Annotated in this window: 49 protein-coding genes and 1 riboswitch (2 of these 50 cut by a window edge); of the genes, 12 read left to right on the plus strand and 37 right to left on the minus strand. The window is 53.6% G+C overall.

The features are described 5' to 3' along the window. Nucleotides 1-168, minus strand: partial view of an AraC family transcriptional regulator gene (locus J2Z18_RS23565; RefSeq protein ID WP_007128456.1) — the start only. The gene continues 765 nt to the left of window position 1, outside the view; the window shows 168 of its 933 coding nt (coding positions 1-168); it begins with the start codon at nt 166-168; its stop codon lies off the left edge, out of view. Nucleotides 169-305: 137 nt separating this feature from the next. On the opposite strand from J2Z18_RS23565, the gene J2Z18_RS23570 reads away from it, so the two are divergent. Continuing rightward, nucleotides 306-2,291 (plus strand): alpha-amylase family protein, encoded by a 1,986-nt coding sequence (locus J2Z18_RS23570; RefSeq protein ID WP_007128457.1) that lies wholly within the window; start codon nt 306-308, stop codon nt 2,289-2,291. Between the two features lie 272 nt (nt 2,292-2,563). On the opposite strand, the gene J2Z18_RS23575 is transcribed toward J2Z18_RS23570, so the two are convergent. The 8 genes from J2Z18_RS23575 to J2Z18_RS23610 form a co-directional block, all read right to left on the minus strand. Next, nucleotides 2,564-5,395, minus strand: coding sequence for a beta-galactosidase (locus J2Z18_RS23575; protein ID WP_007128458.1), 2,832 nt, complete (start codon nt 5,393-5,395; stop codon nt 2,564-2,566). A 180-nt stretch (nt 5,396-5,575) separates the two neighbouring features. Continuing rightward, the gene (locus J2Z18_RS23580; protein ID WP_007128459.1) at nt 5,576-6,472 is read right to left on the minus strand and encodes a carbohydrate ABC transporter permease; all 897 of its coding nucleotides are present in this window, start codon (nt 6,470-6,472) and stop codon (nt 5,576-5,578) included. Next, nucleotides 6,459-7,421 (minus strand): carbohydrate ABC transporter permease, encoded by a 963-nt coding sequence (locus J2Z18_RS23585; RefSeq protein WP_007128460.1) that lies wholly within the window; start codon nt 7,419-7,421, stop codon nt 6,459-6,461. The genes J2Z18_RS23580 and J2Z18_RS23585 overlap by 14 nt, the downstream gene beginning before the upstream one ends. A gap of 25 nt (nt 7,422-7,446) precedes the next feature. Further along, nucleotides 7,447-8,736: an ABC transporter substrate-binding protein gene (locus J2Z18_RS23590; RefSeq protein ID WP_167324087.1), complete on the minus strand. Its 1,290-nt coding sequence runs from the start codon at nt 8,734-8,736 to the stop codon at nt 7,447-7,449. Between the two features lie 223 nt (nt 8,737-8,959). Next, complete coding sequence (locus J2Z18_RS23595) at nt 8,960-9,985, minus strand: LacI family DNA-binding transcriptional regulator (protein ID WP_007128462.1); 1,026 nt, start codon at nt 9,983-9,985, stop codon at nt 8,960-8,962. Nucleotides 9,986-10,334: 349 nt separating this feature from the next. Next, complete coding sequence (locus J2Z18_RS23600; RefSeq protein WP_007128463.1) at nt 10,335-10,868, minus strand: hypothetical protein; 534 nt, start codon at nt 10,866-10,868, stop codon at nt 10,335-10,337. A gap of 38 nt (nt 10,869-10,906) precedes the next feature. After that, on the minus strand, nt 10,907-12,385 hold the full coding sequence (locus J2Z18_RS23605) for an amidase family protein (protein WP_007128464.1): 1,479 nt from the start codon (nt 12,383-12,385) through the stop codon (nt 10,907-10,909). 383 nt (nt 12,386-12,768) lie between these two features. Continuing rightward, nucleotides 12,769-13,182 (minus strand): DUF4183 domain-containing protein, encoded by a 414-nt coding sequence (locus J2Z18_RS23610; RefSeq protein WP_007128465.1) that lies wholly within the window; start codon nt 13,180-13,182, stop codon nt 12,769-12,771. Nucleotides 13,183-13,801: 619 nt separating this feature from the next. Here J2Z18_RS23610 and J2Z18_RS30615 point away from each other — a divergent pair. Continuing rightward, nucleotides 13,802-14,167 (plus strand): DUF4183 domain-containing protein, encoded by a 366-nt coding sequence (locus J2Z18_RS30615; protein ID WP_007128467.1) that lies wholly within the window; start codon nt 13,802-13,804, stop codon nt 14,165-14,167. Between the two features lie 93 nt (nt 14,168-14,260). On the opposite strand, the gene fucU is transcribed toward J2Z18_RS30615, so the two are convergent. The 4 genes from fucU to J2Z18_RS23635 form a co-directional block, all read right to left on the minus strand. Further along, the gene (gene fucU / locus J2Z18_RS23620; protein ID WP_007128468.1) at nt 14,261-14,692 is read right to left on the minus strand and encodes an L-fucose mutarotase; all 432 of its coding nucleotides are present in this window, start codon (nt 14,690-14,692) and stop codon (nt 14,261-14,263) included. 73 nt (nt 14,693-14,765) lie between these two features. After that, nucleotides 14,766-16,280, minus strand: coding sequence for a rhamnulokinase (locus J2Z18_RS23625; RefSeq protein WP_210095449.1), 1,515 nt, complete (start codon nt 16,278-16,280; stop codon nt 14,766-14,768). 62 nt (nt 16,281-16,342) lie between these two features. Further along, on the minus strand, nt 16,343-17,002 hold the full coding sequence (locus tag J2Z18_RS23630) for a class II aldolase/adducin family protein (RefSeq protein WP_007128470.1): 660 nt from the start codon (nt 17,000-17,002) through the stop codon (nt 16,343-16,345). A 29-nt stretch (nt 17,003-17,031) separates the two neighbouring features. Continuing rightward, the gene (locus J2Z18_RS23635) at nt 17,032-18,825 is read right to left on the minus strand and encodes an L-fucose isomerase (RefSeq protein ID WP_210095450.1); all 1,794 of its coding nucleotides are present in this window, start codon (nt 18,823-18,825) and stop codon (nt 17,032-17,034) included. A 201-nt stretch (nt 18,826-19,026) separates the two neighbouring features. On the opposite strand from J2Z18_RS23635, the gene J2Z18_RS23640 reads away from it, so the two are divergent. Beyond that, nucleotides 19,027-19,893, plus strand: a complete 867-nt coding sequence (locus J2Z18_RS23640; protein WP_007128472.1) for an AraC family transcriptional regulator — start codon at nt 19,027-19,029, stop codon at nt 19,891-19,893. Nucleotides 19,894-20,112: 219 nt separating this feature from the next. On the opposite strand, the gene J2Z18_RS30935 is transcribed toward J2Z18_RS23640, so the two are convergent. Continuing rightward, nucleotides 20,113-20,502, minus strand: a complete 390-nt coding sequence (locus J2Z18_RS30935) for a 2Fe-2S iron-sulfur cluster-binding protein (protein ID WP_007128473.1) — start codon at nt 20,500-20,502, stop codon at nt 20,113-20,115. A gap of 235 nt (nt 20,503-20,737) precedes the next feature. On the opposite strand from J2Z18_RS30935, the gene J2Z18_RS23650 reads away from it, so the two are divergent. Next, nucleotides 20,738-21,997 carry a stalk domain-containing protein gene (locus J2Z18_RS23650; protein ID WP_210095451.1) on the plus strand — a complete coding sequence of 420 codons (1,260 nt, stop codon included), beginning with the start codon at nt 20,738-20,740 and terminating at the stop codon, nt 21,995-21,997. 340 nt (nt 21,998-22,337) lie between these two features. On the opposite strand, the gene J2Z18_RS23655 is transcribed toward J2Z18_RS23650, so the two are convergent. Together J2Z18_RS23655 and J2Z18_RS23660 are read right to left on the minus strand one after the other, a co-directional pair. Continuing rightward, nucleotides 22,338-22,814 carry a C40 family peptidase gene (locus tag J2Z18_RS23655; protein WP_007128475.1) on the minus strand — a complete coding sequence of 159 codons (477 nt, stop codon included), beginning with the start codon at nt 22,812-22,814 and terminating at the stop codon, nt 22,338-22,340. A gap of 3 nt (nt 22,815-22,817) precedes the next feature. Beyond that, nucleotides 22,818-22,951: riboswitch (cyclic di-AMP (ydaO/yuaA leader) on the minus strand. A 368-nt stretch (nt 22,952-23,319) separates the two neighbouring features. Beyond that, the gene (locus J2Z18_RS23660) at nt 23,320-24,888 is read right to left on the minus strand and encodes a glycoside hydrolase family 28 protein (protein ID WP_007128476.1); all 1,569 of its coding nucleotides are present in this window, start codon (nt 24,886-24,888) and stop codon (nt 23,320-23,322) included. A 241-nt stretch (nt 24,889-25,129) separates the two neighbouring features. Here J2Z18_RS23660 and J2Z18_RS23665 point away from each other — a divergent pair, with 241 nt between their 5' ends. Continuing rightward, nucleotides 25,130-25,972: a helix-turn-helix domain-containing protein gene (locus J2Z18_RS23665; RefSeq protein ID WP_007128477.1), complete on the plus strand. Its 843-nt coding sequence runs from the start codon at nt 25,130-25,132 to the stop codon at nt 25,970-25,972. Between the two features lie 63 nt (nt 25,973-26,035). Here the strand turns inward: J2Z18_RS23665 and J2Z18_RS23670 are convergent, their stop codons facing one another. Both J2Z18_RS23670 and J2Z18_RS23675 read right to left on the minus strand, forming a co-directional pair. Then, on the minus strand, nt 26,036-27,619 hold the full coding sequence (locus J2Z18_RS23670) for a glycoside hydrolase family 43 protein (protein WP_007128478.1): 1,584 nt from the start codon (nt 27,617-27,619) through the stop codon (nt 26,036-26,038). Between the two features lie 13 nt (nt 27,620-27,632). Then, on the minus strand, nt 27,633-28,745 hold the full coding sequence (locus J2Z18_RS23675; protein ID WP_007128479.1) for a glycoside hydrolase family 88/105 protein: 1,113 nt from the start codon (nt 28,743-28,745) through the stop codon (nt 27,633-27,635). A gap of 300 nt (nt 28,746-29,045) precedes the next feature. Here J2Z18_RS23675 and J2Z18_RS23680 point away from each other — a divergent pair, with 300 nt between their 5' ends. Continuing rightward, a complete protein-coding gene (locus J2Z18_RS23680; protein WP_040738144.1) occupies nt 29,046-30,479 on the plus strand; it encodes a serine hydrolase domain-containing protein in 1,434 nt (477 codons plus the stop codon). 384 nt (nt 30,480-30,863) lie between these two features. Here J2Z18_RS23680 and J2Z18_RS23685 read toward each other — a convergent pair whose 3' ends face one another. The 4 genes from J2Z18_RS23685 to J2Z18_RS23700 form a co-directional block, all read right to left on the minus strand. Beyond that, nucleotides 30,864-31,571 (minus strand): hypothetical protein, encoded by a 708-nt coding sequence (locus tag J2Z18_RS23685; RefSeq protein WP_245256164.1) that lies wholly within the window; start codon nt 31,569-31,571, stop codon nt 30,864-30,866. A gap of 134 nt (nt 31,572-31,705) precedes the next feature. Continuing rightward, nucleotides 31,706-32,722: a zinc-binding alcohol dehydrogenase family protein gene (locus J2Z18_RS23690; RefSeq protein WP_210095452.1), complete on the minus strand. Its 1,017-nt coding sequence runs from the start codon at nt 32,720-32,722 to the stop codon at nt 31,706-31,708. Between the two features lie 14 nt (nt 32,723-32,736). After that, nucleotides 32,737-33,681, minus strand: a complete 945-nt coding sequence (locus J2Z18_RS23695; RefSeq protein WP_210095453.1) for an aldo/keto reductase — start codon at nt 33,679-33,681, stop codon at nt 32,737-32,739. Nucleotides 33,682-33,792: 111 nt separating this feature from the next. Next, nucleotides 33,793-34,623, minus strand: a complete 831-nt coding sequence (locus tag J2Z18_RS23700; protein ID WP_210095454.1) for an amidohydrolase family protein — start codon at nt 34,621-34,623, stop codon at nt 33,793-33,795. Nucleotides 34,624-34,762: 139 nt separating this feature from the next. Between J2Z18_RS23700 and J2Z18_RS23705 the strand changes: the two genes are divergently transcribed. From J2Z18_RS23705 to J2Z18_RS23715, 3 genes are all read left to right on the plus strand, one after another. Next, nucleotides 34,763-35,638: an AraC family transcriptional regulator gene (locus tag J2Z18_RS23705; RefSeq protein ID WP_210095455.1), complete on the plus strand. Its 876-nt coding sequence runs from the start codon at nt 34,763-34,765 to the stop codon at nt 35,636-35,638. 250 nt (nt 35,639-35,888) lie between these two features. Continuing rightward, nucleotides 35,889-36,416 (plus strand): hypothetical protein, encoded by a 528-nt coding sequence (locus J2Z18_RS23710; protein WP_028407236.1) that lies wholly within the window; start codon nt 35,889-35,891, stop codon nt 36,414-36,416. After that, nucleotides 36,394-36,546 (plus strand): hypothetical protein, encoded by a 153-nt coding sequence (locus J2Z18_RS23715; protein WP_167324088.1) that lies wholly within the window; start codon nt 36,394-36,396, stop codon nt 36,544-36,546. Before J2Z18_RS23710 ends, J2Z18_RS23715 begins: the two co-directional genes overlap by 23 nt. 299 nt (nt 36,547-36,845) lie before the next feature. On the opposite strand, the gene J2Z18_RS23720 is transcribed toward J2Z18_RS23715, so the two are convergent. From J2Z18_RS23720 to J2Z18_RS23770, 11 genes are all read right to left on the minus strand, one after another. Continuing rightward, nucleotides 36,846-37,799 (minus strand): ROK family protein, encoded by a 954-nt coding sequence (locus tag J2Z18_RS23720; protein ID WP_007128488.1) that lies wholly within the window; start codon nt 37,797-37,799, stop codon nt 36,846-36,848. 36 nt (nt 37,800-37,835) lie between these two features. Further along, nucleotides 37,836-38,522, minus strand: a complete 687-nt coding sequence (locus J2Z18_RS23725) for a copper homeostasis protein CutC (protein WP_007128489.1) — start codon at nt 38,520-38,522, stop codon at nt 37,836-37,838. A 5-nt stretch (nt 38,523-38,527) separates the two neighbouring features. Continuing rightward, nucleotides 38,528-40,006: a M17 family metallopeptidase gene (locus J2Z18_RS23730; protein ID WP_210095456.1), complete on the minus strand. Its 1,479-nt coding sequence runs from the start codon at nt 40,004-40,006 to the stop codon at nt 38,528-38,530. Nucleotides 40,007-40,056: 50 nt separating this feature from the next. Continuing rightward, nucleotides 40,057-41,046 carry an ABC transporter ATP-binding protein gene (locus J2Z18_RS23735; protein ID WP_007128491.1) on the minus strand — a complete coding sequence of 330 codons (990 nt, stop codon included), beginning with the start codon at nt 41,044-41,046 and terminating at the stop codon, nt 40,057-40,059. Next, nucleotides 41,043-42,047, minus strand: a complete 1,005-nt coding sequence (locus tag J2Z18_RS23740) for an ABC transporter ATP-binding protein (protein ID WP_007128492.1) — start codon at nt 42,045-42,047, stop codon at nt 41,043-41,045. Before J2Z18_RS23740 ends, J2Z18_RS23735 begins: the two co-directional genes overlap by 4 nt. Nucleotides 42,048-42,059: 12 nt before the next feature. Then, nucleotides 42,060-42,974 carry an ABC transporter permease gene (locus J2Z18_RS23745; RefSeq protein WP_007128493.1) on the minus strand — a complete coding sequence of 305 codons (915 nt, stop codon included), beginning with the start codon at nt 42,972-42,974 and terminating at the stop codon, nt 42,060-42,062. 12 nt (nt 42,975-42,986) lie between these two features. After that, nucleotides 42,987-43,913, minus strand: coding sequence for an ABC transporter permease subunit (locus J2Z18_RS23750; protein WP_007128494.1), 927 nt, complete (start codon nt 43,911-43,913; stop codon nt 42,987-42,989). 113 nt (nt 43,914-44,026) lie between these two features. Next, nucleotides 44,027-45,619 (minus strand): glutathione ABC transporter substrate-binding protein, encoded by a 1,593-nt coding sequence (locus J2Z18_RS23755; protein WP_007128495.1) that lies wholly within the window; start codon nt 45,617-45,619, stop codon nt 44,027-44,029. A gap of 118 nt (nt 45,620-45,737) precedes the next feature. Next, nucleotides 45,738-46,742: an asparaginase gene (locus tag J2Z18_RS23760; protein WP_210095457.1), complete on the minus strand. Its 1,005-nt coding sequence runs from the start codon at nt 46,740-46,742 to the stop codon at nt 45,738-45,740. 27 nt (nt 46,743-46,769) lie between these two features. After that, nucleotides 46,770-47,927 carry an ROK family transcriptional regulator gene (locus J2Z18_RS23765; RefSeq protein ID WP_210095458.1) on the minus strand — a complete coding sequence of 386 codons (1,158 nt, stop codon included), beginning with the start codon at nt 47,925-47,927 and terminating at the stop codon, nt 46,770-46,772. Nucleotides 47,928-49,500: 1,573 nt separating this feature from the next. Next, nucleotides 49,501-49,737, minus strand: a complete 237-nt coding sequence (locus J2Z18_RS23770) for a ferredoxin family protein (protein ID WP_007128499.1) — start codon at nt 49,735-49,737, stop codon at nt 49,501-49,503. 285 nt (nt 49,738-50,022) lie between these two features. On the opposite strand from J2Z18_RS23770, the gene J2Z18_RS23775 reads away from it, so the two are divergent. After that, nucleotides 50,023-50,670, plus strand: coding sequence for a helix-turn-helix transcriptional regulator (locus J2Z18_RS23775; protein ID WP_007128500.1), 648 nt, complete (start codon nt 50,023-50,025; stop codon nt 50,668-50,670). 163 nt (nt 50,671-50,833) lie between these two features. Here J2Z18_RS23775 and J2Z18_RS23780 read toward each other — a convergent pair whose 3' ends face one another. After that, a complete protein-coding gene (locus J2Z18_RS23780) occupies nt 50,834-51,934 on the minus strand; it encodes a PQQ-dependent sugar dehydrogenase (protein WP_007128501.1) in 1,101 nt (366 codons plus the stop codon). 18 nt (nt 51,935-51,952) lie between these two features. After that, nucleotides 51,953-53,464 (minus strand): UDP-N-acetylmuramoyl-L-alanyl-D-glutamate--2,6-diaminopimelate ligase, encoded by a 1,512-nt coding sequence (locus tag J2Z18_RS23785; RefSeq protein ID WP_210095459.1) that lies wholly within the window; start codon nt 53,462-53,464, stop codon nt 51,953-51,955. 241 nt (nt 53,465-53,705) lie between these two features. On the opposite strand from J2Z18_RS23785, the gene J2Z18_RS23790 reads away from it, so the two are divergent. Together J2Z18_RS23790 and J2Z18_RS23795 are read left to right on the plus strand one after the other, a co-directional pair. Next, on the plus strand, nt 53,706-54,560 hold the full coding sequence (locus tag J2Z18_RS23790; RefSeq protein ID WP_007128503.1) for an SDR family oxidoreductase: 855 nt from the start codon (nt 53,706-53,708) through the stop codon (nt 54,558-54,560). 210 nt (nt 54,561-54,770) lie between these two features. Further along, the gene (locus J2Z18_RS23795; RefSeq protein ID WP_007128504.1) at nt 54,771-55,571 is read left to right on the plus strand and encodes an N-acetylmuramoyl-L-alanine amidase; all 801 of its coding nucleotides are present in this window, start codon (nt 54,771-54,773) and stop codon (nt 55,569-55,571) included. A gap of 168 nt (nt 55,572-55,739) precedes the next feature. On the opposite strand, the gene J2Z18_RS23800 is transcribed toward J2Z18_RS23795, so the two are convergent. Beyond that, the gene (locus tag J2Z18_RS23800; RefSeq protein WP_007128505.1) at nt 55,740-56,486 is read right to left on the minus strand and encodes a LutC/YkgG family protein; all 747 of its coding nucleotides are present in this window, start codon (nt 56,484-56,486) and stop codon (nt 55,740-55,742) included. Continuing rightward, on the minus strand, nt 56,483-57,671 hold the 3' portion of the coding sequence (locus J2Z18_RS23805; protein WP_007128506.1) for a LutB/LldF family L-lactate oxidation iron-sulfur protein. It continues 320 nt past the right edge of the window; 1,189 of the gene's 1,509 nt are visible here — the last part of the coding sequence; the start codon falls outside the window, past its right edge; its stop codon occupies nt 56,483-56,485. Before J2Z18_RS23805 ends, J2Z18_RS23800 begins: the two co-directional genes overlap by 4 nt.

Below are 57,671 nucleotides of genomic sequence, written 5' to 3' on the forward strand. Positions count from 1 at the left end.
CTCGTATTCGGTTCCCTCTTCGGTCATATAGAACGTTCCCCTCGTAACCAACAGCAGGTCATAGACGCCGAAGGTGCGGGCGAAGTGCCGATCTCCCGGCTTCCATACGGCATGTCCCGCCGTCACGAATTGCGGCAGCGGCGGAATCGCGAATTCAAGGCATAGCAAAACAGCAGGCTCCTCTCTCGCATAAGTTCATTTTGTGCTAGTCAAAGTCTATATTATCACTGGTTCGAAGGCTGGAAAAGAGTTACATTGGAGCACAAGAAACCGTTCTCATGAATATGCAAAGGGGCTGACCACGCATGCGATTCCGTCAGGTTCATCTCGATTTTCATACGTCGGAGGCCATTCCGGGCATCGGAAGCCGCTTCTCCAAATCCCAGTTCCAGAACATGCTTCGATTGGGGCACGTCGACTCCATCACGGTCTTTTCAAAATGCCATCATGGCTGCGCATATCACCCCAGCGAAGCCAACGAAATGCACCCTCATCTAGCCTTCGATTTGCTGGGCGAGATGATTGCTGCCGCGCATGAAATCGGCGTCAAAACGCCGGTATACCTATCGGCCGGCCTCGATGAAAAGCTGGCTCGCCGCCATCCCGAATGGCTGATTCGGGATGCGGAAGACCGGACGCGCTGGGTGAAGGATTTCATGACACCAGGCTATCACGAGTTCTGCTTCAATACACCTTACCTGGACATTCTGCTGGCGCAGATCCGAGAGGTTGTCACCCGCTATGATGCCGATGGCATATTCCTTGACATCGTCGGCATCCGTAAATGCAGATGCCAATACTGCGTCGCTTCGCTGCGGAATGCCGGTCAAGATCCGCGGGACGAAGCAGCCGTAGCTGCCTTGGGCGAGTCGATCTACCTGAATTATACCCGGCTTGTGCGGGAAACGGTGGACGCTGTGAAGCCCGGTCTTCCCGTCTTTCATAACAGCGGCCATCAACGCCGGGGCCGCCGCGACCTCGCCCATGTCAACAGCCATCTGGAGCTGGAATCGCTGCCGACCGGAGGCTGGGGGTACGACCACTTCCCCCTGTCGGCGCGTTATGCCCAGACGCTCGGCATGGAGTATCTAGGCATGACGGGAAAATTCCATACCTCCTGGGGCGAATTCGGCGGCTACAAGCATCCGAATGCGCTTCGGTTCGAAACGGCGCTAAGTCTCGCTCACGGCGCCAAATGCTCGATCGGCGACCAGCTCCATCCGTCAGGCTTCATGGATGAAGCAACGTATGCCCTGATCGGCGCCGCCTACTCGGAGGTGAAAGCCAGAGAACCGTGGTGCAGCGGCGTTGCATCCGTGGCGGACATCGCGGTCCTGTCGCTGGAAGCCGCTTGGGAAGCTTGCCCGGATGTCCGGAAGTCGGAGGACCGGACGAATCTGGCCGATGCCGGAGCTGTGCGCATGCTGAATGAGGGCCATTATTTATACGACATCGTGGATGCTGAAGCAGATTTCGGGCGCTACAAGGTGCTTATTTTGCCCGATGAAGTTCCGGTATGGCCGCAACTAGCAGAGGCCATCCGCTCATTTACCGATAACGGCGGCAAAATTCTGGCAACGGGACGTTCGGGCCTGAACCCGGCCGGCAACGCGTATATGCTGGACCTGGGGCTGGATTGGAAGGGAGCAAGTCCCTACCGCCCTTCCTATTTCCGTCCGGATTTTACGCCGGGTTCCCTGCTCCCCGCTTCGTATGTTATGTATGGCGAAGGACAGCAGGTCGAATTGAACGGCGGGCGGGCACTTGGTAGCCGGGAGCATCCATATTTCAACCGCGACGTTTTCACATTTTGCTCGCATATGCACACTCCAAGCGCTGGGGAGGACAACGGACCGGGTATGATCGAAAGTTCAAACGGGATCTACATGGCCTGGAATGTGTTCAGCGAGTATGCCGATAACGGTCACCTCATCCTGAAAGAGATGGTGCTCCATGCACTCGGCCGCCTGCTCCCCCAGCCTTCCCTGCGATGTGATTTACCTGCCCGGGGCATTGCGATCCTCCAGTACCAAGGGACGGAGAACCGATATGTCAACCACCTGTTGTATGCATCGCCGGTACTGAAAGGGCGGGTTGAGGTTATCGAGGACATCGTGCCGCTGCGGAACGTTTCGGTCGCCCTGCGTCTCCCCTCCTCCGCATTGGTCAAACGGGTGTATATCGCCCCTTCGATGGAGGAACTCCCTTTTGATACAGAAGCTAACGGTGAAATCAGCTACACCGTTCCGGTCTTGGAAAATCACCAGATGGTTATCTTGGAGTTAGCCTAACCACTTTCCTTCATTGTAAAAATCATATCAACACAATCCAGCCGCAGTCCCGAACACTGCGGCTGGATTCCGTATTGACTAATCCGGATATATTGAAAAAGAGTTAAGGTAAGCGGCTGTACACCATTTGCATTGGTACCTATGGCACATAGAAATAGCAAGCCGGTCCGACGTTAGGTACGGACCGGCAAATGAATAAGCAGGATACAGCGGTTATCTCAACAGAATCAGGAAAGAGCTTACCCAGCCAGATGGATGCTAGCTCTGCCCTCCTATGATTGGACCGGGAAGAATTCCAGCAGCCGGAGGATCCCGTCGCTCTCCCTTTCCACGGCTTCCGCATATATAGCAAGCCGATTCTCCGCTCCCTTGGCAAACCAGCTTCCCGGAAGCAAAAACGATGTCTGGTCCCCGCCGGAAAATACGGGCCGTTCCGAGGAATCCGGGGTCCACAGCCGTCCGGCCACCCGGCCGTTAAAGAACACCGTCAGCTTCAGGTTTTTTCCGTCTACACGCACACGCCATCCGCGGCCATGATTGGAATCCGGCACCACTGCATGCAGCCATGACGTCCCGCCGGACCTCAAAGGATACGGGAGCAGGATGGTGGAAGCTTCCTTCATGGAGGCCATAGCATGCTCCCAGAAAGCTTGCTCTTCCCCCCCTGTCAACGTCCACTCCTCCGCGCGGGTTCCTTCATACAGCAGAATCTCGCCCGCTGAGGAAGCATAGTGGCGATTCACTTCGCAGGCGATGGTGAGCGATCGTTCTCCGGTATCCAACCGGAGGAAGGGATTGCGTGGATTGATCACCCCGTGCTCGCGCCCATTGATATATACCTTGACCGTGCACTGGAGATCGCGGAAATGCAGGATGGCTGCATCGGCATCCTCGGATATTGCAATCGTTTTGCGGTACCAGCCTCGTGCATGAACCGCAGTATCCATCCATGCGCCCCAGCCGATGACCGTCCACGAAGCATCGTCGGTCCCTTCTGCAAATGCCCGATCTCCCTTCTCCGCTTCTGACAATAGAGCATCCGTGCTTTCCGCCTTGAACCTCCAGTTGTCGGTTAGCCTGCGAATTCGGCGGACAGCCGTCACTCCCTTGATCCCTTTCGTGCTATGAAGTCGGATGGAAGGAATGCGGTTGTCGTCGAAATTGGTATGCCCCCAAATTTCCGCGCGAACGGTCAGCGCAAGCGGATCCTGACCGGTCCATTTTCCCGGCAAATAGCATATGCCTCCCGCCGGCACATGCGTTCCTTCATAACGTCCGTTTACATAAACCGACACAATGTCGCTCGCTTCCTCCAGCATCAAACCGCAGTACCCGTCTCCCGTCGGAGCCGCCAACACGGCTTCATACCAGCCAAATCCCCTGTAGATCCCGTAATACTCCAGATGGTCCGGCGCTTTCCCGAGAACGGTGGTCTGATCGAACAAAGGTGCATCGGGTGGCAGCTCCGAAGCAGTCCAAGCGATGTCGACGGGAGCTGCAGCAGGCTGCAGCCAAGCGATCCTATCCTCCAGCAGCAGCCGGCCTTGCCTGATTCCGGTTAGTCGAAGCGCTTCATCTCTGGTACACACCGCTACGAATAATCGACGGCCATCCTCATAGGTCAGGCAAGCAATGCGGCTGCCGTCCTGATGTATGAATCGCAAGCGGCAGCCTTCGTTCATCATGTCGACTTCAGAGCCATCGCTAGTGACCTCCACTTTCGACCCTCGCTCAAACCGGAAACAAACTTCCGTTTGATGATCGCTTTGAAAGATCATATATCGTTCGGATGTCGTTTGGTCCAAGGTCACCCATACCAGCTCGGCATTGGCATATTCGAGCACGCCGCTGTATCCCCATGTCTCCATTGGAACGCCCAGCGGGAAGAACGGGCATTCGCGGGCACCGATCCGAAACGGCAAAGTGCGCCGGAGGGAACCGGTGTCGAAGGATACCGTTGTTTCCGCTTCCACACCGGTCAAGTTGGCCAAAGCAAACACGATGCCGCCTTGGGGAAAACGAATAACGTGCGGCCCGGCAAGTACGCCGGGTTGAATCCCGGAGGTGCGTATCTCTTGCGCAGTTGCTTCATCCGGTGTTCCTGACGCCAATCCGGTGCCGTAGGTCGATATGAGGCGTCCCAGCATCCGCCCTTCATGGATTTCGGGGCGGAGATGCCCCTCGGGGGATATCATGCCGCCGAAATCATAATCCGAGGTCAGCATTGCCAGCGGATCGCCCCAGTTATTGGCCGCATTGGTGAATCCAAAGTCGGTGCCCGATACCTGCAGATACGGACCCAACAGCTTCGCGCCGCTGACGAGCAGCCGGCGGAGCAAATAATGAGATCGATTCGTTTCGGTCACGAGCAGCGGATAGTCCAACTTGCTTAGCCGCTGCTGGTACACCCTCACCTTCTCTTCGAAATCCGGCTGCACATCGTCCGGATAAAAATTACAGGTCGGAACGATGCCTTCCGCATAGCCGGAGGCGCGAAAAAGGTCGCCCTGACCGGCGCAGGCGATCAGCGGCACGCCGATGCCTTCGGCCCGTGCCAGATCCCGCAAGGCGGACATATACCCTTTCGGATCTTCGCAAGCATAGAAATCCAGCTCGTTATCCAGCTGTACGCAGATCACCGTTCCCTCCCGGCCATACTCATACCGCCTCAGGATGGGCATGATCCGGCCGTACCATTTCGCCGTTTCGGCCAAGAACTGCGGGTCGTTGTCGCGCAGCTTCATCCCGCTTCGCGTGAACAGGTAAGCGGGCAATGCCCCTCCGTCCCATTCCGAGCAGATATACGGACCCGGCCGGGCGATTACGTACAGCCCTTCTTCCGCTGCCATTCGCAGGAAAGCCCCGGCATCCTTGTCCTCTTCAAACTCCCATTGACCCGGTTCGGGCTCGTGAAAATTCCAGGGGAAATACACATCGATCGCATGGTAGCCCGCCTCTCTTACCTTCCTCATCCGATCGCGCCATTCCGCCCGCGGTAGCCGGAAATAAAACAAGGATGCGCTTAGGAGGACAACCGCATGGCCGTCAATATAGATTCCCTCTTTGCTTAATTCGATCCGTGGTATCGTCTCCGTGTGTTTCATAATGCCTCCATTTCTGCATGAAGCCTCTGCGGCATCTTCGGTGCCCGCCATTGCCTGATCCGAGTTGCCGCAAAGGGCTGTTATTCCTCGCTGTTATTCTTTGGTCTTCGTTCTTGGTTCTTCGTTCTTCGTTCTTCGTTCTTCGTTCTTCGTTCTACGTTTCACATCAACACACCGTTCTCAACCCTTAAGCGCTCCGCCGATCTTAATGCCGCTCATGAAATATTTCTGGCCGAAGGCGAAGAGCAGAAGGCTCGGAAGCAGCGTAACCAGCGACGCGGCGAACATCAGCCCGTAATCGGTCAGCCCCTGCCGGCCTGCATTCAGATTGTAGATGCCCATCTGAAGCGTATATTTCTCCGGGGTACTCAAGTAAATCAAAGGCCCCATAAAATCGTTCCAGTTGCTGTTAATCGTCCAAATGCCGATGGTGACGAGAATCGGCAGGCACATCGGCATAATGATCCGGACCAGGATTCCGAAGGAATTCGCGCCGTCGATCTTCGCCGACTCATCCAGCTCTTTCGGGATGGTCAGCATGAATTGGCGCAGCAGAAAGATGTTAATCGCCGCCGCAAAATAGTTCGGAACGATGAGCGGCAGGTATGTGTCGATCCAGCTGAGCTCTTTGTAGATCAAATATTGCGGTATCATCGTCACCTGGCCAGGAATCATCATCGTCGACAGGACGAGGATGAACAACGGGCCGTTCAGCCGGTGCCGGAATCGGGCGAAACCGTAAGCCACCAGCACGGAGGATGCCAATTGGCCGATCAAGGCAAATGCTACGATAATCAGCGTATTTTTGACGTAAATCCAGAACGGGAACACGCTGAACAGCCGTACATAAGTATCCCATTGAAAATCCGAAGGGATCCAGCGAATCGGAACCGTGAATATTTCCCCGGGAGGCTTCAGCGAACCTGAGATGGTCCATATCAAAGGCAGCAGGAATAATATCGCTCCCATCGTGAGGACCGCATATCGCAGCATCAGCCGTACATTACGCATGAGCTTCGTGCTCTGCCGGCGGACCGGAGTGCCTTTTTCCGTTGCGGCCGCGTTATTTCGACTCATAATAGACCCACCTTCTTGAAAAATACAGGTTCACCAAGGTCACGAGCATAATCATGATGAATATGACCCAGGCGATCGCCGAAGCGTACCCCATCTTATAGAACCGGAATGCGTTGTCGAACAGAACGACCATCAGGCTGTCTGTCCATGTCTTGGAAGATCCTGGCATGATGACGGGCTCCATGAAAATTTGGAATGAACCGATAATGCCCATGGTAAGCTGGAAAAAGATCGCCGGCGTGATCAGCGGAACCGTAATGCGCCAAAACCGCTGGAACCGGTTGGCTCCGTCGATTTCGCCCGCCTCGAGCAAATCTTTCGGAACCGAGGCAAGCGCCGGCAGCCAGATCATCATGCTGCCCCCGACGCCCCATAAACCGACCAGCAATACGGCCGGCTTGGCCCAGTGCGGATCCTGGGACCAGCCGGGACCCTGTATGCCGAACCAGCCGAGCATCGCATTGATCAGCCCGGGATTCATGCCGTCGCCCGTTCCCGGCGAGAGCAGGTAAGTCCAGAGCTTCAAAACCGCGACTCCGCCGAATACGGCAGGCAAATAAAAGACGATGCGATAGAAGTTAATGCCGCGGATCGGTTTGGACAACAGCACGGACACCGCTAGTCCCAGAATGATCGTCAGCGGAACACCGATCAGCGCATAATACAGCGTATTGTTGAGGTCTTTCCAGAAGTATGTTTTGTCTTGCGAGAGCTGCACATAGTTATCGATCCCGACGAACTTCGGCGGCGAGAGGACGTCCCATTGCATGAAGCTGAGAATGAACGAGGAAAGGAACGGAAACGCCGTAAACGCCACAAACCCGATGATCCAGGGAGATGTATACAACCAGAAATTTCTCGATTCCCGTTTAGCTAGCGAGCGTGCCCGCCGCGTCTTGACCATGATGCTTCCCTCCAAATCATTGGTTTTATGAAGGAAGCGGGGCATCCCCCGCCCTCCTTCGGCACGTTCGCTACTGTTCAAGCTGCTTGGCTTCTTCAAGCAATCGGTCAACTTCGATTTTCATCTCGGCCAAAGCATCGTCCACGCTTCGTTGTTCATTAAAGATCTGCCCAAGGTACGTATCGGCGGCCCGGTTGATCTCATCCCATTTGACGGTTGCCTGTGGAGCGAAGGCCCGCTGGGCGGAGGTCAGCTGGGATTTGAAGTTTGCCGGGGGGTTGTCGCCGATATTCAGGTAAGCATCGGATTCCGCCACCGATTTCAGCGGCGGAATTTCGCCGTGCTCCGCAGCCAGGATCTTCTGTCCAGTCTCGCCGGTCCAGAATTTAACGACTTCCCATGCCGCCTCCTTGTTCTTGGACAGCTTAGGAATAGCGAACGCGTTGGAGAACAGTGGGGATGCTTCCTTTGCTCCCTTCGGCACAGGTGCGATATCCCAGTCGAAGTCTTTGATGTTCGCCTGGCTGCTGAGAATATGCCACGGTCCGTCAATGATCATGCCGACCTTTCCGCTGGTCCACATATCAACGCCCTGCAGCAGCTGACTCGCCTGGGGTGCTATGTTGTCCTTCCATATCATGTCTTGAATCGTTTGGATCGCTTTCTTCGCTTCCGGCGAATCGAGCGTAAATTGCGTGCGGTCTTCGCTGAGCAGACTGCCTCCGTAAGAATAAACCCAGGTTTGGTAGCTTGCCCACCACGATCCGACGCCACCGAGGCCAAAGATGCTGTTTTTAGGATCGGTGATCGTTTTCGCAGCGGCATAAAAATCGTCCCAAGTCCACTCGTCCGACGGGTATTGCAGTCCATGCTGGTCGAACAGGTTTTTGTTGTAAAGCAATATCATGGTTCCCATCCGCATCGGCATTGCCATTACTTTGTCTTGGTAGCTGTATGCACGGATGGCGGCATCGTAATAATCGGAGGTATCGATGCCGTCTCGTTCAAGATAAGGGGTAAGATCTTCCAATGTCCCCTTTGAAGCATAGCTGTAGAAGGATTCGGCAAGCTGAACGACATCATAAGGATTGCCCGCAGCCATCGTTGCCAGCTGCTTCTGTTCATATCCGTCGCTCGGGATTTGGATCAGGTTTACCTTGATTTCGGGATGCACCTTCTTGAATTCTTCGTAGATTTTCTCCATTCGCGCTTTATCGAAGTCCCCTCCCCAATAGGAAAAGCTGACTTCCGCCGCCTTGCCCGGCTCCCCGCCGGAATCTGCCCCTCCTCCGGTGTCTGCGCTTCCCCCGCAGCCTGCTGAAAACATCATTGCGGTCACCAACAACATTGCCAACAACATACGCCAAGACTTCTTCATCACCCAATAACCCCTCCGATCGCAATTTAGCATTCACCCGAGTAATGAAACCCATTTCATGAAACGGGTTTCATTACAGTCCAAAAAAGAAAGCGGTCAGCATCCGCCGTGTCCTCACTTGATTGTAAGGGCTTTCTTTTTCCACATTTTATTCGATGCCTTATCGGGTGTCAACTCATTTTTGCGAATGGAAGGACGGATTCGGTCAACGCAAACTCCGAGTGCTGTTCCGTACGATCAGCTCAGGCTCGATGACGGTTAGCATCCTAACCTTTTCCTTGAGAATCATTTTGTGCAGCACTTGCACGCCGGTACCGCCGAGCAGATCCATGCGCTGGGAAACGGTTGTCAATTCAGGATAGATTGCCGACGCGAGCGGAATGTCATCGAATCCGACGATCGATACCTCGTCAGGGACCGAAACGCCTGCCTTCATGGCTGCCTTCAACGCCCCGACGGCCGTGAGATCGTTCACGCAGAATACTGCTGTCGGCCGTTCCCGTCGCGCAAGAATCTTCTCCATCGAGCTCTCTCCCGATGCCATTGAATAATCCCCGTAAAGAACGTTCTCCTTCGCGGTCTCCAAACCGTTCTTCTTCATCACGCGTCGAAAAGCCCGTACCTTCTGTGCCGTTGTCGTCATTTCTTCGTTCCCTGCAATGAAAGCTATGCTTCGATGTCCGGCATCAATAAGAAATTGGGTCGCCAGCTCCGCGCCCTTGGCTTCATTCAGAATGACACGATGAAGCGAGGTGCCCGGAAGATTGCCGTTAATGAGCACCGTAGGAATGCGCGATGCCGTCTCAACGACCTCTTCGGCCAGCTCCGGATCGCACTTGGACAAATTAATGCGTCCACCCAGAAATAAAATTCCGTCTACCTGTTTCTCCCGCAGCATATGCAAATACTGCGACTCTTTCCGAGTGTCGCCCAGCGTATCGCACAGAAAAAACGTGTAGCCCATCTCACTGGCCGCCCGATCGATGCCGCTGAATACTTCCGGAAAGAAAGGGTTCGTGATATCGGGCATGATGACGCCGATCGTCCCTGTTTCTTTCTTCAGTAAGCTTCGGGCCAGGGCGTTCGGCTGGAACTGATATTTATGGATGATCTGCATGATCTTGGAACGCGTGCTTTCTTTGACAGGCGCCGTGTTATTCAGCACTCTCGAGACCGTGGCGGCAGAGACCTTGGCCTCCTTGGCTATATCGTAGATCGTCACTTGCTTCATGCACACGCACCCTACCTTTACGATGTCGTTTCATTTAAATGTATCAAATAAAGCACGAAATGGAAATGCTTTTACGCTAACACGTGCTTTACCATTGACCTGCAATTGTCGATTCAGGAAGGTATTTCCGTTTTTTTGAGACCACTTAAGCAAACGTCTGCAGACTAGAGGGCATATTTTTATAGACATGATGATGCTCTTTGGCCCTTAAATATCGCGTCCTTCCGATTTGGCGATCTGAGCTCTATTTCTGAAAAAGATTCCGGATCAATCACCGAACAAGCCTTTTCCATAGCGGAAAAGGCTTGTTCTAAGCGTATACCTTTTGTTTCTAATCCGTCTTTCGGGATTAAGACTCGCTGTCCGTCTCCAGGACCTCCCACCGGTGGCGGAACTTCTCCAGCCTCGGATGCGGATGTCTCGGTTCAGACACAAGTAACAGTCTCAGCCGGACGATCCATTCCTCAAATGAAGAATAGGATGCGAACGCATTGGCAATCTCGGGGGTCATCAGCACGAAATGAGGACCGCCGTACTTTTCGACCAGATGCCGCAGAGCCGTATCTATCGGGGTATATTTTTTTCGTTTCGCTTCGAATGACTCTACGACGACGGAGGAAGCGCCGCTCTCATCCAGCCATTCCTGCAGCCCCTGCTCCCTCTTGTAAAATGGGCTGACCTGGACCTTGAACATCCGCTTCATCGTCTCCTCATGCAGCGGATACAGAACCAGCTTCGAAAATGCTCTCTTCTGTTTCGTCTGAACCGCACGCTCCACAAGCTCCTGCACCTGCTCGAAGGGATCATAGAAGATCAACGTTCCCTTTGTCGCCGGAGTGGGCGGTTCATAACCAAACGGGACATATTCCGTTTTTCGCGGCATTGCATTGCACCTCTTTTCCACCTTTGTATGACGGATTCCTAAAGCGCGGGAGGCACCCTGTGGCGTGTGGCCTGCTCAAAGGCATAGGCAAGCTTGATTAATTGGGGTTCGCTAAATGCCGTGCCAACAAACGTGATTCCCTGCGGCCCTTTTGTAATGTATCCTCCCGGAGCAATGATGCCTCGCTGCGCATAACCGCCGGGAACGGTTATCGACGGATAGCCTGCGCGGGCAGCCAGATCCGCCCCAAACTCATTACCCAGAAACAACAAGGCATCCAGCTTGTGCTCCTTCAAGGCATGGTCAATCCCATTGGTCCCGGCCATTTCCTTGTTCTTCCTTAGGCTCTTCAGGTAGTCCGTTTCCGTCAGCGTACCGCTTGTTTCATTTGCCCAGATCAGCGTATCCTGTCCATACTTCAGTGCTGTTTCGGCATGCGTTTCATTAAATGCGATCACTTCCGCCAGTGAATGCACCGGCTGCTCTGGGCCCAGTGTGGCCAAATAATCATTCACATATTTCTTGAACTCGTATCGCAGCACATTCGCATCCCAGTGAGTCCCTTGGCAAGGAAGATTCACGGGATCGAGGATTTCCGCACCCAGTTCGCGCAGCACCCGGATCGCCGACTCGACTATGTCTATTCTGTCCGAATCGAGATGCTTATAGTAGTATCTTGGTATACCGATCCTCGCATGTCTCGCTCCGTCAATGACAAGCGCATCCGTATAATCCGGTCGGTGCTGCCGTGGATCGATCTTCGTGGCGCCGTCGCGCTCATCCCTTCCGACAATGGCGCCAAGGAGGATGGCCGCATCCGTGACGGTTCTAGCCATAGGTCCGGCCGTGTCTTGGGTGTTGGTTATCGGAATGATGCCGCTCCGGCTTACAAGTCCAATCGTCGGCTTGATTCCCACGAGGCTGTTCTGGCTGGACGGGCTGATAATCGAACCTGATGTTTCCGTTCCGATCGCTGCAGCAGCTAAATTGGCTGCGACGGCAGCAGCGGAGCCCGAGCTCGATCCGCCAACAAACAGCTCGCCGGGACCGTATGGATTTAGCGTCAGCCCGTTCCTTGCGCTATACCCCGCCCACATCGTCGGCGACATAAAATTTGCCCATTCGGTCATATTCGCTTTTCCCAACAGAACGGCGCCGGCCTCCCGCAGCCTCGCCGCAATGAAGGCATCGTCTTTCGCAAAAGATTCCGCCAGTGCGAGCGAACCGGCACTTGTATGCATCCGGTCCCCTGTATCAATATTGTCCTTCAGAATAATCGGAATCCCGTGAAGAGGCCCTCTAGCCCCCTTCTCACGCCGCTCTTGGTCCAGCTTCCGTGCAATTGCCAGCGCATCGGGATTCACCTCGATTATGGAGCGGAGCCGACCGTCATGCCGGCCGATCCGGTCCAAATACAGTTCAACGAGCTCGAATGAAGTGATCAAGCCTTCATCCATCGCCCGCTGCATATCGGATATGGTTGCTTCCACAACCCAGTTTTCTTTGTCCAAAGACATCCAAAGTCCCCCTCGTTCTGTACTCCACTTACCGCAGCCGGGGATTAACGCTTCATGCTATGGCCTCCAATCGGTTCATATCCATAGAGAATTCGCTGTATTTGGTGAAATACCTTTTTATTTCTTGCGCAGCCGCTGCTCGATAACCTTCTGGATGGAGGCAACCAGTACCGTTTGTTCGTAATAACAAGAGTCAGTCGAAAAAATCATATCTTGATAGCTGGGTGTTGAACAACGCTTGAGCGCAGGCGAGGTGCATTGCTTCCTGGCGTTATTCATCCCTGTGGTTCCGCGCAAAGAAATTAGGCGATATGTATCTGAATCCACAAACAACGGGGGAGCTCCCGACCGATCCGCTAGGAGCTCCCCATCCGCTGTCTTCGTTACATGATGATCGTTATCGTTGGCGCAGAAATCGTTGGCTGCGTCGTAATCGCGGATGCCGTATTAGTAAAGCTCGCGATCTCAAGCAGTACCGGAATCCCTTCGGGGACATCCGTGGCATCGAGCACCAAATCCGCGGTCGACAGCGTAAAGAGGGAGCTTTGCTGCAGCATGCCGTTGATATACACATTGACATATTCCGTCCCCGTCAGAGCTGGAAAAGCCGTGATCGCAGCCCCTGCATCATCAACAAAGCTCGTCGCCGGCATCGTGGTCGCAGCCGCTCCGATCATGGCTGCCGTTACTACCGCGAAATAGCGCGAGACAACGGGCGTGACCGTCGTCGTAACGACGCCTCCCGTTGCCACCGGGGGCGTAGCGATCGCCGTAATGACCGGTTTAATAACAGGCATAACATCCTCCTCCTCTCAGGTCTATGAAATTCGTCATAGACTAGCAGCACTAGCTGCTATCTTATTAAATGCTATTTTCATAGATTTTGATTCCGGCATCCCACCATTTTCTGTCGAAGCGTCTCTAACGATCATTCAGATTTGCAAGCGTCCACCCATTACTAGACAATCGTCCATTCCCAAAATGACATTCGCACATATACTGCATCAATGAAAGGGCGGAGGTGATATTCTGAAGAGGTCCCTTCAACTGTATAAAAAACGCTGCCGCGATAAAGGACACCCTTACAGGGGCAAGAGACGCCGCCACCGAAGAACTAGCGTCCGGAAATGCCGAAAGAAATGTCCCGCGGGGAGGGTCTGCCCGCCTCAGAGTATCGTTATCCCTCCTGTACGGCAAGGATCTCGAGGGCCTCAGAAAGTCCATGGCGGGCACGGGTTACCGGGAGCTGAAGGACCGGGAGGCGCACCCGGACCGCAGGGACCCGAGGTACCTGCCGGAGTACCGGGTCCAGCCGGACCTCCTGGCGAACAAGGGCATGCGGGCAATCCGGGACCCTTAGGGCCTCAGGGGCCGCCTGGTCCGCCAGGCATTCAAGGGCCTCCGGGGCCGCAAGGCTTGCAAGGAGCTCCCGGACCTCAGGGCCCGCGAGGCGAACCGGGTGAGGTCATCCTCCCGGGTGTCGTGGTGACGCCTGACGTCATGCGCTATTTTTATACAACCGACGCCTTGGTCGCACTCGACCCGCCGCTGATCATCCCGGCGAACCAGTTTACGGACGATAACGGTAATGCCGTTTCCGAAATCATGGAGATTTCCCAAAGCGGTTATGCAAACCTGTACATTAACGGCATGATGCAGGAGGGCCGAATCTTTAGCGTTACTCCCGAAGCGCTGACACTCTATTCCCCGGGCGACGTTCTCCTCGAGGGGACGCCGGTTATCCTTCAGGTCTTTCAATTTAATGCCCAAGTGGTCGTATAATGCTTAATTGATGGTTCAAGTGACCGCTGTTTATAAAAAGTCCGCCCAAGCAGACCTCGGGCGGACTTAACATTGCATTGTGTCACCAAGGGTTTACTCCCCGATGACGCCTTTTTTTAGAATAATATTGGCGTACAGCGCCTTCTCTCCTGTCGAGACGATGGCGTACGCTTGCTTCGCCCGCTCGTAGAAAGCCGAGCGCTCCATTTCTTCAACTTCTACCTTAGCGTTATGAAACTTGGAGATGATGCTCCGGTATTCATCCCAAATCGGGGTCTGGACGGGATCGCCGGGAGTAACCGCCATGAGTGCCGCCGGGGATGCTACATACGTATCCAGCGGGAACAGCGGCAGGATCGCCTGCAACAGCTCCGGAATCCCGTGACCGTCCGCCCGGACCAAACGCCGGGCATGGCTGGCTGCCGGGAAATTGCCATCACCGAATACGATTTCATCGCCATGACCCATCTCCATCAAGATTTTCAACAGCTCGGGTGATATCAGATTGGATATTCCATTTAACATAGACAACCCCCTGATCTATTCGGATTTCCCAAGATTCGGTACAGCACGGCAGTTTGCGGCTCGATCCCGCGAATTAACCGCTGACCTGGCGTTCCCGGGTAGCCGCTTGGTATTTGGAGAACATCGCATTCCATTCGGAATCCGCTTCCGGATCGTACACCGCAAGCGGGAACGAACGTTTGACGAGCTCGATTCCTTCCTCCCGGCTTGCCAAGGCTCCGTTCGCGATGAATTGCACGAGCATATTGCCGATCGCGCTTGCTTCGACCGGACCGGCCCATACGGTTCTTCCCAGCGCATTTGCCGTGAACCGGCAGAGCAGCTCGTTCTGAATCCCACCGCCGACCATATGCAAGCCTTCATATCGAGTCCCGGTCAAACGCTCCATGCTCTCCAGCACTTCGCGGTACCGGAAGGCAAGGCTTTCAAGAATGCAGCGAACCATCGCTCCCGTGCTCTCCGGCACAGGCTGCCCCGTTTCCCTGCAATCCGTCTGGATTTCCGAAATCATATCCGCCGGATTCATAAAGCGAAGATCGTCCGGCTGGATAAAGCTGCGAAACGCCTCCTCCTCCTCCGCCAACCGGACCAAATCGCCGTACCCATAGTCCAGGCCTTGCTGATCCCACTGCCGCTTGCATTCCTGGAGGATCCACAATCCCATAATGTTCTTCAGCAGCTGAAAGGTATCGAAGGCTCCGCCTTCATTCGAGAAGTCCTCCTTCAATACGTCCGGGTGGAGCAGCGGTTCCTTCATCTCGGTTCCCAGAAGCGACCATGTGCCGCATACGAGATAGGCAAAAGACGATGAGCTTGCCGGAACGGCTACGACGGCGGATTCCGTATCATGCGATGCCACCGCGATCGCCCGGATCGGCGGAACGCCGAGCTCCTTCGCGGTTGAACCGGACAGATTGCCGATCCACGTGCCCGGCTCCACCGGTTCGATGAACATGGAAGGATTGAGCCCGAGCTCTTCAATGAGCGGTTCGTTCCACTTCCGCTGCCGTACATGATACAGCTGCGTCGTGGTGGCCATCGTAAATTCACATGCCTTCACGCCTGTCAAAAAATAATTGATCAGATCCGGCGTCAGCAGCAGGGCATCCGCGATATCCAGCATCGGAGAGCTTGCCTTCCGCATGGCGTTCAATTGGAAGATCGTGTTAAACGGCATAAACTGAAGACCGCTCTCCTGAAACAACCGCTCCCGGCCGACTTGGCTGCAGGTTTCCTCCACCATGCCTTCCGTCCTCGGATCCCGGTAATGATAGGGAATCCCGATTAGCTCCCCGTTACGGTCAATCAGCCCATAATCGACGCCCCACGAATCAATCCCGTAGCTGACCGGGGCATAGCCGGCTTGAAAGGCTTTGCGAATGCCGTTCTTTACCTCCTGCAGCAGCATGGGGGTGTTCCAGTGCATATGCTCTCCGAACTGCACGGGGACATTGGCGAAACGGTGGATCTCCGTAATTTTTAGAATCCCCTGCGAGCCGCCGTCCGGGGAGGCGGCGATCTCCCCTAGCAGCGCCCGGCCGCTGCTAGCCCCCATATCGAACGCCAGCACGGCAGATGAATGGCTCATATGATTTCACCTCTTCCCACAAAAATGCTCAAGCACGAAACAGGCTGCCATGAATGTTTAGATTATTTCATTTTCTGAAGCAGCTGAATCCGGTAGTCCTCGCTCTCCAGCGCCGCGATGTCATCGACCTCCTGGTCCGTCAGCGGCACCGGTTGACCGGCAGCCTTGGCGCTCAAGTAAATTTTGGCGCTTTCCTCGACCACCTGTGTCCGGTAGTAAGCCTCGCGCAAATTTCTCCCTGTAGTTACTAGGCCATGGTTGCCGAGCAGGATCGAGCTCGCCTCCGTCACCTTGGCCGCAACCGCTTCGGCGAGTAAATCCGTTGTCGGAATAATATAGGGCACATAAGCGGTCCGGCCCACAAGAGCGGCCTGATCCGGAAACATGACCGGCAGCTCCTTCTCGATTAACGTAAAGGCGATGCAGTGGGACGGATGGGTATGCACCATCGCTCCGATATCCGGGTTGCTGCGGTAGCCATACAAGTGCATTAGCACCTCGGAGGACGGTCTCAACCCGATATCCGTGATCTCACCTGTCGGTATATGAACCTCGATCCATTGCTCCGGCTCGATTTCCTCCAGTGCGAAGCCGCTCGGGGACAGGTACATCATCTCTCCCGACTTAGCGCTGATATTCCCGCCGGGTCCGACGACTAGGCCGTTGTCCACGATTTTTGTCGCATATTTACACAGCTCCTGCCGTGTCTCCATATTTTGCATGGTCTCGTCTCCTCTCCCTGGAATGCTTTTTACTTATACAGCGGACCGAAGTTCTGACAAGCGCGGAAGTCGGCGCTTTCCGGATCGGCTGTGCCGAATAAGCCCCAAGCACGCGGGCGGAATACCTGCTCAGCCGGTACATTATGCATGTTTACCGGTATGCGGAGCACCGAAGCCAGCGTGATCAGGTCGGCTCCGATATGGCCGTAGCTGATCACCCCGTGATTGGCTCCCCACTGATTCATGACTTCGTACACGCTTGTGAACGCGCCTTCGCCCGTAATATTCGGAACAAACCAGGTGGTCGGCCATGTCGGATCCGTACGCTTATCGAGCGTATCATGAACCTCGGCCGGCAAGTCCACCGAATATCCCTCCGCGATCTGCAGCACCGGCCCTATGCCCTTGACCAAATTCAGACGGAACATCGTCATCGGCATTCCGCCGCGTGTCAGATAGTCCGTGGAGAAGCCGCCGCCGCGAAAATACTCAAGGGAAGCAGGTCTGAACTGCGTTGCCTTCAGGGTCCGTTCCACTTCTTCGTCGGTAATCTCCCAGAACGGCTTCATGACCGGCTTTCCGTCCCGCTGCTGTTCACCTGTGCCGTCAAGCGCCGCGGAGCCGGAGTTGATCAAATGCAGAATGCCGCCCGCTGCTTTCCCTTCAAGCTTGTAGCCGGTCACCCGTTCAACCGAAGCCGGGCTCCAGTATGTCCGTACGTCCGCGAAAATCTGAGCCGTATTGGTAAGAAGATAACCGAACAGCATGCCGACCCCGTTCAAGCTGTCATTTTCCGTCGCCACAATATACGGCGAACGCTTGCCGTTCCAGTCGAAGGAGGAGTTCAGAATGGTTTCAAGGAAGTCCCCGTTCGGGAAGTGATCGGTCCATTGACGCTGCCCCTGGAAGCCTGATGCGATCGCATGATGTCCTCGTGCTTCCTCCTCGAAGCCCAGCTCCGCAAGGCGTGGATTACCGATCATTAGATCGCGCGTAATCAGCGTCATTTTTACGACCGTTTCCCACTCGTAGTCCTTGCGTTCACGGGACGTCTGAAGCTTCTGCGGGTTGTTGTCCGGTCCTTCGACGCAATTCTCCTTCACCCACGCAAGCGCCAGCTTGTACTCCTCAGGGTCGTAGATTTCCTCTTCCAACCGGCGGGTAAATTCACTCATATCGACATACTCATTCCGCATGCCGAGGTATTCCTGGAAGAAGCTGTCGTCCACAATCGAGCCGGCGATCCCCATCGACACTGAGCCCATGGACAGATACGCTTGGCCGCGCATGATGGCAGCAGCCAGCCCGCTACGTGCAAAACGCAGCAGCTTCTCCTGCACGTCATCCGGAATCCGGGCGTCTCCTTCATCCTGCACATCCTCGCCGTAAATACCGAATGCAGGCAATCCTTTTTGCGCATGAGCGGACAGCACCGCTGCCAGATAGACCGCACCTGGACGGCCCGTGCCGTTAAAGCCCCAGACCGCCTTCGGTCTGGAAGGATCCGTATCCATCGTTTCCGTTCCGTAGCACCAGCAAGGCGTCACCGTGATCGTAAGACCGACATCGGCATGCTTGAATTTTTTCTCGGCTGCCGCCGCCTCGGCCACTCCGCCGATACAGGTATCGGCAATGACGCATTCCACCGGCTCGCCGTTCGGATAATGGAGCTGCTCCGACAGCAGCGCCGCAACCGCCTTGGCCAGGTTCATCGTTTGTTCCTCGAGGGATTCCCGCACGCCTCTTCGCCGCCCGTCGATCGTCGGCCGGATTCCGATCTTCGGAAATCCGTCTCTCCATCTGTAATCGTTTTCAATCGTCATAATGCCACGCCTCCCAAATCATTGATTATATCCACATTGTAAATAGATTCGATATGCGGGATAACCCACTATATTGCTTTGTTGCCATGGATATTCAGCAAAACAGTGAACCGCCGGCCTTGAACTGAAAACGATTTCGAGATAACGCAATTATGCAGTATAATAATGACAGGAAGTTTCGCTTTGGGGAGGGACAACGACGTGCCGAAGATTGAAATATCACACAGCAGAAGCGATCAATTCCGATTCAAGAAAAATCCACAGCTGCTCTTTGCCGGACAGGTCGTGGATGAAGACTTCTTTTACGGTCCGCCGCAGATCCATGATTTTTGCGAAATTTTGTATGTCGTGGAAGGCCGCGGCGAATTCAGGATCGCGGGCAAGGTGTACGAACTCCGGAAAGGAGATGTGGCCATCTACAATCCGGGTGTGCCGCATGAGGAGAAGTCGGCAGGAAGCAGTCCCTTTAAAGTCATCTATTGCGGAGTCGATTCCCTGCATATCGAGGGCGTTCCTCAGGGAATGCTGCTGCCTCCGTACGTGGAGCCGGTTATTTCATGCGAGAAGTACGCATACAAGGTAGAGAGCTATCTTTCGGACATCATTCGAGAATGCGATTCTCAAATTCTTGGCTATGAAACGCTGAGCACGAATTTGCTTATGTCGCTGATTACGGTCATTTACCGGATTATCGACGTAAAGCACCAATTCCAGGCGTTGAAAGGAAAGCATGAAATTGCGCTGAGAACCAAGCAATTCATTGATGCCAACTACACCCAGAGCATCAGTCTGAAGGACATCGCCGACACGCTGTATGTCAGTCAGCACTATTTATCCCATCTATTCAAAAAGGAGCTCGGCGATTCGCCCTTCAACTACTTAATCTCCAAGCGGATTGAAGAAGCGAAGCGTCTGCTGTCGGATTCCGATGCCCCCGTGCACGAGATTGCGTCGCAGGTCGGATATGGGAATGATAAGTATTTCTCCATGCTGTTCAAAAAAATAACCGGGCAGACGCCATCCTCCTATCGGGAAAGTCAGCGGCGGCAAGCCCAGTTGACGGAATAACGCCGGCAGGCAGCCGCTAAGATGCGGCTGCCTGCTTGACGTTTATGCGGCGAATGCGGCCGCCAAGCGCAATCCCGTGACGAGGATTGCCGGCTTCCCCCGCCGACAACGGACTCGTGCCGAGGCACGAATGGTCCTTGTAAGCGAGTCTCGAGCAATCATTAAAATTTATTAGACGAGGGACGGTCACTTTTGAACCTAAAAGGTACAAATATTCTACTAAAAATAAGGGGCATGCTTAATCTTGATCGGGCCGACCGATTCGATCCGGCTTTGGCAGCCAAGCCGGTACCCTTCCTCGAGCTCTTCGGGGTCCAGCCTCTGTTCCTCCGCCTGATTCGGTGACGACAAATGCTGGACACCAACGCTTACATGGCATCGGCAGCGTGCGCACGTGCCTCTTTTGCAAAAAGAGTTCCAATCCACATCGTTCCGCTCGGCCAGATCCAGCACCGTCATCCCAAGCACGGGAGCAACGCTCTTGTGAACCTCCCGACCGGAAAGCTCGATGAGCTTGTCGGGAACAGCCTCCTCCAGCTCCTGTCCACCGGATGCAGACGGATGACCGGCCGAATGGCTATTCTTTTTACTCCTCCAGAATTTAAACACGATATATCCTCCTAAAATGCCTGGAACTATTCACTCCTATTTACGCTTACCATTATACTCGAAAGCCGGGCTATTCTCACGCCGTCTATACGCAGACATCATTTGAAAACCGCTCTATTTATTTATTTTGTATTCTACCAATATTTTGCTATACTATCATTGCTGTAAACCGTTTCATAGATTCATTTATCTTTCATAGAATGTGGGGGAGATTATTATCGGATACTCAAAACGATTGGGAAAGCTGGCCGCCGCCTCCCTGCTCTCTTTGTCGCTGCTCGGAACCGCGGCTGATCATCATCCAGCCCATGCGGCACCAACCATTTCCGTTCTGTTGGATGATGTTCCGCTTGCGTTCGATGCGGCTCCGCGAATTGAGAAAGGCGTAACCTACGTGCCTTTCCGGGCTGTGGGCGAGGCACTGGGCATCGACATCAAATGGAACAGCAAGACCCAAACCGTGCAGGCGGTAAAGACCGGCAACGATAACACAACCGAGGTTCAGCTCAGAGTCGGCAGCACCACCGCCGTGGTGAATAAGAAGAACGTCAAGCTGCCCGCAGCGCCGATCATGCGCGAAGGACGCGTGCTGATTCCGCTCAGCTCGTTCAGCAGCCAATTCGGGGCTTCCGTAAGGTGGAATCAGGCAACGCGCACCGTATCGCTCAAATCACCAAAAAGCAAAATGCATCTGCGGGCCTTCTATGCCATTGAATCCTTTAAGGAGCGGGATATTATTCAATGGATGAATTCCGTCGCCTTTGGCTGGAGCCGAATTGACCGTAACGGCGAATTCACCCTTCAAGGGGTTGAATACCGCATGCCGGAAGCCGCCGGAGACATCACGCCCCAGACACTTGTGGCCGATGCGGAAGGACAGGGCATTAAGCCCTATTTGATGGTATATACACTGGACGGTAACGGCGAACTGACAAAAATGATGAGCGACGCCTCGCTGCGGATGAAATCGATCGACGGGATTACCGCCGCCGTTGCGGACAATGGGTTCGGCGGAGTCGTGCTGGATTTCGAAGGATTGGGCTTCAAGCTGGATGCCGCCTCCCAGCAGAAGCTGCTGAACCAATACGTGAAGGACCTTAGAGCTGCCTTGCCGAAAGGGACTGCCCTGTCCTTGGCCGTACCTCCGTTAAACAGCGCCTATAAAGGCTATGATTACAAAACGCTTGCATCGATTGCCGACGATCTGATTATCATGGCATACCAGTATCACCCGGTTGGCACCAAAGACCGGAAGCCGGAACCGAACACGCAAGTGCAGCAGGCTATTCAGCTTGCACTTGATGCCGGAGCCCCTAAGGACAAGCTTCTGCTTGGAATTAGCCTGGGCAGCGAAACGGAGAACTCCATCGACGACAAGCTTGGTCTGGCCAAGCGCTATCAGCTGAAAGGTGCGGCATTGTGGCGGCTCGGTATATTCAGAGTCTACGGTGATGATATCGAAGGCGCCATGAACGAAGCGGTGATCAAAGAGTGATCCGTAATAAAGGTTGAAGCGTGGATGAGTCCATCCTTCCGATCATCACTACACAGGCTGCCGGTCGCTATGGACCTGCAGCCTGTTCGCTTGTTCAATGCTTCCGTGATAACCGAGCATCTCTGACAGCCATTGAAACGACACAAGCTATGAATTAGCCGATGCCAATCTTCCACATGACCGGCACAAAAAAAGATGACCTCTGTCGTATACAGAGGTCATCATCAAGATTATGTATGTATTCGGTGCAATCACTGAAAATCGATCATAGAATTCCTTACCAGGACTTGCAAGACGATCATTGTGCAGAGAGCCGGATCAAGATCAAAGATGAGCTGATCTAGCTAACACTTCCTACCAGCTTCGCATATTCCTCTTGGCTTAACACCCGGCGTGCGGTAACATAACGTGGCTTATAGTAAGAGTCGCTAAGCTTGCTGATTCGAACACCCTTGCTGCTTGAAGCATGTGCGAATTGCCCGTCTCCAATATAAACGCCAGCATGTGAAATTCCCTTGCCGTTCGTGTTGAAGAATACCAGATCACCGACACGCAGCTCTTCCTGGTCTACATGCACGCCTACTTGGGCTTGTCCTTGGGAAGTGCGCGGAAGGTCAAGATCAAAGTTACGGAACATATACAGAATAAATCCGGAGCAATCAAATCCGCTTGTGGTTGTTCCGCCCCACTTGTACGGTGTTCCTACTAACTGCTTCACTTGCTGCTGAAAGTTAGGCTGCTGATCGGCAAACGCTGTCACGGCACCGGAAGAAAAAATGATTGCGGATCCTAGCAAAGAAATGACCAATTTCTTCAAAATATATTCTCTCCTTCGATGCCTACGGAGTTAGCTAAGGGTTCGGCTGAAGGTCACCTATATTCCCTCTACTACAAGAATAATTCACCCAGGACGGTTCCCCCGTTTTCTCTAGCGAAATTCGGCAAAATTCATTAACATTTTGTAACCCTTTCTTAATATAGTATACAAGCTAGCAAACTGTCAATAATATCCGATAAATCTATCGTTTTTTAGATATCGCCGTCGAATCGAAAGAGTTTTAACAGTGTTTTTACTATATGAAAGGTCACATAGTCATGACATTTATGTTAAAATTGTTTCCGTTTTCTAAGCGCGGCGAAAAATCCTCCATGCAAGAAGCCGACACCTAGGGGGGCCGGCTTCTAGCAAATTCATCGATAGAACAAGCATTTGCTTCAGCCATTTTGCAGCTTTCAATGGCGTACCTCCTTATCATATTGAGATTGCAACGGTTATAATTCGATCACCTCCCTTCTAAACCTTAATGCATCCAACAGCAAAGCTACTTGATCACGACCTCCTCCGGTTCCACTTCAGAAGAAATCATAATCTGTCCTGCCCTATCGGCATGCAGCCCCGAGCATTCGATTTGCCCGGACCGTTCCCCGGTAACCACAAGCAAGCGGTCATCCAGCGAGTCGCTTTCCCCCTTGACGTTCACCACCTGTACATTTCGGCTCTGGTGAAAAAGAAGCAGCGGATTTTCCTGATTGCGAAGGACCATGTCCTGAATCGTCAGGTTCTTTCCATTGCGGCATACAATGCCTTCCCGACTTGTGATGGCCGACCGCATCACCGTCACGTTCTCCACCGGCATCTCCGGCAGGCCGTTGATGAGGAGCGCAGTATGCGCGCCGCTGCAGACGATATCCTGAATAACAATATTGCGGAACACGGGGGTTTCCTCGGTAACGGGGAGCATCGCTTCCGCTTGGTATTCGCCGGAGCCAGCTTTCCCTTCGTAATATAAATTGAAGGAGATGGCATCCCCGTCGATCTCCCGCATCCGGATCCGTTCGATGAAGATATTTTCGACCACGCCGCCGCGTCCGCGGCAGCTTTTAAACCGGATGCCGATATCGGTGCCGATGAAGTTGCAATCGGATACGTGCACATCCTTGATGCCCCCGGACATTTCACTGCCGACAACGATCCCGCCGTGGCCGTGATAAACGGTGCAGTTCCGGATGCTGATGCGCTCACTCGGCTTTCCCAGCAGGCGCCCGGCTTCATTTTTTCCGGACTTCAGACAGATCGCGTCATCTCCTACATCAAACGAGCTGTTTTCCACGGTCACGTATTTGCACGAATCGATGTCCAGTCCGTCCCCGTTCTGGGCATACCATGGATTGCGGACGGTAATGTTCTGAATGGTAATTTGCTCCGATGCCCAAGGATGCAGGCACCAGGCTGCGGAGTTTTGAAAGGTAGGGCCGTTGAGCAGAATCCGCTTGCAGTTTCTCAAGCTGAGCAGATTGGGTCTCAGATAGTCTCTGACAGGCTCATAATCCTGGGGATTCCGGCTGCCTGTTTGTTCGATCCGGGCCAGGTTCTCCATCCCGTCCCGGGCAGCCGGCGTTGGCCACCACAGTCCCCCGTCATCCACGACACCGCCGGTATGAATTAAACGATCCCACTGGCTTTCCGTCAGCTTCCCTTGCTTAACGGGCCTCCAGGCTTCGCCGCCTCCGTCAAAGATGCCGCTGCCAGTGAATGCGATATCCTCCAATCCTTCTCCATCGAGCGGAGACTGGCAGCGGAACATCTGCCGGCCCTCATAAGCAGACATCCGGATCGGATAAGCTTCGAATTGCTTGCTGAACATGACAAGCGCGCCGGCAGAAGCGTGAAGCTCAATCCGGCTCTGCAGGGTTAACGGACCGGTGTGCCAGATCCCCGGAGGGATGACCACCTTCCCCCCTCCTGCCTTTGCGCAAGCTTCGATTGCTTGATGAAATGCCAGGGTATTGTCGTAAACGCCGTCTCCTACTGCGCCATAGTCAGTGATCATTACTGTGTATTCCGGGATTACAGGCAAGTCGGGACATATTGCTTCTTCTGTTTGTTTCATGCTTACCTCCGCTTTAGTAAGTTTCAAGTTTGCTTATTCGATTGATACCGCATGAAGATGTAAGCGCTTATAAAAAATGCTGCCGATTGCAGCCAAAGCCCTTGAAGATCGGCTGCAGCCATGATATATAAATTTCTACGAACCCAACTAGCCGTATCCGTTGTCTCCGACCTGTTCAGGTATATCAGGCTTCACGAATGACAATAGAATCGGATCCGCGTGTGCAAAGGAGTTAGAGAGAATGAATGACCGGCTGCAGCCCAAGTACCACATAGGAGAAGATGATTTCTCCATCCAATACATGTCACGAAACGGTTCCAGCAGCATGCCCCGTCCGCATGAGCATCCCTACTTCGAGCTGTATTACTTGCTTAATGGAGAGCGGGTCTACTTCATGGACGATAATGTGTTTACCGTCAAAAAAGGGGATATGATGATCGTGAACCCGCATGATCTGCATTCGACGGCAAGCTCCGATAAGCTGATCTTCGAGCGGGTGCTGATCGGCTTCTCCCGAAGCTTCATCGAAGAGGGCGATGCCGGCGTCGCCAAGCTGCTCGATCACGGGACATCCAGGCTGGTTCGCATTCCGTTGAAGCATCAGCCCGACATCGAACGGCTGCTCCTCTCGATGCTCGCAGAATGTCAATCCGGGCAGGCACATTACGGCTCGTTGGTTCGCGCGTGGATGAACGAGCTTCTCATCCGCCTGCACCGGATCGAGACCTCGCTCCAATCGCTGCCCCCAGAATATGAGCATCCGATGCACCAGAAAATTTCGGAGATTGCCCAGTATATCAAATCCAACTATCATGAAAGGCTTACGCTCGATCAGATCGCCAAGCAGTTTTACATCAGCCCTTCCTATCTCAGCAGAGTGTTCACCAAGCTGACAGGCTTTCACTTTCGCGAGTACCTGCAGGTGGTACGGATTCGTGAAGCCCAGAAGATGCTTGTGAGCAGCCGGGATTCCGTACAATTCATCTCCGAGCAAACCGGATTTGAGCATATTGCCCACTTTAATAAAACCTTTAAAAAAATCGCAGGCACGACGCCCCTTCAATACCGTAAGCGCCATGGATAGCCTCAGGGCCGTTCGGGTTGATCCAATGCCGGGTTCCCCGTCTAGGAGCAGCCCTTCCAGCTTCTATTTCTCTCCTCTTCCAACCCGGAACCAGTCGATATCCGCATACCCTCTGTGTAAGTGATCCTCTCGGCTCGCCGCAAACAATCCTACCTTAGCTCCGACCCAGTGCCCCTTTTCCGCTTCGAACTCCTTATCTCCGCACGGCACGAAAGGACCGTCAGCGCCGGCGTACTCGAAGCGGCATATAGCTCCAGGAAGAACCGTCACCCGTAGCGTTACTTTCCCTTCGCTCAATCCACCGGACCACACAATATGTTCCGCCTGGTCGTTTCCTTCGGCACGGAGGAGTTCCATGCCGGATCCGTCCTCCTTCATCCGAACGGCTGCATAAGCAAAGGTTCGCCCGAATATGATCAGGCCCGCATATTCACCGGGCTTGAGTGCCGTTCCGTCCACCCTCGCTTCAGCTTGAAATACTTCTGCCGGGAATTTCTGCATCAGCAAGTGAGGGGCAGCGTAGATCGTGCGGGTGGACTGGTTATCCGGCACCGGGAAGGCAAATAATCGCAAATGGCTCTCCCTCTCGAATGCGTACCAGGCCGGATTGGGATTGGCCTGCCATTGCCACTGGAGGCCAAGCTCAGCTCCTTCGAAATCATCCGAGTCATCCGGCGCCTGAATCGCATGCTCCCCGCCGACGTTTGGCTTCGGATAACGAAGAACCGGTTCGCCGATCCCGTCCCCATTCGCATCGATACCGATCTCCGGCCAATCATCGACCCAGCGCATCGGCTGCAGATGACTGATTCGCCCGTATGCCCCTTTGTCTTGAAAATGCATGAACCAGCATTCGCCCGAAGCGAGCTCTACCCAGCCGCCCTGATGCGGGCCGTTAATCGGGCTATCGCCTTGATGCAGTACGATTTTATCCTCGTAGGGGCCAAAGACCGCAGTCGATCGAAGCACGGTCTGCCAGCCCGTAGATACACCCCCGGCGGGAGCAAATATATAATAATAGCCATTCCGTTTATACATCTTCGGACCTTCCATCGTTGGATGGCGCTCGGTACCGTCGAAAACGATCTGACCTTCATCCAAGAGACGCATTCCGTCCGGGGACATCCGGCACATTCTTAATAGGTGCTTGATGCCGCATCTGCTTTTGGCGAACGCGTGAACCAGGTAGGCCTGGCCGTCATCGTCCCAGAACGGACACGGGTCGATCAGGCCTTTCCCCTCTTGAACCAGATGCAGAGGCGTCCAGCTGCCTGCCGGGTCCCTTGCTGTGCTCATCATAATGCCGACATCCGGATCTCCATAGAACACCCAGTACTTGCCGTCATGGAACCGAAGGGCCGGAGCCCACACGCCGTTCCCGTGCTGAGGGACGTCATAGCCCGGCAGCTCCATCCGAGGCAGCACATGATTAATAATCCTCCAGTTAATCAGATCCTTCGAGTGCAGAATCGGCAGTCCCGGCAGATGGCCGAAGCTGGAAGCCGTCATATAGAAATCTTCCCCGACCCGGATCACATCCGGATCCGAATAATCCGCATGAAGCACCGGGTTCACGAACGTCCCGTCCCCCTGATCCGACAGCCAAGGCTTGTTCTGTAGTGCTTGCAGTGTTGACGATGAGTGCATCATCGCGCTCCTCCTATAACGAATCTAGTAACCGCTCCATTTCCAGACTGGCAAGGATGAAAGGCGCCACGCCAATCTGGGCATCGGACACCACTTGTTCACTGATGTAATATTCATACGAGCCGTTGCGGTCATCGCTCAGCCCCGCTCCATGGCATATGGAGTGAAGATGCACGCCGGTATCATTGACCTCAACAAACCGCTGAATCAAACCGGCGTACGCCCGCTCCGCAACAGGCCTTGAAGGCTGCTCCAGGTACTGGAGCCGAACGCCCTTGGCCAAAGCGTAAATAAACATGGAGGAGCCGGAGGTTTCAAGATAATTGCCTTCCCGGAAGCCCTGGTCGAGCACTTGGAGCCACAGCCCGCTCTCTTTCTCCTGCCATCGTGCCAGCGCTCGGCTTAGGCGCTCGAATATGCCAATGATCGTACCGCGCTGCGGATGATCTACCGGGAAAAACTCCAGACTGTCCACAAGCGCCATCGCATACCAGCCCAAAGCCCGGCTCCAAAAGTGCGGGGAACGCCCGCTTTCCGGATCGGCCCATACCTGTTCCTTCGCTTCATCCCATCCGTGATACAGAAGACCCGTCTTGGGATCCCGGGTTCTGCGCTCCACCAGCAGAAGCTGATGTGCCACCTCGTCAAACAATTCGGGGCGGTTGTAGGTTTTGGCATACTGAGCCAGGAACGGCGAAGACATATAGAGCCCATCCAGCCACATCTGAAATGGATATACTTTTTTGTGCCAAAAACCGCCGTCCGTCGTCCTGGGCTGGCTGATGAGCTGGGCGGCCAGCGTATGGGAAGCCTTTTCATAACGGGAGTCTGGAAATTTGGCCCTCAGGGCAAACAAATTTTTCCCCTGGTTGATTTGGTCCAGATTGTACTCCTCAATGCGGTACCCCCGAATGCTTCCATCCTCTTGAACAAACAGATCCATATGCCGTTTCATGAAGTCGAAATAAGCTTCCTTGTTATAAACATCCCCTGTACGGGCGATCGCCATGAGCATCATCCCGGGTACATACGCCCACCGGCGGGCAATTTCCGGGTGAACTCCCTCGCCGTCCGCTTGACGGAGGATCGTATCCACCGTCCGGACGGACCATGGGTTCCCTTCCATCCAAATCCCCCCTCAATCTTCTTGGAAGTATAATTTCCAGCTTCATTATAATGAAACATAAACGATAAAAATTCCGGGTTTGATGCTGAATCCCCCGCATATTTTGCTTTTTATGCTCTCTTTCGCCGCTTTCGCTTCCTTCATGAAGCTGAAAATGCCGCTAGGATTCAAATCCGGCAAAAAAGGCAAAGAATGACCCGAATTAAACATCGGAGACCGTTTTTATAGGAGCACGCCATTCGGTAACATAGATGGAAACGAAGAAACAAGCCGCAAAAATAAGAAACAGCTGAAAGGTTGATGATGATGACTGCACTGCCTCGAGTCCGACCGGAGGAGGTCGGCATTCCTCCATCCGCCATCCTCCGCTTTATGGAGGACATGACGGACAAAAATATGAACCTGCACAGCTTTATGCTCCTTCGGCATGGCAAAGTGGCAGCCGAAGGCTATTACTTCCCGTTCCACAAAGATTTAAGGCATCCGATATTCTCGGTCAGCAAGAGCCTGACATCGGCCGCTGTCGGCATTGCCATCGGAGAAGGGCGGATCTCCCTGGATGACAAGGTCATTCATTTTTTCCCGGATAAACAGCCGGAGAACGTACATCCGTACACAGCCAGTATGACCATCCGGCATCTCTTGAGCATGCAAACCGTCCACAGGAAATCAACCAATAAGGAGGCCCGGGATATCGTATTCGAATACCTTCATACGCCGCCGAGCCATCCCCCGGGAACCGTCTTTGCCTACGATACGACAGGTACGCATACGCTGTGCGCCATTCTCCAACGGGTCACGGGGACTACCGTACATGACTATCTCGATGCCCGCTTGTTCCAGCCTCTCGGGATGCAGGATATCGAGTGGGAGACCTGTCCGCTCGGAATTAACCTGGGCGGCAGCGGGGCCTATTGCACCACGGAGGATCTGGCCAAATTCGGTCAGCTCTATCTGCAGGACGGGGTGTGGAATGGGACGAGGATCCTCCCTGAGGGCTGGGTAGAGCAAAGCACGTCCAAGGTCGTTGATAATTCCAGTGCCGGAATTTTGCTGGAAGGGCGAAGCGGTTACGGGTACCAGTTCTGGCGGGCCAGGCGTCAAGCCTACTGCGCATTCGGAGCCGGAGGGCAATTCGTTCTCGTCAGCCCGCACCATGACGCCGTGTTCGTGTCGACGGCCAACACCATGCTGAACCGGGATGAGCACCAAGGGATTCTTGACAGCGTCTGGACCCATCTGATTTCTTCCATGCAGGAGCCCTGCCCCTTCGATGTTGCCGGTTATGACCGGATGAAGCAGCGTCTGAGCGCCTTGAAGCTCCATCTGCCGAAAGGAAGCTCCTTCTCCCATGCAGCCGCACAAGTCTCGGGACACCCTTATCGCCTATCAGCTAACGAGCCGGGATGGACAGACTGCCAATTTACGTTCAGTGATCAAGCCTGCGAGCTCATCTTCATTCATGAAACCGGTCGTTCCCGTGTTGTATGCTCCATGAATGATTGGCATATCGGTCCCGATCCTTTTTTCGGCCTTCCCTCCGCTTGCTGTGCAGTATGGGCAGATTCGTCGACATGCTTGATTCACATTCAGCTGCTGGAACAGCAGCAGATGTTTATCCTTACCTGCCGCTTTGACCGCGATGGTCTAGTGCTGCAAATCAAGCCGGCCGGCGCGCTTAAAACGAATCATCTTGATCTCGTGCTCATCGGAACGCCAATCAACAAGCCTTGAACCTTATGTTCATCACTTGCCTCTCCAGATAACTTGCATTGATTAAATTTGCATGTTAACCAGCCGCAATGAAATGCTCTTTCGATCATGAATACCGTTTATACGCGAGCGAGAGACAATGCAGTCAAGTACGTCAAAGGCACTTCCTTTTACTTGCCCGCTTTGTCTCCCGTTTGCATGATCAATGACCGTTATTGCTGATTCGCATAGGACTCTTTATATTCTGCGGCCATTTGATCGCCGCCGCTCTTTCTCCATCTCTCCACCTCAGCCTTCCAGCCGGCCTCGTCAATCTGCCCCATAATAAACTTGGTTTGCGCATCGGTGATGATCTGCGTATACCGAAACGATCGATGCGGATAAGGATGCTCAGGAGGTTAAGCCTTACCGTGACACGCTGCCGCAGCGGGGCGATTTGTACAACATGGAGAAGAAGCCGAAAGGAACGGAGCTGTTTAACAAGAACAAAAAAATCGTGTTCGAGAACGAGAAATACATTGTGCCGAATCCGGCACTGACCCACGCGTTCTTCGACAGCAGCGGTATTTTATGCACCAGCCGAAGGGTTGTTGCCGTTCGTTCCGCGCTGTTCCAATAATCCGCCTCCACCGGATTCGCGGTTTGCGAGATTTCCCCCGATCCCGCTGCCCAGAATATGCTTTCATTGGTATCCAGATACCGCTCGAACTCGGCCTTGTTCAAGCCCTCCAGCGGCTTGAGGGAATTTAAATCCACGACCCATTCATGCTTCAGATTAACGACGTACACCTGGTTTAATATGGTCTGCGTCTGCAGATTAAACATTTCCTTCATCAGTTCCCGGACCTTAATAAAGTCCTGTCCGCTTAACTTGCTGTCCATCACAGACTTGAGCAGCGAAGAGTTCTCAAACTGCAGGGCGGTTCGTTGCATGGAATCGAGCACCTGCTCCACCCTCATCCGGGTCTGGTTAAGCAGATGCATATTCCCCTCGTTCACCTTTTCCTCCACGTCTTTGGCGGCAATGAAATAAGAGAAGAATCCGATAAGAATCGTCGGAAAGGATCCCAACAGCAAACTATATATGAGTATTTTGGATTTGAATGTTCCCAATATCATTTGCTCCCTTGTTATGATAACGCTTACAGACATTATCCTAAGATCATAACATAGAAGCACATGATTTCTATCATGATCGATGCTCATTTGCCAATATTTTTAATGTTTTTGTCCGTGTGTTCGATCGTTCAGAGCTCCACAACGGCTTTAATCACCTTGGAAGAAGGATTCAACCACTGCTTAAATTCGCCGATCATTTCATCAAATCCGCATCGATGCGTGACATAACGCTCCAAATCAAGGCCGCTTTCCGTCATCGCCTTGATAACATGATTGAAGTCGGCTTTGGTCGCATTCCGGCTGCCCATCAATGTCAGCTCCCGTTTATGGAAATCGGAATCCTCGAAAGAAATGTCTCCGTTGATTAACCCGACGTACACCAGGGTTCCTCCGTGCCCAACCAACTTGAACGCATGGGTCATGGAACGCTGATTTCCAGTTGCATCAAAAACAATGGGGGGAAGCTCTCCACCCGTTAACGCAGCAAGCTCATTTGACGATTCTTGCCCGGCCCGGATGATATGATCAGCCTTGGCCCACGACTTGCTGAAGGCTAGCCGCTCAGCGATCATGTCCATTGCGATAACGGTTGCTCCCTTCTCCTTAGCAAACACCATGACGCCAAGTCCGATAGGACCGGCACCGATCACCAAAACCGTATCCCCGCGGGTGACATTCGCCCTTTGGACACTATGGGCCCCTATCGCTAACGGTTCTACCAGGGCCGCCTGATCCATTGATAATCCGTCTGCTCGAACCAAATGGGTGATCGGAACCGAAATGCGCTCCCGCATGCCTCCGTCTGTATGCACGCCGATGACATTCATCGATCTGCAGCAATTGGTCTTGCCTCTGAGACAAGCCATGCATTGTCCACAGTGCATGTAAGGAATGACACAGACGATGTCGCCTGCCTTCAACCCCGCTTCATTGTCCCCGATCTGTTCAATCATCCCGGATAGCTCATGACCGAGAATTCGCGGGTAGGTAAAGAACGGCTGATTGCCGTTAAAGGCATGAAGATCCGTACCGCAAATCCCGATTCGTTTAACGCTGATGATAGCCTCGCCATCAAGCAATTGCGGCTCCGGCAAATCCTCGCGGAATTGAAACTCCCCAATCCTACTGCACACGATTCCCTTCATTATGCCCGCCCCCTTTATGGTCTGATCCCTTCATTGTATTCCGGGCGTCCGCTTATCCAAGTCCGGCCTTGAATCGGCTCCAGGATCCTTAAAACCTCGGCCGCCAACCTTTGATCCAGAGGTTCTTCGGTCCATTCGGCATTGCGCACGATGTTATCCGGGTTGGCCGTACTGACCAGCGTCGTCGGAATCTGCTCATGCGAGGTCGAGAACTGCACGGCCAGCTTGGCAATATCGATTCCTTCCTTCGCGCAATATTCAGCCGCTTGTCTGCACGCTTCCTTGATTTCCGCCGAAGCCGGATGCCATGACGGCGCTCCTCGACGGCTAAGAAGCCCCATTGACAATGGAGATGCGTTAATGAGACCGATTCCTTCTTGATGAAGCAACGGCAGCAAATCTGTCAAGGTATGATCATTTAAAGAATAGTGGCAATACGAAATGATTGCATCCACCTTCGTCTGAGGCAGCAGCTGTTCAAACAGCTGTAACGGCAAACCGCAAATTCCGCTAAAGCGGATTTTACCTTGTTCTTTTAAATGCTGGAGTGCAGGGATACCCTCCTCCAAAATGATCTGTGCGGGCACGAACTCAATATCATGCAGGAAGAGGAAATCCACATAGTCGGTATTCAACCGTTTCAAGCTCTCATCTGCACTGGCAATGATCCGCTTAAATGTGAAATCAAAATCCTGCTCGCCATAGCGGCCGGCTTTGGTGGACAGGTAAAATTTGTCCCGGGGGATCTGCCGGATGGCTTGACCAAGCACCGTTTCCGCCTTCGTCAGTCCATAATAGGGCGAAACATCAATCAGATTAATTCCTGCATCAATGGCTGCGTGAACGGTTCGGATTCCCTCGCTGTCGTCCGTCTCCCGAAAGACGGAGCCCAGCGAGGATGCGCCGAAGCTTAATACGGAAACCTCCAGTCCGGTACGACCCAGCTTGCGGTATTTCATAGTCTTAACCCACCTTATTTATTGAGATTACGTTTTATAGCAATGAGGATTACTAGCATCTTAGCGAAAAGGAGTAGAGGAATTTCCTCAACCCCGTCGTTGTTGGGATATTCAGAGCCTGTAGAACTCCACGGCATTCAACCCGAACAATCGGGCCCGCTCCTGCTCTCCCCATGCCTTGGGCAGCGCTGCTTCTAACACGTGCACGACTTGGCTATATTCAGCGGACAGCAGACATACCGGCCAGTCGCTTCCGAACATGACCCGCTCGGAACCGAACAGGGCAATGGCTTTATGTACATAATCTGTGAAGTCCTCCTGGTTCCACCGCCGATGCTCGGCCTCGGTGACCATGCCGGACAGCTTGCAGTAAATTCCCGGAAAGCGTGCGATTCCTTTCATGAAGCTCTCCCAGGTCTCAATTTCCCCGCTTCTTATCGGTGGTTTGCCCAGATGGTCCACCACGCCCCGCATGTCCGGGACTTGCTGGATGAGCTTCAGTAAGTGCTCCAGCTGATGGCTTCGAACAAGAAGATCGATCGGAACCTCTTCCTGGATATACATACTCAAGGCTTCGATAAACGCCGGCTCCAGAATGGCACTGGAATCAGGCATATCCTGTATCATAATCCGGAAACCGATAAACTTTGGATGCTTTGAAAATCGTTCATATTGGCGGCGATGCTCCGGATCGAAGAGATCGATCCACCCCACCACGCCGAGAATGGAAGGATCGCGATCGGCCAGAGATAAGAGATAGTCCGTTTCTTCAAGGGTCGGGGCCGCCTGAACCGCAATCGTGCCGTCAAGCTGATGCGCATCCAAATGCGGTTTTAAATCGGATGGCAGGAAGTCCCGGTAAAGCACGGGAAGCTCAGGTGTGATCCATCCGTAATCCCCCCGTTCAATCCGCCAATAATGCTGGTGGGCATCTACTTTCATGTACTTCCCCCGCCTTTCTGCATCGCTTTTCATATCCCCATTGTATGTTCAATATCCGTGTATAAAAATAGCGTATTCTTGCAGATTCATAACGTATTTTGATATTGTGAACGTATCAGAGTGAAGGAGGACGATCATCATGACTCCCTTGCGCAAAGCCTTTAACGGAGACCCCTTGTTTCCTATGGAGCTGGTTTATCGGACGCAAAAAAGCCCCCGCATGGAGCTGCCCCACCATCTGCACGATCTTTACGAATTGGTATACATACATCAGGGGAAAGGCACTTTTTTTATTGAAAACAAATTAGTTGAGAAAAAAGAAGGCGACCTGTTTATCATTCCCGGGAACACGATCCACAGCTCTTTCCCTGACCCGGAAGATCCGATTATTTCAAGCGCGTTATTCTTCGCGCCATCGCTCGTCCAAGGTGATCCTATCAGCGATTTACAATACGCTGCCCTTCATTGCTTCGAAATTTCCCGGAAATCGGGAGCTTATCGTTATGAACTGTCAGCGACCGATCAAATGTATATCGAGGACAGACTGAAAGCGATGTCGGACGAGATTGGGCAGACCCGGTTAGGATCCCGGGAGGCGCTTGTGCTTCAGCTGCGCTCCATCCTGCTGTATATCAATCGTTATATCAGCGTCTCATCTGCAGAGAAGCCGGCCCCTGCGGCGCTTGGACCCGCTTGGCTGATCGAATCCATTCAATGGATTCACGAGCATCTGGATCAACCTATTGGACTAGCCGTACTGTCGGCGCATGCGTCGGTAGATCCCGCCCATTACTCCAGAATGTTCAAGAAGTACACCGGCCTAACGGTTACCGATTATATCAATGCGAAGCGGATCGCGCATGCCAAAGATCTTATGCTCACGAACGAGATGCCCATAGGCCGCATCGCGGAAATTTGCGGGTACGACACCCTGACGCATTTTCATCGAAAATTCAAAAGCTTGACGGGAATGACGCCTGGAGCTTACAGGAGGCAGGCGCTGTCAAACGGCTAGGATTATCGGGAAGATAACCATGAGATATAGGATCTCCCCAACATGCCGTCGACCGATGTTTAGATCCCGCGAATCCCATCAAATGATAATTTTATTGCAAAAATCATGAACGCGTAAGCAACCTTTTCCATTTGGAAGCGTCTATTCCTATATATAGGAACTTTGCGTTCGTAGGAGCGTGCTCCACGCAAGCCCACATTCATTTGTTAATCCATACGAATGTATCAAATCGAGAGGTGATTGCGTACATATGAGTCATATTACAATGGCGGAAGCTTTGGCTGTCCGGGCAGCCATGAATCGACTGATTAATCAATTGATGCAGGAGCGATTGAACAACAGCAGCACTATTATTGAAAAAGGGGAGACCGCCGAGGTGCCTGCGCGCAGTGTCGATGTCATCACGGAAGAAATCGATGCCGTCTCCGCCGATTTCAGAAAGCTGGACCTTTTAATGGCGATTTCAAATACCACCGAGACGATCCCGTGGAACGGCAGCAACATAACCGTCATGGAAGCGATCGAGCTGGCCAAGCAGATGCGCAATGAAATCGGACAGCTCGCGCATCTCGGCACCCGCAAGAAGCTGGAGCGCCAGAGCAGCCGGGGTCTCGAGGGCGGCGCCGTAACGCTCTTCAATGTGGCGTTATATGATCCGGAAGCCTATCATGCAGCCGCCCGCAAGAAGGAACGCGAGGTAACAAAGCTTTCCTCCCTGATCGAGCATGCGAACCATCATTCGAAGATTCCCTTCGATGCTACGAAGTACATGGAGTAACGGAAGCCGCCGGCTTCAAGCCTACAACGTTATGCCGCGTGCAGGTTTGGAGCCGGCGGTTACCGCCGGCTGGCGGGAAAGTGCGGGCAGCCGCTTGTTGTTTGTCGGATACAAACAAATGAATAAGTAAACCTACAATCGACTCCAATTGTGAAAACGGATGACGGTTGACGGATTACGCACTTCACTCGATTACGTTTAACGGACTTTCGAACGCGAATATGAATCGCCCCGTTTCCCGCCGTCCCACATAACAACCATCGGAACAGCCTCAACCTATGACGCCGATGGAGCCATGCCAAATCTGGAATCTGCAACGAACAAAAAGCCTCCAGCCCGCTATGAAACGGGTTGGAGGCTTTTATTATGCACGGGAGTCACAACAGAATAATTTATTTCAATTCATCACATGCCTGTGATTCTTGCATTCTATTGAAACAAGGCGGCCGCTCCGACGAGACCGACATCATCCCGCAGACCGGCGGGAACGATCTCATAGGTTCCTAGATAAGCCGGCATAACCAGCTTGTCCGTCATTTCACGGAGCGCCGGGAATAGAAGCTCACCGGCTCTGCTGACTCCCCCTCCGATTACGATCCGGTCCGGATTAAAGCTGTGAATGACGTTGACCAGACCAAGAGCCATATAGTAGACCGCGCGATCGATGACCTCGATCGCGACAGCATCGCCCAGCCTCTTCGCTTCAAAGACATGCCGGGCATTGACGCTGCCGTCGGCTGCTGCCAGCTCGGCGATCATACTTGTCCGCTCCTGAATCTTCAGGGCAGCTTCCTGGCCGATCGCCGTCCCGGATGCAAATACCTCCCAGCAGCCGCGGCTTCCGCAGTTGCACTGCGGTCCACTTGGATCGATGATGTGATGCCCCAGCTCGCCCGCATAGGAATTGCTTCCAAGGAACAGTTTCCCGTCCAGCACGATGCCCGAACCGATTCCCGTGCTGAACGTGACGTACACCATGTTCGTAGAGCCTGCGCCGGCCCCGCGTACATATTCCCCCCACGCAGCGGCATTGGCATCGTTCAATACCTGGACTTCGGTATTCAGCTCCCGTTCCATCCATGCTTTCAAGGGGACATTCGTCCATTCCGGCAAGTTCGTGCCGTAAATGACGATGCCCTCCCTGCTGTTCACCGCTCCCGGCGAAGCCATCCCGACACCCCGCAGCGGGTGGCCGCCCGAAACGCTTCGGATCATCGCCGTAATTCTCCCGACAACCTCCTCAGCCGTTCGGGCGCCTGCCGTCTCCACTTGCTCGCGGTTCAGCAGCCGACCTTCGGAATCAAAGAGCGCAGCCGCGATCTTCGTACCCCCGAGATCAACGCCAACTACAAATTCTTGTTGTTTATTAAGAATGGTTTGCAATTTGTGTTCACCTGTTTTCCGATATGTTTGCTACATCTATTGATGAATGCTGTCTGCCAGCGACCGAAGCTCAACCGGATCAATCGGCTTCAGTCCGGATCGGCCGTAGCGGACCGCCGAGCCGAAATGCACTTCTGTTACACCGGTCTGATCGATGAAGTCCCGAATGATCTCCCACGTTAAGCCATTGCCCGCCAAAATCTTAAGATGACTGCCGCGCGCCTCTTCGACCAGCCGTCGAATTTGCGGAATGGCTTGCGGTGCCGGCTGGGGTCCGCCCGATGTCAATACACGGGTAACCGCCGGATATTTCATTAACGTGCGCAGACCTTCGAACTGATCATCCAACTCGTCAAAGGCGCGGTGATACGTCACCTGCATATCCCCGGTCCACGCCAGGAGAGCACCCAGCGTTTCTTCGTCGATCTTCCCGTCCGGAGTCAGCGCGCCGAGGACGACCCCGGCTGCTCCGGCGCTGCGAATCGCCTGAATCTCGGCGATCATGGTGGCTACGTCGGTCTCGCTGTACACGAAGGAACGGCTGTGAGGCCGGACCATCACATGGACAGGAATGTTTACTGCCTTGATGACCTGCTGGACAAGTCCAATTCCCGGTGTCAGTCCGCCTTCCGTGATCGCCGTGATCAGCTCCAGCCGATCTGCCCCGTTATTTTCAGCGGTCATGGCGTCATCTACGGTCGTGGCTATAACCTCTAGGATCATCGAGCTCACCCCTTCCCGGAAGCCGGTTTCTTATGAAACTGCTTCTCTACATAATCCGCCAGCAGCCTGGCGCCGTAGCCGGTTGCTCCCGCAGCAGCATGCGGAAACTCCCGCTTGTACTGAACCGTTCCCGCCATGTCGATGTGGACCCACTTCATCGATTCCGGAACAAAATGCCGGATAAACAGGGCGGCCGTAATTGCGCCGGCCAAGGTCGACGTGCCGACATTGCGCAAATCCGCGTAGTCGCTCCGCAGCTCGGACTCGTATTCGTCCACAAGCGGCATTGGCCAGAGCCGTTCGCCGTTGCGTTCGCCGATTTCGACCAGGTGACGGGTCATCGCTTCATCGCCCCAGATCCCTGCCAGCTCGAGCCCGAGCGCAGCGCCGACATTGCCTGTCAGCGTCGCGATGTCGATCACTTGATCCGCCTGAAGGGTTGCCGCATGAAGCAGCGCATCCGCAATGATCAGTCTGCCTTCACCGTCCGTATTCGCGACCTGGACGCTGATGCCGTTCGGATAGTGGATGACGGAGGACGGCAGCATCGCATGCTGGTCCGGGAGATTATCGGCAACCGCGATAAGAGCTGTTACCTTCACCGGCGCTTTCCGGGAGATCAGAATCTCCATAGCGCCGGCTACGGCAGCCGCGCCGCCCATATCCATGCGCGCATCGCTTATATCCCTGCCGGTCTTGACGTTCATGCCGCCCATGTCAAAGGTAATGCCTTTGCCGATTAGCACGACATGAGGGCCCTTCTGTCCAGCCGGCAAGCCGTCATACGAAATTTCAACCAGGGATGGCTCGAATCGGCTGCCCTTCCCGACCGCAAGCAGTCCATTCATCTGGCGCTCATGGAGCTCGTGGCCGCGGTATACATGAAGCTTGGCCTTCGTGTTCTTGAAGTGTTCCTCCAATACAGCAGCGAACGCTTCCGGATTCAGCGTCTCCGGCGACTCATTGACCAAGTCCCTGGCAAGCCTCGTTCCCCGTTCGCGGATCGCGGCGATGGACAGCAGGGTATCCAGCTCTTCCCTCGGGATTCCTTCCCAATCCTTCGATCGGATATGAAGCTTAATCGTGGCTTCCGTTGCCGTAATGCCTCGATGCTTATTGAACCGATACAATCCGTATAACCAGCCTTCCATCCAGGCCTGGAATTCCTCTGCCTCCGTCAGCTTGGTTTTCTCCGAACCCGTATCAAGCGGTTTACGGATGAGAACAGCGCTTGTTTTATGCTCCTTCAGCAGAGCCCGCGCAACTGAAGCCGCTGCTTTACGCACTTTCTCTACGGTTAGCTGCTCTCTTGAACCCATGCCTGCGATTAAATAATCCGCCTCATCCCGGGAACGTGCATACAGCCATGTTAAGCTTCCGCTTCGTTTTCGGGAATCAGGGAGGCGAAACGGCGGCTCGTCTCCCTCATATATCGCATAGACCCGGCTATCGGCAACATGCGATTCATCAAATATGATATTCATCGGCGTATTTCCCTCCTCTGGCTCTATTACAACCGAGCGTTTCGATCCGGTTAAGCTTGCTTCATGATCTCCTCATCATACAAATGGCAGGCCACCTGATGGCCCGGTTCCACTTCCCGGAAGACCGGCGCCTTCTGCTTGCACACCTCCATGCAGGCAGGGCAGCGGGTATGGAAACGGCATCCCGTCGGCGGATTAACCGGGCTTGGCAGATCCCCCTTCAGAATAATCCGTTCTTTCTTCAGCTTAGGATCCGGTACCGGCACCGAGGACAGCAGCGCCTGGGTATAAGGATGCAGCGGACGGTCATAGAGCGTATCCTTATCGGCTGATTCGACCAGCGTTCCCAAATACATAACGCCGATCCGATCGCTGATATGCTCGACGACGCTTAAATCGTGAGAGATGAACAGATACGTCAGGCCGTACTCTTCCTGCAAATCCTGGAGCAAATTCAGCACTTGCGACTGGATCGATACGTCGAGAGCCGAAACGGGCTCATCCGCTACGATCAGGCTCGGCCGTACCGACAGCGCACGTGCAATGCCGATCCGCTGGCGCTGCCCGCCGCTGAACTCATGGGCGTAGCGCTCGGCATGAAAGCTGTTCAGACCCACCGTTTCAAGCAGCTCTCCGGCCAGCTTGTCACGTTCCTTGGCGCTTAGCTTCGTGTGGATCAGCAGCGGCTCCGCTACGAGCTCTTTCACCTTCATCCGCGGATTCAACGAGGCGTAAGGATCCTGAAACACCATCTGCATGTCTTTTCGCAGCGGGCGCATCTGGTTCTCGTTGAAACGGCTGATATCGGTTCCGTTGAAAATAACCTCGCCGTCGTTTGGCGTTAACAGGCGCGTAACAAGCCGGCCGGTGGTCGACTTGCCGCAGCCGCTTTCTCCGACGAGACTGAAGGTTTCGCCTTTCCGAATCGCGAAGGAGATTCCGTCAACAGCGCGAAGCTGCTTGGAGCTGCCGAAGAAGCCTTTTTTGACCGTAAATGATTTCTGCAGGTTCCGTACTTCTAATAGCGGTGATTCATTCATGCCGTTTCTCCCCCTTTCGCATGCCCATCCTGCGTCAGCCAGCACCGGCTCTTGCGATCCGCTTCGTTCACGACCGGGAGCAGCTGCGGCTCCTGCGACAAGCAGCGCTCCATCACATAAGGACACCGGGGAGCAAATTTGCAGCCCGGAGGCATGTTGCGCAGATCGGGAACGTTCCCCGGAATGGATTCCAGCCGACGAACCTTCTGTCTAAGCTTCGGCACCGAGGCGATGAGTCCCTTGGTATACGGATGCTGCGGATTCTCGAACAGCTCGGTCACGCTCGCCTCTTCCACGACCCGGCCAGCATACATGACGACCACCCGGTCGCACATCTCCGCCACAACGCCGAGGTCATGCGTAATAAGCAGCATGCCCATGTTCTGTTCCTTCTTCAGGCGGTTCATCAGTTCGAGAATTTGCGCCTGGATCGTCACGTCAAGCGCCGTCGTCGGCTCGTCCGCGATCAAGAGCTTCGGATTGCAGGCCATCGCCATCGCGATCATGACCCGCTGCCGCATGCCCCCGGACAATTGGTGCGGATAATCGTCAACCACTTCATCGGCCCTTGGAATCCCGACGAGCTTCAGCGATTCGATCGCATGCTCGCGCGCTTTCTTCCGGCCGTATCCAAGATGGAGCATGATCGACTCCTCAAGCTGCTTTCCGATGCGGAGCACGGGATTAAGCGAGGTCATCGGCTCCTGGAAGATCATCGCAAGCTCATTGCCGCGGTAGCGGCGCATGTCCTTTTCCGGCAGCTGCACGAGGTCCTTGCCCTCAAACAAGACCGATCCGCCGGCGATTCGGCCGGGCGTATCCTTGAGCAGTCTCATGATAGACAGGGAGGTCACGCTTTTTCCACAGCCGGATTCGCCCACGAGCCCAAGCACTTCGCCTTTGTTAATGTGAAAGTCCACGCCCGCCACGGCGAGCACCGAGGAACCGTCCCGCTTGAATTCGGTTTTGAGTCCTTTGACTTCTAGCAATGTTTGCGTCACGTTCAATCCCCCCTATTCGTTCTTCGACTTCGGATCCAGCGCATCGTTAAGTCCATCGCCGATCAGGTTGAACGCGAGAACCGTCAAGAAGATGAGCAGACCCGGAAAATATACGATGTGCGGTGCGATGCTTAAATAATCGCGTCCCATACTGAGCATCGCGCCCCAGTCCGGCTCCGTCGGCTTGGCGCCAAGCCCGAGGAAGCTGAGGGAGGACGCCGCGAGAATGGCTCCGCCGATCTTCATCGAAACGTTGACGATGATACTCGGAACCGTTTCAGGGAAGATATGCTTCCAGATGATCCGGTTGTTTTTCGCGCCCATCGAGCGGGCAGCTTCGACGTACAGCGATTCTTTCGCGGACAGCGTCACGCTTCGGATAATTCGGGCGAAGGAAGGCGTTCCGAATACCGCTACCGCAATGACCACATTGGACAAGCCCGGACCGAGAATCGCCACGATGCCGATTGCCAGAAGCAGATCCGGGAAGGAGAACATAACGTCGCTTCCGCGCATGATCAGGCGGTCAATCCAGCCGCCGTAATAGCCGCTGATAAGCCCCAAAATCGTACCGGCAATAGCCGAAATAAATACGGCGCTCAGGCTGACCGACATCGTCAGCCGGGTTCCGTCGATCAGACGGCTGAGAATATCCCGTCCGTATTCATCGGTCCCTGCCCAGTGCGCAGCCGAAGGGCCTTGCATCATTGCATCATAGTTCGGCTCATTCGGAGGATATGGAACAATATGCGGGCCGATGACGGCCAGCACCAGCAATATCAAGATGAACACGCCGGATACGACGGCAAGCTTTTGCTTCATAAACTTGGATACAAACGTGCTGAACTTCCCTTTGACCGGGCTGTTCACCACAGCCTCCCCCGGTACGGAGGATGAATGGACCGTTACTGAAGAATTGTCGCTCATGAGCTCCCCCTCCTATTTCGATGCATACCGGATTTTTGGATTCAGTACACCGTATAATAAATCGACAATCAGGTTAATCAGAATAAATTCGGTCGCAAACATCAGGAGCAGCGCCTGAATGACCGTATAATCCCGGAACGCGATCGAATCGACCAGCAGCCGGCCCATTCCCGGAATACTGAATACGGTCTCGACCATGACCGAGCCCCCGAGCAAAAAGCCGAATTGAAGCCCGGCTACCGTAACGACCTGAATCAAGGAATTGCGCAGCGCGTGTCTTCCGACAACGACGAATTCCCGCAGACCCTTCGCCCGTCCGGTCCGGACATAATCCTCACGCATCGATTCAAGCATCGACGTGCGGGAGTACCGTGCGAGCATGGACATAATTCCCGCACCGAGCGTGAACGAAGGAAGAATATACGATTGCCAGCTGTCAACGCCGCCGGTTGGGAACCAGCCCAGCTCGACGGAGAAGATTTGAATCAGAACGAGACCCAGCCAGAAGCCCGGCAGGGAGATTCCCGAAATGGCAGTGAGCATCCCGAGGTAATCCGGCCATTTGCCGCGATTGACGGCGGACACGATCCCGATCAAGAGTCCGATGACCAGCGCCCAGCCAAGACTCGTAAACGTTAGCACGATCGTCGGAAAAAACCGGCTTTCCAGCATATCCACGACCGGCAGTCCGGAGGTAATGGAAACACCCAGGTCACCCTTCAACAGATCACCCATATAGTTAACATATTGCTGCCACAGCGGCAGATTTAGTCCCAGCTGCTCCCGTATCCCGTTGATCTCCTCAAGGGTGGCTTCCTTACCTGCGACAAGCCGTGCCGGGTCTCCGGGAATCAGGTGAATAAACATGAACACAAGTATCGACACAATGAATAACAGAGGGATGACACCCAGCAGCCTCTGAATTGCATATCTTCCCAAAGGATAAGCCTCCTTTCAACATGCCAGCCTTAAAAATAAATGGGCCGCTTCCTTATCATCAAAAGAGGCGGCCCACCCTAGTTCAACATTTCAGCAAACCCGTGCTGCCAGAATTACTTCACTTCGGCATTCAATACATTGATCGAGCCGTCAGGGAATACTTTCACGCCGTCCAGATAAGCGCGTTTACCTGTAATGACTTGGTCAACGCCCAGGAACACCCATGGAGCGTCTTCCCAGATTTGCTTCTGGATATTGGCATAGATTTCTTTAGCTTCGTCCGGATTAACCGATGCGTTTGCATCCTTGATCCATTGATCGACATTATCATTTTTGTAATATGCGGTGTTGGAGCCTGCAGGCGGGAAGAACTCGCTGCTGAACAGACCTTTCGTCGCACCGTCCGCATCGCCGGAAGAAGGAGACCAGCTCACGTACCACATTTGGATTTTCGCATTTTCCGGCGTAGCCGAGTTGATCTGATCGGACAAGGTCGCGCCTTCCATCGATTTCACTTCAACCTTAATGCCGACAAGCGCAAGCTGCTGCTGAATAAACTGCATGCCCTTCATCGTCTCGGAATCGTTCTCGCCCCAGATCTCGGCTTCGAATCCGTCCGGATATCCCGCTTCCGCGAGCAGCGCCTTTGCTTTCTCCGGATCATAGTCATAACCGGATTGCTCCGAATAGTACTGGGTCATGGAGGACATGGAAGACTTCAGCTTAGATCCAAGACCGGATTTAACAACCTTGATATAGGCATCCTTATCGATTGCATAGTTGATCGCTTGACGAACCTTCAGATCGTCATACGGCTTCTTCATCGTGTTCAGCGTGATATAGCGAACGATCGTCGAATCGATTTTATCCACCACAATGTTGGAATCGCCTTCGACCTCGGATACTTGCTCCGTCGGCATCGGGTAGATGAAGTCCGCTTCGCCGGTCTTCAGCATGGCAATTCGGGAACCGTTCTCCGGTACAGGCTTGAACGTGATGCTGTCCACCTTCGGAAGCCCTTCCTGCCAGTATTCTTCATTCTTCACGACAACCAAACGATCGCCTTGAACCCATTCCTTGAACTTGTATGCGCCTGTTCCTACCGCATTCTTCGTTACATCCACGCCGTCTTTAAGCGCTTTAGGGCTGATCATGAGCGCCATGGCGGTTTTGTTCAGGAATGCGCTGTACGGCTGGCTAAGCGTTATGACAACCGTATTCTCATCCGGTGTTTTCACGTCGGATACCGTCGAGAAGCTACGGCGCATTCTGAGATTGTTCTTTTCGTCCAGTATGCGATCCAGGTTAGCTTTTACAGCTTCGGCATTGAAGTCGGTGCCGTCATGGAATTTCACGTTTTTACGAAGATTAAACGTATAAGTCAGACCGTCTTCGCTGACTTTGTAATCTTCAGCCAAGACCGGAACGAGTTCCATCTTTTCATTGAAACCCATCAAGCCTTCGTACATCGTGCGCGCACCGGAGATCGAGTGCGTATCGCCGGCATTATGCGGATCCATCGTGAGGAAATTGGCGTTGATCGCGATGGTGATATCCTTGTTGTTTTTCGTCACCGGTTTGCTTTCCCCGCCGGCGTTGCTGGCCCCTTCACTGCTTCCGCTGCCTTTGCCGCCGCAAGCTGATGCTACGATTGTAAATGCAAGCAACAGCATGAGCAGTGACCATGTTCTACTCTTGAATCTCATTGTTTACTCCCCCTTTGATGTAGTAAAGAATCTATAGATTCACTCGGCATGCCCTGGAATGGATCGAGGAGCACCCGAATTCCTCACCCTTTATTTGCTGCATTCAAATACGCACCCTTTATTTGTTCCATTCAAATACGGCGCGGCGCTCACCTACAAGCGTTCCACCATCGTTGAAAATTTCGTTCGGCACGAGCTCGTACAGCCGGTCGATCGTGGCTTGGTTGCTATAACCCAGCCGCTCCAAAATGGTCGCGATGATGCATGGCCATACCTGCTCGGAACCGTCGGATACCTTAAGGGAAATCGCCAATCGTTCCTTCCGAAGCCCGATGCCGTATACTCCTTTAGCACCGCCCTTGGCAGTCAGGTTGTCATCCTTCAAAAGTGCAGAGCATACGAATTTCGTGTCTGCGATGATATCGGGGTATTCGTTCATCACCTTCGCGATCCTTGCTGCAGCTTCTGCCGTCTCCGGGTCCCGGATCAAATCCGGACAAGCGAGCTTCAAGAATGAATAGGCGATCCGGTCCAGCGGAATCGCGAAGATCGGCAGGCCGCAGCCGTCAATCCCTTGCGGGATGGAGGATACCGGAACTTCCGCGATATCGGCGAGCGTTTCAAGGATTTCCTTTTGCAGCGGGTGCTCGGGTTGGTAATACGTCGCTTCATCCCAGCCCATATGCTTGCACAATGCAATCATTCCGCTATGCTTGCCGGAGCAGTTGTGGAAAATCCGGCGCTTCGCCTCATGGTTCTGATGGCGCTCGGCCTTCGCATCCTCGTTCAAGGGGTATGTAGCGCAGCAGTGGAGCGCGTCCTCCTGGATGCCAATTTTGCCCATGAGCGATTCAAGGGCATCAATGTGGAAGCTCTCTCCCCGGTGGGAAGCCGCAAACAGAGCCGTCTCCTCGCCGGTCAGTCCGTATACTTCGTCAATGCGGCGCTTCATAGCCGGCAGTGCTTGAAAAGGCTTTGCAGCAGAGCGCAAAAACGTCATATGATGGGGATCGCCTGCCGCATAGAGCACCTTCCCGCTTTCATCGACGACGCTCACCGCGCCGTAATGGACATTTTCCAGCACATTGCCGCGGTATTCCTCTACCAATGGAACAAATCTCATGATTATTTCCCCCGATCTCCTGATGAATTAATTCAATTGAAAATAACGATCCTGCGCCACCATACCCGAGCCGATCATGACGCCTTCCTCATGCAGCTTGGAACGGACGATGGAAAAGCTGCCCTGAAGCGGCTCCCACACATACCTCGAGCAAAGGTTGACGATCTCTTCATGCACCTCCGGGAACTTGTCCAGGATTTCGCCGCTCAGGATGACGCTGTCCGGGTTGTACATGCTGACCACGTTATTGACCGTGATGGCCATATACGCAAGGGCGCGATCGATTAAGTAGCAGGCCCAGTGAGTACCCGCACGCCGCTCGGCAAACAGCTCCTCGATCGTGCGGACCGGCTTGATTTTACTCGCTTCGGACAATAGGGACGGGATGTTGATATACGTCTGCAAACAACCGGCCTTTCCGCAGTCGCACATCATGCCCTCCGGGTCCACCGTCGTATGCCCGATTTCCCCCGCGCTGTTCGTCACCCCGCGATAGATTTCGCCTTCAAGAATCAAGGCAGAGCCGACGCCATTACCAAAGCCGAGGAGAACCGTCCGATTCGAACCATAGGCGGAGCCCTTCAACTGTTCGGCTAGGGCCTTTACCTTCAACTCATTGTCCACGACAGCCTGAAACCCGGTCACGTCCTGAAGCAGGTCGGCGAGGCCGATATTCTTCCAGCCCAGCTGTACGGAGAATTTAACAATCCCCTCCTGGACCTCGATGATGCCGGGAAGCCCGACGCCGATGCCCACGATGCGCTTGCGGTCGATGCCGCCAGTCGCAATCAGATCCTCGATCGTGCTTCCAATCCTCGCTACGGTCGTGCTCGCCTCCTCGTTCGGCGGTCTGCTGAAACTCTCGCTGCACAGAACGTTTCCTTGGATATCGACGAATCCGATATTCGCCCGATCACGGTCCAGTTCCACGCCAATCGAAATAACCGCGGTATCCAGCAGTCGGATGAGCGAGGATTTTCTTCCGCGCCCGGCGGAAACCTGCTCCTCCGTTTCGTGCACATATCCCTCATCCGTCAGTTCGGCTACAATCCGGCTGACGGTCGTCGGGCTCATGCCCGTCTGCTTCGCAATGGCTGCTCTTGAAATCGGCTGTTCATTCTTGATGATCTGGAACACCGTAAGTCTGTTCTGCCGCTTCATAAAATCCTGGTCATGCTTTTTCATGAAGACATCCCCTATTTAATTTCATCAATAGATTAATTAGCGCATTCTTCCAACTTATTAGGTGGTTAATCATCAAAAATCTGTGTTAAATATCATATTTTTCATTTTTATTCTCCAGTGATGATATTAATAATAAAATGTCATTTGTGAATGTGTCAATATATATGACACATTTAATTTTCCTCAAATTTTTATTACCAATGTAAGCATTTCAATTTTACTCTGAAAAAACACAGCTCTCCTGTACGGATACATTTGGTTTTTACAGGCGTACAATATGACATGTACCTAACATAACGATTTTCAAAAAAGCGAAGGTCACTATCGGAAATATCAAAATTAATCCACTGAAGAAATGAATTCTAAGAACAGCGGTCTGATCCAGCGGCGGGGAACTCCAGCTGCTTTCCGTTGAGCCTTGTCCATTAAGTGTTATGGTGTGAGTTGGCTTGCGTGTCTAATTGCGGTGGCGTCGGGGAAGTGAGTGGGTCGTTTTTTGGGTTGGCGCATATTGGGCTTGTTGTTTGGGTTGTTGTTTGGGTTGTTGTTTTAGTTATTGAATATGGGGCTGGTGTTTTGATACTGCTGTTTAGGGAGCGGTTATACGGGGCATTAGATGGGTATTGAAGGGAATTTCTGAAATAACACGTTGGAACACACAAAGCAGGGACGCAGTAGATGTCCAATACCGTGCGATTAGGACGATCTATTGCTAATCTATGTCTTTCTTCATCATCCTCGCTCCTCCTTGAACGATTATGATTGATACCGTTCCTTCTGAACCGTATCAACCAGTGTTGGCTATAAGTCAAACAAACCCTGAGCTGAGCATGAAATCCATAAATATCGCAATTTTGTTTGCTTATGTATATAGAAACACCAGATAGCGTTCCCTTATGCGAAACGTTAATCGTTTATCAAAAAAACCTATTTAAGCGAAAAAAAAGGCATAGAAGACTCTTTTCCATGTTTTTTTCTATGAAGGGGCCACCCCATACTAATGGGCGGCCTTCGCTTTTCAACAAGCTAGCCCAACCGAAGGTCAGGGCGAGCCCCCACACCCCCAGCGAAGGTTTGAGGATAGCCGATCCTTTGGAAGTCCGTTTCTACTGCTTTACTTTTCCATTCCGGAAACGGACGTACAATAAAGCAGATATCTCCAAGCCTGAGCCCAAAAAATGGCCACCCATTCAAGGGTGGCCTGTCTCGCACTTGCCTTTGGTTTGTGCGCCCTACCGAAGGTCAGGACGCGGTCCCGAACCCTCCAGCGGAGGTTTGAGAATAGCCGATCCTTTGGGAGTCCGTTTCTACTGCTTACTATTCCATTCCGGAAACGGACGAACAACAGAGCGGATATCTCCAAGCCTCAGCGCCAAAAATGGCCACCTCATTCAAGGTGGCCTGTCTCGCACTTGCCTTTGGTTTGCTCGCCCTACCGAAGGTCAGGGCGCGGTCCCAACCCCCCAGCGAAGGTTTGAGGATAGCCGATCCTTTGGGAGTCCGTTTCTACTGCTTACTATTCCATTCCGGAAACGGACGAACAACAGAGCGGATAGCCTCAAACCGGAGCGACTTACTTGCTCCTATAATACTCAACCGCTTTATCAAAATAATGCTTCTGATCCTCGGGCAAATCCTCGAAATAATAGATCGCCGCCACCGGGCAGGCAGCCTCGCAGGCGCCGCAGGAGATGCAAATGTCCGTATCGATATAGAATTGGTCGTCGCCTTCCTCGATACAGTCTACAGGGCACACATCAACGCATTCTCCCGCCTTCTCTTCAATACAAGCCGATCCAATGACATACATCGGTTATTCCACCTTCCCATGTGTGATCATTCATCCATGATTCGTCCGGTCGAAATCTGCTGCAAAATCATAAATCTACAATTTCCATACTTTGTATACTAAAATATATCATAATTATGTAGGGAGCATAGCCGAATGTCAATCGGCCCGCACCCGACGGATGCCGAAAATCCAGGCGAATCGGTTGACTTCTATCCACCAAAGACATAAGATGAGACATATTGCTTTCATCTCAATCAACACAGCTGTGGAAGCTACTCATCGAGAATCAAGGCGGTGATTATTATGGAACAAGAAGTCGCTTACAGCACACGCGAATATATCATGCAATTATTAAAAATAAACGGCGAGCTGAGCACAAAGTCCATTACCGAGGCGCTCGGAATTACCGGAATGGCGGTTCGGCGCCATCTGGAGAGCTTAAAGAATGAAGGCTATATTACATTTCGAACGGTGAAGCAGCCCATGGGCAGACCCGTTTCCCTATACAGTCTTACCGAATCTGCGGAGGATTTCTTCCCTAGAAACTATCATTCCCTCGCCCTGGACCTGCTCCAAGAGCTGCAGGATGAGGCAGGAGATGAGATGATCTCTCTGCTGTTCGATAAGCGGAAAGAGACGCTGCGAAGCAAATATTCGCCTACCGTCGCTGCGGACGCATTAGAGGAACGGGTCGCGGCGCTTGCGCAAATTCAGAATGACAACGGGTACATGGTTGAATATAAAAAGGTCGCCGAAGAAGAGTTCATTCTCGAGGAATTAAACTGCCCCATCTCTCAGGTCGCAAGCCGCTATCAGCATGCCTGCCGCTGCGAGCTGGACTTATTCCGGTCACTGCTCGGGGCAGATGTGGAGCGTACCGAATGCCTGGCCAAAGGCGGCAAAAAATGCGTGTACCACATACGCAACAAGCAGCATGAAGCGCAAACGTAATATCCATTCTTGCCACGAGGCGACCCGTCCATACAGGATGGGTCGTTCTTTTTTTATATCGCCCTGTACGCGAATCCTCTCACCCCGATAGAGCCCTTAACCCAAGGCTCGTACATCTTCTTGCTTTATTTTATTCCCGAAATAACCGATTATGAATCAGCATCTACAATTCCAGTACAAGCAGCCGGTCATCCCGTTCACCAGGCACGCCCCGTCCATCCGTATTATTGGTAATCACATAGATTCGGCCGTCCTGCACCTTCACATCCCGAAGTCTTCCCTCGCCCGCCAGCACCGTTTCAAGCTCGGCCTTATCCGGATCAAACCGGTACAGCTTGCTGCCTCGCAGAGTAGCGACATACAGTAAATCCTGCTTGTCGAACGCCACACCTGAAGGGGCTAATGCAGTTTCGCCAGTGTGGTATACCGGCTGTTCCATGCCGCTCTCCCTCGCGTCGCCTATCATCGCAGGCCATCCGTAATTGGCGCCGGCGGCGATTTTATTGATTTCATCGTGCCCACCAGGGGTCCCAGAAGGTCCGTGCTCGGAACTATACAGCTCTCCGTCGGAATTCCAGTCAAGGCCCTGTGCATTACGATGCCCGAACGAGTATACATAGGAATCCGGCATAGGATTATCGGCTGGAACCGAGCCGTCCGGCGAGATTCGGAGGATTTTCCCCGCCAGGCTCTCCGGATCCTGCGCCAGCTCGCCATTACCTGCATCTCCGGTCGTGATGTAGAGGAAGCCGTCCGGACCGATCGCGATTCTTCCGCCATTATGCACATTGGATCCCGGGATGTCCTCGATGAGAGCATCCGTCTCCTTCCACGCCGCTGCATTCTCTTGAAGAAGCACCAACCGATTCTTGACCGCCCCATCCTGTTCATACGTATGATAGGCATAGGCCGCGTTGGATTCCTCGTAATCGGGTGCAAGGACGAAACCAAGCAGACCGCCTTCGCCAATGGAGGCAATCGGCTTGCTCGTGACTACAGGCAGTCTCGATAAATCGCCATCCCGGATTTGAACGATATTCCCTTCCCGTTCGCTAAGAAAGATGACCTCCCCATGAAAATCGATGGCCCACGGCGTTTCCAAATACTCGGCAAGCACTTTGTAAGAAACGTCAGTACCACGCTCAACGTTTCCCCTACGTTCTTCCCCTCCCGAAGACGGGGGAGCGGAACTGCCCGAGCATGCCGTCATCAGCAGCATAATCGCCGTAATCAAGACATACGGTATGAAAACATATCGTTTCATCGCACCACTCCTCTGCTCTTATAAGTCTGGGACGATCGCAGTCTGAATGCCTCCTTCAGATTCGGCAATCGAGTGGAGCACAATCTCCTCATCGCTGAACAACTCGGTTGTTCCGCCCGCGGCGTAACGTCGTTCATGACCGCGGCCGGTAATGATGATGCGGTCCTCATCCCCTGCCATCTCCACCGCTCGCTGGATCGCTTCTTTACGGTTCAGAACGACTTCCCAATTGATCGATTCCCGGGCATTCAGACCGTCCAGCATCTCCGCCAGGATGACCTCCGGATCCTCTGAAAACGGATTATCTGTCGTAAAAAACACATAGTCACTATGCGAGGCGGCGATATCGGCCATGATGGGCCGCTTCAGCCGGTCTCGCTCCCCTCTGCACCCGAGGACACAGATCATTTTGCCCGAGGTAATGGATCTTGCCGACTGCAGAGCGGCCTTGAGCCCGTCGGGATTATGGGCATAGTCGACCACGACCCGAAAGCTCTTATTGGTTTGTATTTCTTGAAAACGGCCCTGAACTCCTGCAAATTGCTCAAGACTGTGCCGAATGTCCTCCAAATGAATCCCTTCCACTAAACTGACGGCGATCGCTGCCAGCGCGTTATAGACATTGTACATTCCTTGGACCTTCAGAGAAAAACGCCCGTCTCCCCAAGGAGAACGGACCATAAAGCTGCATCCCTCCGAAGCGTGGCGGATATCCTCGGCGCGTATATGTGCAGGCTGCTTTATGCCGTAGGTCACGACCTGCGCCGATGTTCGCTTCGCATAATACGCAGATGCCTCGTCGTCGGCGTTCAGCACGGCTTTCTTCTGCATATCCCGGCTGCTGTTGCCCAATTGGGAGAAGAGGAGCTCCTTCGTGTTGCGGTAGCTGTCCATATTCAAATGATAGTCCAGATGATCATGGGACAAATTCGTAAACACGACGGTTTGAAAATCAGATCCCCGCACCCGCCCCAGATCCAAACCGTGCGAGGACACTTCCAGGACGGCATATTCCGCTCCACGCGCAGCCATGGCATGGAAATACCGCTGGAGCTGGATCGTATCCGGCGTCGTATTGAGAGTGGGCTCAGCATGCTCGCCTATCCGCATATACAACGTGCCGATAATGCCTGTTTTTCGCCCACAGTCATTCAATACCTTTTCCACCATATGGGTGGTCGTCGTCTTGCCGTTTGTCCCTGTAATGCCGATTAGTTTAAGTCTTCCGGTAGGATTGCCAAAAAAAGCGTTCGCGAGAATCGGCAGCGCACGGCGCACATCCGGGACCTTGATACAGGTCACATCCGCAGGGAGATCCGGCAGGTCCTGCTCCGCAACGACAGCAACCGCCCCATTCGTAACGGCATCGCGAGCATAGTCATGTCCGTCGACACGAAATCCGGGCACGCAAATGAACAGACCTCCCGGCTTTATATTGCGGGAGTCGGTATCCAGATTCGTTATCTCTAGCGAAGTAGTGCCGGTAATCGTCTTCAGAATCAGCCCGTCCGTCAATGATTTCAGATTCATGCAAGGCTCCTCGTCTCGTGATGGTATCGTGTCCTATAGGATGTAGAATTAGCGACGAGATATGCGTTTAGTCTAACATTTCTAAATAACCTAACCTTCCGCATAGAAATTGAAACATCATCCGTAAGCGTTTCCAATGGTTAAGAGGGTTATCGCGCATTCGTACAGAACTTTTTAGGTATGAACGAATACATCAACAAACACGGTCATATCCAGAATTCAATACGAAAGGAAGATGAGCATGGGGTTGTTCGCAGGTGATTTGCTTAAGGAAAAGGTTGTTTTGATTACAGGCGGAGCTACCGGACTGGGCCGTTCAATGGGAGAGACCTTCGCGAAGCTCGGGGCCCGGCTCGCCCTATGCGGACGCCGCGAAGAACGGTTAAAGCAGACTGCCGAGGATTTCAGAGGCCAAGGGCTCGAGGTATGGTATAAGACCTGTGACGTGAGGGATCCCGCCCAAATCGCCGAGCTTGTGGACGCTGCCGAAGCGCATTACGGGAGGATCGACGTGCTCGTCAACAATGCGGCCGGCAATTTCATCAGTCCGACCGAACGCTTGTCGCCGCGGGCCGTCGATGCCGTGCTTAATATCGTCCTGCACGGTACCTTCTATGCTACGCTCGAAGTTGGCAAACGTTGGATCGATCAAGGCCATCCGGGAACAATGCTTAACATTGTAACCACCTACGCATCGACCGGATCAGGCTATGTCGTTCCTTCCGCCGCCGCGAAGGCAGGCGTCCTTGCGCTCACCCGTTCACTGGCAGTGGAATGGGCCCCATACGGAATACGACAGGTCGCAGTCGCACCGGGACCTTTTCCGACGGAGGGGGCTTGGTCCAGGCTTTCCCCCACGCCCGAGCTTGAGCAGAAGCTGGTGGATCGCGTTCCTCTCCGCAGGGTCGGCCGTCCGAAGGAGCTCGCCGATCTGGCCGCTTATCTGATCTCGGACCATGCGTCCTATATCAACGGTGAGGTCATAACCATCGATGGCGGTGAGTGGCTGCAGGGTGCCGGGCAGTTCAACGCGTTGTCCGAGGTTACGAGCGAGCAATGGGATAAGCTGGCCGAGCTGACGCGGAAAGGAAAGTAATCCACTTCTTTTTCTGCCTCGGATGGACAGGAGCAAACACCAAATGTACCGAATCGGCGTACCCTAATATATGATCCTTGTCCTTGCGGCGGGTAAATCGTATCGGCCAGCACACAACCGTCCCGCGGCCAGAAATCCTTGGCCCTCCCGCTCGCCGCATCGGCTGATCGGTTATCAGGACCTCACAATCCTTAAAGGCGGTGAAACATCTTGAAGAAGGTTTGGATCGATGCCGGACACGGAGGTAAGGATCCGGGCGCCACTGCCAACGGGTTGCAGGAGAAGGATATTGTGCTTGCATTATCTCTTGCCGTCAAAAAAAGACTGGAATCCGAATATGACGGCGTGAAGGTATTCCTCTCCCGCTCTACCGATGTTTTTGTTGAACTGCCGGACCGGACCGCTGCAGCCAATCGGGAGAAAGCGGATATTCTCGTGTCCATTCACTGCAATGCCGGCGGCGGCTCCGGAGGATTTGAAAGCTATCGGTACCCTCATGCTTCCGCAGCTTCAACCGCATTTCATAATGTGCTTCATTCAGAAATCATGTCGGCATTGAAGCCGCTGGGGATAACGGATCGCGGGCAAAAGACCAAAAACCTCCACATGCTTCGCGAAAGCGCTATGCCTGCAGTCCTCACGGAGAATCTGTTTGTAGACGTTGCAGCGGATGCTGCCCTATTGAAACGGCAGGAGGTTATGAGCGCTTTGGCGGCCGGCCATACGGCTGGGATTGCTAAGGCTTTGGGACTTCAGCGAAAAGGAGGGAATCAGGTGGATCAACCGGGACGCGATATTCATGTGGTAAGTCCCTGGGCAGCCGCGGCTTGGGATGAGATGACCAAGAACGGTTATTTTGACGGAAGCCGGCCGGGCGCACCGATTACGCGGGAGGAATGCGCCATTGTGTTCAACCGATTACGCAAAGATATCCTGTCCATGATGTCTGGAAGTCAGGAGCAGCTTAAGGCGCTGGAGAAACGTCTGCAAGACCTGGAGGACGAAAAATAAACGATTGGACTGCAAAGAGGCTGTCCCGGGTTCATTCTTCCGGGAACAGCCTCTTGTCAATGAGTCGATTTGAATCGATTGCTTGCGTTGGTTGAACCACGCACAACCTAAGACCATGTGTCATCCATCTAGAAGCTGGCCAACGGCATGGGCGCCTCAAACGGCCGCCTATGCATCGGAATCATCATCCACCAATATCGCAAACACGATTCCAGGGCCGTGAACGCCGATCGTGAGATCATTCTCGATGTCGGCGGATCGGCTCGGTCCGGATATAAAATGAATGCCTGCAGGCAGCTGCTCCCGCCCCGCTTCATCAAAACGCACCAGAATCTCGCCTAACCGGGTAACCATCCGGTCAACCGGTACGATCGCCATCAGGACGGTAGGCAGCAAACTGACGGATCTCCCCTTGGCCGGCGAAGACGTAACGACGAGCGAACCGGTATAAGCGGCCGCATAATCCGCCATGACGATTCCGATATCGGAGCGGGATGCAACGGCCCGCCAATTCTCATCTTGATCCTCGTTCCAGCTGCGTACGATAGCATCCGGAAGCGACGACGCAAGGTTTAATGTGGAGAGCTCCACTTCGTCGTTGATCAGGATCGATCCCGCGCTCATCTCGGAAGCTTTATCCACGATAAACGTTGACGCCTCCGCCCGGTTTTTCACCCTCACTACATGACCGCCGGCGGCTTCAAAATTCGCCGTAAACTGGCGAATGCGGTCCTCAATCGGCAATTGGAATTCCTTCCAGAAATCCGGCGCGCCCCGGAACGGATGCTTCGGCCTTGTCCGAACCCGCTCCCGGCCCAATTTAGCGGCGATGCCGTCCATAAAAGTCTCCTGCTTCGCCCGCGACCGGGCTTCCAGTCGCTTCAGCCACTCGTCAGGCTGTACTGGATTCGTCATTGACCATGCCCTCCGTTCTTTCGCTGGTCCATCAGCTTACTGAGCCTGTCGGCCACTTCAGGGTTCATCGGTGCGGACTCGCTGTACAGCTCCTGTTCAACCTTCGACCAGCGGTCCCGGAATGAATCCTTCGGCAGCTCCGGGGTCACCCGGTACGTATTCCATCCCTTCAACGGCCCGATTCGGGCACGAATCTCACCGTTGCGAACGACGAGCTTCTGACCGAGCTTACCCAGCCGGACGACATTTCGGTACCGCTTCGCATTCCCCATCACGACCGAGAAGCCTTTCATTCCCAGCGTCTCCGCCTTGTTCCCGCGCCCGGCCTCGACCTTCCTTCTGCGCAGGTAGACAAGCATATCATGCAGCGGAATCTTGACCGGACACGCCTCATAGCAGGCTCCGCACAGACTTGAAGCATTGGCGATATCGTCCCATTCCGCGACGTTCTTCTTCAATGCCGGCGTCAGCACGGCGCCGATCGGACCGCTGTAAGTGCCGCCATAAGCATGACCGCCAATATGCCGGTATACCGGACAAGCATTCAGGCAGGCTCCGCACCGGATGCAATTCAGCAGCTCCTGAAATTCCGGATCGCCCAGCTGAAGGGATCGGCCGTTATCGATAATGATGATGTGCATCTGATCCGGTCCGTCCGCATCCTGCTCCCTCCGCGGTCCCGTAATCCCCGACATATAGACGGTCAGCTTCTGGCCCGTCGCCGATCTTGGCAGCAATGTCGCCATCACTTCAAGGTCTGACCAGGAAGGAATGATCCGCTCCATCCCCATCAGGGTGATCTGCGTTTTCGGAACGGTCGTGACCATCCTTGCATTCCCTTCATTCTCGAACAGCACCATCGAACCGGTCTCCGCGATCGCGAAATTGCAGCCGGTCATACCGATATCCGCCGCCAAAAACTTCTCGCGCAGCTTCGTTCTGACAAAGCCGGCCAATACCGCCGTGTCCGCAGGCAAATCCTCTCCCGCTTCCCGGGACAGCAGTCCTGCGATTTGATGCCGATTTTTATGAATGGCCGGGATAATGATATGGGAAGGCGTTTCATTCGCCAGCTGGATAATGTACTCTCCAAGGTCTGTTTCAATCGCCTCCACGCCGATGGAATCGAGCGCCTGATTGAGATGCAGCTCCTCCGAAACCATTGACTTCGATTTCACTACCGAC

It is taken from the genome of Paenibacillus lactis, from assembly GCF_017873605.1.
In the GTDB taxonomy this organism is placed as follows: Bacteria; Bacillota; Bacilli; order Paenibacillales; family Paenibacillaceae; genus Paenibacillus_AQ; species Paenibacillus_AQ lactis.

Bases quoted from the DNA above. Each gene is read 5' to 3' on its own strand.
- J2Z18_RS23760 (WP_210095457.1), bottom strand. From the start codon at position 46,742: ATGAGATTTGTTCCATTGGTAGAGGAATACCGCGGCAATGTGCTGGAA.
- J2Z18_RS23590 (WP_167324087.1), bottom strand. From the start codon at position 8,736: ATGTTGTTGGCAATGTTGTTGGTGACCGCAATGATGTTTTCAGCAGGC.
- J2Z18_RS23765 (WP_210095458.1), bottom strand. From the start codon at position 47,927: ATGAAAAAGCATGACCAGGATTTTATGAAGCGGCAGAACAGACTTACG.
- J2Z18_RS23800 (WP_007128505.1), bottom strand. From the start codon at position 56,486: ATGACGAATCCAGTACAGCCTGACGAGTGGCTGAAGCGACTGGAAGCC.
- J2Z18_RS23680 (WP_040738144.1), top strand. From the start codon at position 29,046: ATGATGATGACTGCACTGCCTCGAGTCCGACCGGAGGAGGTCGGCATT.
- J2Z18_RS23775 (WP_007128500.1), top strand. From the start codon at position 50,023: ATGGAACAAGAAGTCGCTTACAGCACACGCGAATATATCATGCAATTA.
- fucU (WP_007128468.1), bottom strand. From the start codon at position 14,692: ATGTTAAATGGAATATCCAATCTGATATCACCCGAGCTGTTGAAAATC.
- J2Z18_RS23705 (WP_210095455.1), top strand. From the start codon at position 34,763: ATGACTCCCTTGCGCAAAGCCTTTAACGGAGACCCCTTGTTTCCTATG.
- J2Z18_RS23630 (WP_007128470.1), bottom strand. From the start codon at position 17,002: ATGCAAAATATGGAGACACGGCAGGAGCTGTGTAAATATGCGACAAAA.
- J2Z18_RS23665 (WP_007128477.1), top strand. From the start codon at position 25,130: ATGAATGACCGGCTGCAGCCCAAGTACCACATAGGAGAAGATGATTTC.
- J2Z18_RS23790 (WP_007128503.1), top strand. From the start codon at position 53,706: ATGGGGTTGTTCGCAGGTGATTTGCTTAAGGAAAAGGTTGTTTTGATT.
- J2Z18_RS23575 (WP_007128458.1), bottom strand. From the start codon at position 5,395: ATGAAACACACGGAGACGATACCACGGATCGAATTAAGCAAAGAGGGA.
- J2Z18_RS23715 (WP_167324088.1), top strand. From the start codon at position 36,394: ATGCTACGAAGTACATGGAGTAACGGAAGCCGCCGGCTTCAAGCCTAC.
- J2Z18_RS23625 (WP_210095449.1), bottom strand. From the start codon at position 16,280: ATGAGCCATTCATCTGCCGTGCTGGCGTTCGATATGGGGGCTAGCAGC.
- J2Z18_RS23695 (WP_210095453.1), bottom strand. From the start codon at position 33,681: ATGAAATACCGCAAGCTGGGTCGTACCGGACTGGAGGTTTCCGTATTA.
- J2Z18_RS23635 (WP_210095450.1), bottom strand. From the start codon at position 18,825: ATGACGATTGAAAACGATTACAGATGGAGAGACGGATTTCCGAAGATC.
- J2Z18_RS23600 (WP_007128463.1), bottom strand. From the start codon at position 10,868: ATGCCGCGAAAAACGGAATATGTCCCGTTTGGTTATGAACCGCCCACT.
- J2Z18_RS23605 (WP_007128464.1), bottom strand. From the start codon at position 12,385: ATGTCTTTGGACAAAGAAAACTGGGTTGTGGAAGCAACCATATCCGAT.
- J2Z18_RS23670 (WP_007128478.1), bottom strand. From the start codon at position 27,619: ATGCACTCATCGTCAACACTGCAAGCACTACAGAACAAGCCTTGGCTG.
- J2Z18_RS23580 (WP_007128459.1), bottom strand. From the start codon at position 6,472: ATGAGTCGAAATAACGCGGCCGCAACGGAAAAAGGCACTCCGGTCCGC.
- J2Z18_RS23595 (WP_007128462.1), bottom strand. From the start codon at position 9,985: ATGAAGCAAGTGACGATCTACGATATAGCCAAGGAGGCCAAGGTCTCT.
- J2Z18_RS23735 (WP_007128491.1), bottom strand. From the start codon at position 41,046: ATGAATGAATCACCGCTATTAGAAGTACGGAACCTGCAGAAATCATTT.
- J2Z18_RS23675 (WP_007128479.1), bottom strand. From the start codon at position 28,745: ATGGAAGGGAACCCATGGTCCGTCCGGACGGTGGATACGATCCTCCGT.
- J2Z18_RS23745 (WP_007128493.1), bottom strand. From the start codon at position 42,974: ATGAGCGACAATTCTTCAGTAACGGTCCATTCATCCTCCGTACCGGGG.
- J2Z18_RS23700 (WP_210095454.1), bottom strand. From the start codon at position 34,623: ATGAAAGTAGATGCCCACCAGCATTATTGGCGGATTGAACGGGGGGAT.
- J2Z18_RS23785 (WP_210095459.1), bottom strand. From the start codon at position 53,464: ATGAATCTGAAATCATTGACGGACGGGCTGATTCTGAAGACGATTACC.
- J2Z18_RS23570 (WP_007128457.1), top strand. From the start codon at position 306: ATGCGATTCCGTCAGGTTCATCTCGATTTTCATACGTCGGAGGCCATT.
- J2Z18_RS23610 (WP_007128465.1), bottom strand. From the start codon at position 13,182: ATGCCTGTTATTAAACCGGTCATTACGGCGATCGCTACGCCCCCGGTG.
- J2Z18_RS23585 (WP_007128460.1), bottom strand. From the start codon at position 7,421: ATGCCCCGCTTCCTTCATAAAACCAATGATTTGGAGGGAAGCATCATG.
- J2Z18_RS23755 (WP_007128495.1), bottom strand. From the start codon at position 45,619: ATGAGATTCAAGAGTAGAACATGGTCACTGCTCATGCTGTTGCTTGCA.
- J2Z18_RS23725 (WP_007128489.1), bottom strand. From the start codon at position 38,522: ATGATCCTAGAGGTTATAGCCACGACCGTAGATGACGCCATGACCGCT.
- J2Z18_RS23690 (WP_210095452.1), bottom strand. From the start codon at position 32,722: ATGAAGGGAATCGTGTGCAGTAGGATTGGGGAGTTTCAATTCCGCGAG.
- J2Z18_RS23780 (WP_007128501.1), bottom strand. From the start codon at position 51,934: ATGAAACGATATGTTTTCATACCGTATGTCTTGATTACGGCGATTATG.
- J2Z18_RS23660 (WP_007128476.1), bottom strand. From the start codon at position 24,888: ATGAAACAAACAGAAGAAGCAATATGTCCCGACTTGCCTGTAATCCCG.
- J2Z18_RS23730 (WP_210095456.1), bottom strand. From the start codon at position 40,006: ATGAATATCATATTTGATGAATCGCATGTTGCCGATAGCCGGGTCTAT.
- J2Z18_RS23710 (WP_028407236.1), top strand. From the start codon at position 35,889: ATGAGTCATATTACAATGGCGGAAGCTTTGGCTGTCCGGGCAGCCATG.
- J2Z18_RS23770 (WP_007128499.1), bottom strand. From the start codon at position 49,737: ATGTATGTCATTGGATCGGCTTGTATTGAAGAGAAGGCGGGAGAATGC.